Source organism: Stenotrophomonas sp. 14P6.2.3 (assembly GCF_057799055.1).
The window spans coordinates 225250-279898 of the sequence record NZ_JBYOLA010000003.1; the positions used below are offsets into that span (position 1 = coordinate 225250).

The following is a 54649-nucleotide window of genomic DNA, read 5'->3' on the forward strand; positions in this document are numbered from 1 at the left end:
AGTTCAGCTCGCGGGCGATGCGCAGGATGCGCTCGCGGGTCTCGGCGTTGACCATCGGGCTGCCGCGCAGGGCCCGCGAGACCGTGGGCTGGGAGACCCCGGCCAGGTGGGCGATGTCCAGGGAGGTGGCTTTGCCTTTGATGGTCATGTTGAAGATGAGCTGACACAGGCTGCGATGATGCCATGCGTCCGGCGACGGATGCAGATACGCCCACGCGGATGTGGGACTTCCTGAAGCTGGTTATGAAAATCCAGGGGAACCACGTTCAGCCGAATGTGCCCGATTTTCGCCTGAGATGGCCTATGAGTGATGAGACGGATGCGAGCAGGCCGATCGTGTAAAGGGCAGCTGCGCAATAGGCGTAGCCCAGATGCATATTGAAGTAAGGGACACTTTTCAGGATGAATGCCCCGATGAAGAACGGTGCTGCCAGTGGGCACGCGATAGCGATCAGGCTGGCATGGAAAGGCCAGCTCCTCCGTCCGCTGAAGAGTGCAGGAAATGACAACATTGCAATCAATGCGTGAATGGCGGCGAGGGCGGCAAGAATGATCATGAGATCCTTCAGTTCAGTCCGGCGATTTTTCGCATGGAAGAATAGCTGCTCATGACCGCAGCAGGATCCATCTTCTCGTTGATGGCTGAGTATGCTTTCAGCAGCTCTGCGGATCTGCTGTCACCCAGCTCTCCGGCGACACTCATCGAGGCCGGGATAGGGGCATCCACTCCGCCTGTAATGGCGCTGGTCGCCCCGAACATATAGGCGGAGAACGGGCTTGGGTGGAACTTGAGAAGTCCAGCAGCCGCTACCTGGGTGTCAATTGCAAGCTGTTGGTACTTGTCACGAATGGCTGGGGATGTCTGGAATAATTCAGTGATATTCTCTGCGCCTGAAGAAGAGATCAGGTTTTCAAGCGTTTCCAGTTGCCGGTCAACATGAAACGCCTTGGCGTTGATGTTGCCCTGATTCATCTGCTCGAGAAGCTCCTCGTTCGAAAGGTCTCTGGCGTCGAGCCATTCTTTTTCAGTTGGAAATCCAAGGGCGAGTGCCTCGCTCTCCGGTTTTCCATCCAGTCCACGGAATATGTCGTGATATCTCGATGAGAGGTTGGCCAGATATTTCCGATCATCTTCCGGTAAGGTGGCCTTGTTGCCACTCCATCGGAAGAACTGAGTTGCAGTGGTTTTTCCGTTCGCGACATTTGCAGTCTCGACATTGGAGTCTTCCGGCGTTGGGGTGTGTTTAGCAGCCCCGTTCCTTGAAGCTGCTTCAGGTTGGCACGCGATCAATGCCATCATCGATAGCAACGCAAGCACTGGAGCTTTGGACGAATGATCACTGTTCATGGGTTGCACCCGTTTGCCTTCATGTCGTATATCCAGGCTGCACAGGAGTTTTCGCTGAGTGCCGTGGCATAGGCTTCATTTGAACCATTTGTGGTGGAAACCGCACCGTGGTACATGCCGGCATACCCCATGCAGATATTGAAGGTGTCGGGGCTTGATTGGCCTGAGCAGGCTGACTCCATTGATTCTCTGAATTGAATGTCGCATGTTCCGCGATCCATCGCACCTCCCCAGCACGTATCGTGACCATTGCATGCGTTCAGGAAGCTGGTGCCGGCGAATGGCGCGTCAAGGTCTCCGGAGTAAGTGGAAGAATTGGCTTGGGAAAGAGCGCGATCCAGAAACCAGTTTGCTCTGGGGCCAGTGCCACATCCATTGGGTGTCCAGCCGGGACTGAAGCCTGGGGCTGAAGGCGGTGATTCGAAGCTGCAGTTGGCGGGCCGATTCTGCCTCATGGATCTGCACACTTTGTCCTGGTCCAGTGCGGGCGGTTCATCAGGATGGCGCTCATGAATCTCCAGGAAACGCTCATTGGCCGAGAACGATTCTTGATTGACCGCATTGAAGCATGCTGTTCCCAAGCAGCTGAAATCTCCACCGCCGACTCGAGGTGCTGTGACCTTCACTGGGGGGAGGCTGACTGTTTGAGAATAAGCGGTGAATCCAAGTGATGCGATGAGGAGCAGTGCCAAAGCGAACTTCATGTTCATTTCCGATCCTTGATTTCCACGCTGGTTGCGTGATTGGGCAACTGATTCCAGTGGAACATGTGCTGCGCTTTCCTTGACGTTCGCACATGCGTCCTTTGTCTATTGCTGGTTCTCCACTTGTGCCGGCAAGCTTATCGCCGCTGGACGTCTGGCGTCTGTAGTGGTTTCCCATTTTCTGCATTGGGAAATTGCTGTTTGCGGCGTAGGTTTGTTCTGTACATAATGCCTTGGATTAACGCAGTCGATGCCGCGGGTGAAATATATTGAGGATCGATTGCGTTTTAAGATGCCCGATGGCCAGTTTCCTGCCCATCTCCATCCGTCTCTTTATTTGAGAATTGCGGCGGCGTCTTCAGTGGCCGGGATTGCTCACGTTCCGTAGAAGCTTTGCCAGACATTAAGGCAACCTCCCATTGATTCCGGGGGCGTCTCTGACAGGGCTGGAGGGGCACGGGATGGTAGACTGGGTCGTTCCTGCATTCCCCCCAAATCCCTGGGGCGGTCCTGTCCAGCAGTCCCGCCGGGGCTGTGGTAGAACAGCAACCGCCCTGTACAACGGACGAACACACCTATGGCGCGCGGCATCAACAAAGTCATCCTGGTCGGCAACCTCGGCAACGACCCGGACGTGAAGTACACCCAGGCCGGCATGGCGATCACCCGCATCAGCCTGGCCACCACCAGCGTCCGCAAGGACAAGGATGGCAACCAGCAGGAGCGTACCGAATGGCACCGCGTGGTGTTCTTCGGCAAGCTCGGCGAGATCGCCGGCGAGTACCTGCGCAAGGGAAGCTCGGTGTACGTCGAAGGCAGCCTGCGTTACGACAAGTACACCGGCCAGGACGGCGTGGAGAAGTACTCCACCGATATCGTCGCCGATGAAATGCAGATGCTGGGCGGCCGCGGTGAAGGCGGCGGTGGCGGCGGCGGTGGCAACTTCAGCGGCGGCGAGCGTCCGCAGCGCCAGCAGGCCCCGCGCCAGGAGTACGGCGGTGGTGGCGGTGGCGGTGGCAACGCGCGTGGCGGCCAGGGCGGTGGTTACAACCAGGGCGGCAACCAGGGCGGCGGCTACGGCCAGCAGCGTCCGCAGCAGCAGCCGCAGCAGTCGGCCCCGCCGATGGATGACTTCGCTGACGACGATATCCCGTTCTGATCGAACGCTTGTCAGCAGGAAGAACGAAAGCCCCGCCCATGCGGGGCTTTTCTTTTTCCCGCAGATCCCTGTCGACGTTGTGCCCCGCAGCATGGACTTTCGTGCACTGCGTCTTGCAAAAAAACAATTTCCTCCCCATGGTGCAATCGATTGCATTGCAGCGAAATCGTCAGCGTTTGATACCGGTTGGGAGGCCGGAAAGTGGATGTCCATCCATTCGATCAGACCGGGCCCAGGGCTCACGCGGCGCGATGCGCTGCGCATCGCGGTTGCCGGCAGTCTCGGCCTCGGGGCTGCGGGCGTTCTGCCTGCGTTTGCAGCCACCGCGCCACTCAAGGGCAACCTGAAGCATTCCGTCGCCCGCTGGACCTTTCCTGAGCAGTCGATTGCCCAGCTTTGCCAGACGGTGAAGGGCATCGGGTTTGCCGCCATCGATCTGGTGGGCCCGGAGGACTGGCCCACGCTGAAGGCCCATGGCGTCTACAGCTCGATGTGCAACGGCGCCGAGCTGGGCCTCACCAAGGGCTTTGCCGGTCGTGAGTTCCACGATCAACTGGTGGAGCGCTACACGCGGCACATCGATCTGGTCGCCGATGCCGGCTATCGCAATCTCATCTGCTTTTCCGGCAACCGCAACGGCATGGATCCCCAGGACGGCATGGTCAACGCCGAGGCGGGGCTCAAGCGCATCCTCGGGCATGCCGAGAAGCGCGGTGTGGTGCTGGTGATGGAGCTGCTGAACTCCAGGGTCGATCATCGCGACTACCTGTGCGACCACTCCGCCTGGGGCGTGGAGCTGTGCCAGCGGCTCGGCTCGGACAACTTCGGTCTCCTGTACGACATCTATCACATGCAGATCATGGAGGGCGACATCATCGCCACCATCGGCAAGCATCATGCCTGCTTCAAGCATTACCACACCGCCGGCGTGCCTGGACGGCATGAGATCGGGGACCAGCAGGAGCTCAATTACCCCGCCATCTGTCGCGCGATCCGCGACACCGGTTTCGATGGTTATCTGGCGCAGGAATTCATGCCTGCAGCGCCTGATGCCGTTGGCTCGCTGCGCGAGGCGATCCGCCTCTGCGACGTCTGAAACGATATCCACCCAGGTGATAGACCCATGGCAGATAATCATTACGACGCCATCGTTGTTGGCTCGGGAATCAGTGGCGGTTGGGCGGCAAAGGAACTGACCGAGAAGGGCCTGAAGGTCCTGATGCTGGAACGCGGACGCAACATCGAGCACGTCAAGGACTACGTCAATGCGATGAAGGAGGCGTGGGATTTCCCGCATCGCAATCGGCCAACCCAGGCGATGAAGGCCGATTTCCCGGTGTTGATGCGCGACTACGCCCTGGCCGAGAACCTGCAGGGCATGTGGGCCGACGAACAGGAATCGCCCTACATCGAGACGAAGCGATTCGACTGGTTCCGCGGCTATCACGTGGGCGGCCGTTCGCTGATGTGGGGGCGGCAGAGCTATCGCTTCTCCGACCTGGATTTCGAAGCGAACCTCAAGGACGGCATCGCCGCCGACTGGCCGATCCGCTACGCCGACATCGCGCCCTGGTACGACCATGTGGAGAAGTTCGCCGGCATCGCCGGCACGCGTGAAGGGTTGGACGTGTTGCCGGACGGCGAGTTCCTGCCGCCGATCCCGTTGAACATCGTCGAAAAGGACGTGGCCGCGCGGATCCAGAAAGCCTTCGGCGGAACGCGGCACATGATCCACTCGCGCACCGCCAACATCACCAAGCCCATGCCCGAGCAGGGCCGCGTCAACTGCCAGTACCGCAACAAGTGCATTCTCGGCTGTCCCTTCGGTGCCTACTTCTCGACCCAGTCGGCAACGCTGCCGGCGGCCATGAAGACCGGCAACCTGACGTTGCGGCCCTTCTCGATCGTCAAGGAAGTGCTCTACGACAAGGACCGCAAGCGTGCGCGCGGCGTGGAGGTCATCGACGCAGAGACCGGCCAGACCTACCAGTACACGGCCAAGGTCATCTTCCTCAACGCGTCCTCCTTCAACTCGACCTGGCTGCTGATGAACTCGGCCACCGATGTGTGGGAAGGCGGGCTGGGCTCTTCGTCCGGCGAACTGGGGCACAACGTGATGGACCATCATTTTGGTGCTGGTGCCTCGGGCCGGGTCGAGGGCTACGAGGACAAGTACTACTTCGGCCGCCGTCCCTGCGGTTTCTACATTCCGCGGTTCCGCAACATTGCTACGGACAAGCGCGGCTACCTGCGTGGGTTCGGCTACCAGGGCGGTGCCAGCCGCACCGGGTGGTCGCGCGAGATCGCCGAGCTCAACATCGGTGCCGATCTGAAGGAGGCGCTGACCGTGCCCGGTGACTGGCGCATCGGCATGACCGGCTTCGGTGAAATGCTGCCGCACCACGACAACACCATCCGCCTGGACCGCGACCGCAAGGACAAGTGGGGTCTGCCGGTGCTGGCGATGGACGTAGCCATGCGTGCCAACGAACTGGCGATGCGCAAGGACATGGCTGCCGATGCCGCCGAGATGCTGGAGGCGGCCGGCGTCAAGGACGTGGAGATGCACGACAGCGACTACGCTCCGGGCAAGGGCATCCACGAGATGGGGACCGCGCGCATGGGGCGTGACCGCAGGACCTCCGTGCTGAACCAGCACAACCAGGTGTGGGATGCGCCCAATGTCTATGTGACCGACGGTGCCTGCATGACCTCCAGCGCCTGCGTGAATCCCTCGCTGACCTACATGGCGTTGACCGCGCGCGCGGCCGACCACGCCGTGCGCGAACTGAAAGCGGGGAATCTCTGATGGATCGCCGCGAACTGTTGAAGATGATCGTCGCCGCCACCGGCGCGGCCATGGTCGGCCTGCCTGCGCTTGTTCATGGGCAGGCGCCGGCTGCCGGTACGAAGCCTCACTTCTCCGACGCCGATGTCGGCACGTTGGACGAGATCGCCGAGACCATCCTGCCACGGACGAAGACGCCGGGGGCGAAGGACGCCGGCGCCGGTGCTTTCATGGCGACGTTCGTCAGCGACTGCTACACCGCCCGGCAGCAGGCGACGTTCCGCGCCGGCCTGACCGATATCGACAAACGCGCCGGTGGCCGCTTCATTTCACTCGCGCCGCAGGCCCGCACCGAACTGCTGCGCACGCTGGATGCCGAGGCGAGGAAGCGCGCGGTCGATGTAACCGAAACCGGCACTGCCGAGGAAGGAGAAGCGATGCCGCATTACTTCACGATGATCAAGCAGCTGGCCATCTTCGGCTTCTTCACCTCGAAGGTCGGTGCGACCGAAGTGCTGCAGTACGTTGCCGTGCCGGGCCGCTACGACGGCGACCTCGCCTATGTTGCCGGCACGCCCGCGTGGGGGACCAGCTGATGGAAAACGCCATGATGATCCGCTCTCTGTTGCTTGCCGCCGGCCTGCTGGTGGTAGCGCCCGCATTCGCGCAGGCCGGCGCCGATCCTGCGCGCAATCCAAAGAAGACCGAAGTGTGGACGCCTGTGCCTGCAGTCGTGGCCACCCCTGCGGGGAAGGCTCCTTCCGATGCGATCGTGCTGTTCGATGGCAGGGATCTTTCGCGCTGGGAGTCCGAGCAGGGTGGGCGCGTGCCTTGGACCGTAGCCGACGGCGCGCTGACCGTGGTGCCGGGCAGCAAGGGCATCCGCACCAGGCAACGCTTCTGCGACATCCAGTTGCATGTCGAGTGGCGCACGCCCACCGATACGAAGGGCTTCGACGGCCAGAACCGGGGCAACAGCGGCATCTTCCTGCAGGAGCAGTATGAGCTGCAGGTGCTCGACAGTTACAACAATCCGACCTATGCCAACGGCCAGGCGGGCTCCATCTACAAGCAGGCCATGCCGCGGGTGAACGCTTCGCGTGCCCCGGGCGAGTGGCAGGCCTACGACATCCTCTGGAAGGCACCGCGCTTCTCGCCGGGTGGCGGGCTCACTTCGCCCGCGCGTATCACCGTGCTGCACAACGGCGTGCTGGTGCAGGACGACACCGTGCTGGCGGGCAAGACCGAGTACATCGGCGCGCCCTCGTACTCGCCACATGCGTGCGCGCCGATCTATCTGCAGGAGCATGATTCCAAGGTCAGCTACCGCAACATCTGGGTGCGCGAACTGTAACGGCTGCCTGCTACTTCGCCAGGAAACTGGCGATGTCATCGATTTCCTGCTGCGACAGCTGGGAGAAGGGCGGCATCAATCCGCCGCCCTTCCTGATCTTGTCCTTGATCTGCGCCGGTTGCAGCCGCTTGCTGACGTCGGTGAGGGCGGGGAACGCGCCCGGCATGCCCGCACGGTCTGCGCCATGGCAGGCCGTGCAGTTCGCGGTGTAGAGCTTTGCGCCGGCGGCAGGGTCATCCTTGCACCACGCCGCAGTCGTAAACACAGCACAGGAAAGAACCACGGCCACTGTCAGGATCGTCTTCAAGGAGGTCTCCTTCGCTAGCGCTGTGCGCTGGCGGGCAGGGTGACGGTCAGGTGTTCCCGCAGGTAATCCGCGCCGGTCTGGATGACTTTGGCCGGGTCGCGCGGCTGGTCGTGCTCGACGATGTACCACTGCACGCCGGCCTTTGCCGCGGCCGGCAGGATCGCCTTCCAGTCCAGCACGCCCTGGCCGACGGCGGCAAAGCCACCCTCGTCTTCGGCCTGGCCTTTGGGTGCGTTGTCCTTGGCGTGTACCGCGAACAGCCGACCGCGGAATTTCGCCAGCATCACCGCCGGGTCCAGGCCCGCACGCGCGACCCAGGCCAGGTCCAGCTCGGTCTGCAGGTCGGGCCCCGCCGCTGCGAACAGCAGTTCCAGTCCTGTCCGGCCATTGAAGTCGACGAGCTCGAAATCGTGGTTGTGGTAGGCCAGTCGCATGCCCTTGGCGCGTACCTGTTTCGCGATCCTGCCCAGCTCCGTGCCCAGTGCGGTCCAGCCCGCGGCATCGGTCGGCCGATCCTTCGCGTCCAGGTATGGCACCACCAGCGTGGTGTTGCCGATCAATCGGTTGAAGGCCACCACGCCGTCAAGGTCCTTGCGCAGCTCGGCCAATGGCACGTGCGAGGAAATCGCCTTGATCGAATACCTCCCCAGCAACTGCTTGAGTTCGGTAGCGCTGACGCCCTGCGTGCCCACCGTTTCCACCGCACCCACGCCCGCGTCTTGGACGATCTTCAGCTGCTGCTCAAGCGAGCCGGCATTGCGCAGGGTGTACATCTGTACCGCGATGGGCTTTTGTGGGCCGGCAGCTTCGCGTGCGAAAGCGGGCAGGGCAGCGAGCAGCAGCACTGCGAGCGTCGCAGCTCTACGAACAGGGGTGTTCATCAAAAGATCCTCCCGGGATTCAACCGATGGCGGTCCAGGCGCGCGTCCTGGCCGATGTGATGACGCGGTCGACGATCTGCGCCGAGCGCATGCCGTCTTCGAAGGTGGGCAGGCCGTGCGGCCGCTCGCCTTCGATGGCGCGATAGGTGTCGGCAACAAATGCTTCGAAGCAATGGCCATAGCCCTGCGCGTGCCCCGCCGGCAGCACCGACAGCCGGCGCTGTTCGGCACTGCCGGCGCCTGGCCCACGCACGAAGATTTCCTCGCGCTGCTCGGGCAGGCCGATCCACAGCCGCTCGGCGTCCTCCTGGTTGAAGGCCACGCTGGCTCTGGCGCCATCGATCTCGAACCAGAGGCGATTGCGGCGTCCCGCCGATACCTGACTGACCGTCAACGATGCCAGCGTACCGGCGCCGGTACGGAACATCGCCGCGGCCACGTCCTCGCTCGCCACCGCCTGCATCGCGCCACCTGCCGCCGCTGTCGTGAAGCTCTTGCCGGTGTCGGCGCTGCGTTCGGCGATCACCGTGTCGAACGCCGCGCTGACCTCGGTGAAACGCTCGCCGCTGACCCACTCCACCAGGTCGCACCAGTGCGAGCCGATGTCGGCGAACACGCGCGATGCGCCGCCCAGTGCCGGGTCCACGCGCCAGTTGTTGCTGGCCGGGTCCAGCAGCCAGTCCTGCAGGTAGCTGCCATGGATCAGGTGCAGCGGTCCCAGTTCGCCCTGCGCGATGCGTGCGCGCGCCTCGCGGACGACCGGGTGGTAGCGGTAGACGAAGGGCACCGTGGCGATCAGTCCGGTCGCGGCAGCCAGCGCAGCCAGGGCCGCGGCGTCTTCCAGCATGGTGGCCAGCGGCTTCTCGCAGATCACATGCTTGCCGGCCTGCAGTGCGGCCTGTGCCATGGAGTGGTGCAGATGGTTGGGCGTGCAGACATGCACGACCTGGACCTGTGGGTCGGCGACCACCTCCTCGATGTCCCGATAGCCGCGTGGAACATTCCACGACTGCGCCACTTCAAGCGCGCGTTGCGGGGAGGAGGCGGCCACGCCACGGATATCGGCGCCGGCCAGCAGTGCCGCGCGGCGATGCACGGCAGCGATCATGCCCGTACCGACGATGGCGATTCCAAGCTTTGGCATCGGGTAGTGTCCTCAGGGCGTGGAAGGTGCGGCCGCGACCACCGGCCGGTCGCGGAACAGCAACAGGAAGGCGACCAGCACGATCAGCGCGACGCCTGCCGGGAACAGCCAGATCTGCTGCCAGTCCGGTCCCGCCGCCGTGGTGAAGTGCTCCACCACCGCGCCGGACAGGAACGTGCCGATCAACATGCCCACGCCGTACGTGGCCAGGGTGATGAAGCCCTGCGCGCTGCTGCGCGCGGCCGGGCCGGCATGCGCATCGGTGTAGATCTGGCCGGTGACGAAGAAGAAGTCGTAGCAGATGCCGTGCAGCACGATGCCGATCACCAGCAGCGAGAAGCCGCCGCCTGCATCGCCAAAGGCGAACATGGCATAACGCACTACCCACGCGGCCATGCCTACCGCCAGCATCGTCTTCACCCCCAGCCGCACGAACAGGAACGGCATGGCCAGCATCAGCAGGACTTCGGAGACCTGCCCCAGCGACTGCAGGCCCGCTGCGCCGCGCACACCGAGATCATTGAGGTACGGGTTGGTGAAGTTGTAGTAGAACGCCAGCGGGACGCAGATGGCGATGGACGACAGGAAGAACACCAGATACGAGCGTGACTTCAGCAGCCGCAGCGAATCCAGCCCCAGGATCTGTCCCAGCCCGGCATCGCGCTGCTGCGCCAGCGGCGGCGTATGCGGCAGGGTGAACGCGTACAGACCGAGGGCCAGCGACGCCATCGCCGCCATCCGGAATGTCAGCTCAAGCCGGTGCGCCTGCTCCCAGCCCAACCAGCCGATCAGCACGCCGGCCACGATCCAGCCGATGCTGCCGGCCACGCGCACCGGGGGGAATTGTTTCTCGGGCGATTGCATGTGCCGCATCGCCACGCTGTTGGCCAACGCCAGCGTCGGCATGAACAGCAACATGTAGCCCATCACGCAGGCGAAGAACGTGTTGAAGTCCGTCGCCGTGGACGCCAGCCACATCAGCGCCGCGCCGGCCAGGTGAAGTACCGCGAGGATGCGCTGGGCGGCGAAGTAGCGATCCGCGATCAGGCCGACCAGGAAGGGGGCCACGATGGCGCCGATGGACTGGCTGAGGAAGGCCGTCGCCACCTGGCTTGCACTGGCCTGCAGCGGGCCTTGGACGAGATAGGTTCCCAGGGTCACGAACCACGCGCCCCAGATGAAGAACTGCAGAAACATCATCGCGCCCAAGCGCGACATCGCGTGCGTCATGGCTTGCCCTCCCGGGGCGGTATCGGCTCAGATTCCCAGCATGCGGTGCAGTGAAGCGGCGTCCGTGCCGCTGTCGGCAAAGTCGTCGAAGGCGCGTTCGGTCACGCGGATGATGTGGTCGCGGATGAAAGCGGCTCCTTCCCGTGCACCGTCTTCCGGGTGCTTCAGGCAGCACTCCCACTCCAGCACTGCCCAGCCGGGGAAGTCGTACTGCGCGAATTTCGAGAAGATCGCCTTGAAGTCGATCTGCCCATCGCCGAGTGAACGGAACCGGCCTGGACGATCGATCCAGTCCTGGTAGCCGCCATACACGCCACTGCGCGCGCTGGCGTGATATTCCGCATCCTTGACGTGGAAGATGCCGATGCGCGCGTGGTAGCGGTCGATGAAGCCGAGGTAGTCCATCTGCTGCAGCAGCATATGGCTGGGGTCGTACAGGATCTTCGCGCGGGGATGGTGGTCCACCACGTCGAGGAAGCGCTCGAAGGTGGCGCCGTCATGCAGGTCCTCACCCGGGTGGATCTCGAAGCACAGGTCCACGCCGCACGCGTCGAACGCATCCAGGATGGGGCGCCAGCGGCGGCCGAGTTCGGCGAAGGCTTCTTCCACAAGACCAGGCGGTCGTTGCGGCCAAGGGTAGAAATACGGCCAGGCCAGCGCGCCGGAGAACGTGGCATGCGCCGTCAGCCCCAGGCGCTGGCTGGCCTTGGCGGCCAGCAGCAGCTGCTCCACCGCCCAGGCCTGGCGGGCGGCAGGATCACCGCGTTTGTCCGGCGGCGCGAATCCGTCGAACAGGCTGTCGTAGGCGGGATGGACGGCGACCAGCTGCCCTTGCAGGTGAGTGGACAGTTCGGTGATCTGCAGGCCATGTCCGGTCAGCATGCCGGCGATGTCGTCGCAGTACGCCTGGCTGTGCGCCGCCTCGGCCAGATCGAACAGGTGGGGCGCGCTGGTCGGCACTTGTAGGCCAGAATAGCCCAGGCCCGCGGCCCATCCGGCCAGCGTGTCCAGCCGATCAAAAGGAGCTGTGTCGCCGATGAACTGCGCCAGGAACAGCGCTGGACCCTTGAGCGTCTTCAACGTGATTCGCCCTCGATGCAATCGATTGCATTATCCTAGCAGGGGCTCACGCAGGACCTGTTGTGCACTGCACAGCGGACAGGAGAACTAACGCCATGGCCACCATCTACGACATCGCAAAGCACGTCGGCGTCTCTGCCGGCACGGTGTCGCGAGCCCTTTCCCGGCCGGACAAAGTCCTGCCGGCGACCCGCACGCGCATCGAGCAGGCTGCCGCTGCGCTGGGCTATGTTCCCAACACCGTTGCCAGGACGCTCAAGACCCAGCGCAGCGGCAAGATCCTGGTTACCGTGCCGGACATTGCCAACCCGTTCTTCGCGCAGATCCTGCAGGGCGCGGAGGACGCGGCGCAGGCCGTCGGCTACGCCGTCCTGCTGGGCGATACCCAGAACCTGCCCGAGCGCGAGGAGCGCTACGCGCAGATGCTCCGGCGCAACGAGGCCGATGGCCTGATCGTGCTGGGGCATCGCCTGCCGCCGACAGCGCGCGATATCGTCGAGCAACGGGGTGTCGCCGCGCCGGTGGTCAACGGCTGCGAGTTCGACCCCGCGCTGGGCATTCCCAGCGTCCACATCGACAACGCCGCCGCCGCGCGCGCGGTGATGGAACACCTGTACGGCCTGGGGCATGAGCGGATCGCCGTGGTAGGCGGGCCGCCCGACAATCCGCTGCACACGCAACGGCTGGAAGGGGTTCGCGCCGCCGGCACGGCGCGTGGCCGCCTGCGCCACCTCAGCATCGTGCCGGGTGACTTTTCGGTGGAGTCCGGCCATGCGGCCGCGATGGCGCTGTTGGCCGTCGCGCCGGCGCCCACCGCGATCTTCTGCTTCAGCGACCAGATGGCGCTGGGCACCCTGGCAGCCTGCCGGGATCTGGGCATCCGCGTGCCGGATGACGTCTCCATCGTCGGCTTCGATGACCTGGCGTCATCGCGTTACCTGACGCCTCCGTTGACGACCATCAGGCAGCCGATGCGGGAGATCGGCGAGCGCGCGGTCAACCTGCTGCTCGCCATCATCGAACAGGCGGACGTGCCGCGTCAGCAGACGCTGGAGTTCAGCCTGATGGTGCGGGGCTCGACGGCGTCGCCCAGGGGCAGGTGAGGGCGGCGCAGCGTGGTGCCGCGCCTTCCCCGCCTCAGGGCTTCCCGCGCTTCGCGTCCACGCTGTAGCGCCCTGGCCCGCTGCACGCCAGCAGCAGGAAGCCGCCGGCGATGGCCAGATTCTTCAGGAACATGATCTGCTGCACCGGGTCGGCCAGCTGGTGGTGGAAGATGAAGGCCGTGACCAGGCTGAAGGCGGCCAGCACCGCTGCCACTGCCCGGGTCTGGAAGCCGAACAGGATGCACAGGGCCGTGCCGATCTCGAACAGGATGGTGGGCCACAGCAGGATGCCGGGAAGACCCATCGCCGCCATGTAGCCCTGTGTTGCCGCCGGGTCGGACAGCTTGCCCAGGCCGGATACCAGGAACAGCAGCATCAGCAACACACGGGCGGCCAGCTTCGCAAGAGAGTGAAGTGATGTGTTCACGGCAACGTCCTCAGGGTGGGCAGCGTGGATGGAGGTCGAGAACCTGTGCGGGCATCGAAGCCCATCACGAGTGAAGTCGGTGTTGAGACCAACAGCTCCGGCATCCTGCGGGACAGGTCCTTCGATTCATATCCCACACGCATGAGTGATATCCAGCTGATGCTCTGTTTCCATCAGTGCGCGGCCGTTAGCGTGGGGGCTCGTCGAATGAGCACGTGCCCCGATGCCAGCCAGAGCTACCTTCCGCACCCTTCTTCCGCGCACAGGCATGCTGGTCGCCCTGTTGGCCGTAGCCAGCCTTGCATCGGCGGCAGTACCGCAGCCGCTGCAGATACAGCAGCAGGGCAGCCTGCTTGCCGGCGGTTCGGTCGCCACTGCGCCGGGTACGTTCGATCCGTACCGGCCGCTGCTGCCTGAAGGTCAGACCTTCCATGGCGACCATGTCTATGCGTTCTACCAGATACCGGTAAATGCCCGGCCATTGCCGATCGTGATGCTGCATGGTGCGGGCCAGTCGTCCAGGAGCTGGGAAACCACGGCCGATGGGCGCGAAGGTTTCCAGAACCTCTTCCTGCGCCGGCGCTTTGCGACCTACCTGCTGGACCAGCCCCGGCGCGGAAAGGCCGGCAGGAGCATGGTCGAGCAGACCATCAAGCCATTGGCCGATGAGCAGTTGTGGTTCAACCAGTTCCGCATCGGCGTATGGCCCGACGCGTTCGCGGGCAGCCAGTTCCCGCCTGGCGGAGTCGCCCGCGAGCAGTTCTTCCGCTCCATGACACCCAATACCGGGCCCTACGACAGCGCGGTTGTCGCCCAGGGGATCTCCGCGCTGCTGGACAAGACCGGCCCAGCGATCCTGTTCACCCATTCGCAGGGCGGTGGGCCCGGTTGGCTTGCCGCGATCAGCAACCCCGGCGTGCGCGCCATCGTTGCGTTCGAGCCAGGCAGCGATTTCGTGTTCCCCGAAGGCGAAGCACCGGCACCCATCACCAGCGCATTCGACACGCTTGTGCCACGCGTCGTTGCGCAGGACCAGTTCGATGCGCTGACCCGCATTCCGATCCTGATCTTCTACGGCGACAACATACCCGCCGACCCCGTGAGGCTGCCGGCCCAGGACAGCTGGCGGGCGCGGCTGCAGATGGCGCGGCTGTGGCGGGACGCCGTCAACCGTCATGGTGGCGATGTGCGCCTCATCCATCTGCCGGAGATCGGCATCAAGGGCAACAGCCACTTCATCTTCTCCGACCTCAACAACATCGAGATCGCCGATCTCGTATCGACATTCCTTGCCGACAAGCACCTGGATTGAAGGGAGACATCCATGAAGCGAAATGCCCTCCACGCCACACTGCTGGCCATCGCGATAGGACTGGCCGCAGGCAACGCGCAGGCAGCCGATTACCGTGAGAACCCGTATACGTTGGCCTATGAAGGGGCCATCACCGGCAACGTCGTCGGTGAGGTGAACATCCATCCGGTGTCGTACACGCTCAATGGCCTGCAGATCGCCGCCAACGTCTACACGCCGCCTCACTACGCGCCCGGCAGGAAATACCCGGCAGTCGTGGTGGCGCACCCCAATGGCGGGGTCAAGGAACAGGTTGCAGGCCTGTACGCCCAGCGACTGGCCGCGGAGGGGTACATCACCATCACCGCCGATGCGGCCTACCAGGGGGCCAGCGGCGGTCAGCCACGCAACGTGGACAAGCCTGCCTTCCGCATCGAGGACATCCTCGGCATGGCGGACTACATCACCCGCTATCCGGGCGTCGACACCACGCGGCTGGGACTGCTGGGCATCTGCGGCGGAGGTGGCTACTCGCTGGCTGCGGCGCAGACCGACAAGCGCTTCAGGGCGGTGGCAACGATCAGCATGTTCAACTCGGGGCGTGTCCGCCGCAATGGTTATGTGGACTCGCAACTGCAGACGATCCAGCAGCGCCTTCAACAGGCATCCGCCGCACGCGCGCAGGAAGCTGCCGGTGGCCAAGTGCTGTACTCGGGCGACGCCAACCTGACCGATGAGCAGATCGCCAGCCTGCCTTTCGATCTCTACCGGCAGGGATATGAGTATTACTGGAAGACGCACGCTCATCCGGGCTCCACCTTCAAGTACACCACCAGCAGCCTGCTGGACCTGATGCGCTGGGATGCGACCGACCAGATCGAACTGATCGACCAGCCGCTGCTGATGATCGCCGGCAGCAAGGCCGACAGCCGCTACATGACCGAGGACGCGTTCGCCAAAGCGACAGGGACCAAAGACAAGGAGCTGTTCACCCTGGAAGGTGCCACCCACATCGAAACCTACTGGGTGCCGCGGCATGTGGATGCGGCGGTGGCCAAGCTGACGACTTTCTATGGACGCACGTTGTGATCGACCGTGCCCGTCCGGGCGGCGACAAACAGAACGATCTGCATTGAGGACTTCATGATGACCAGAACACTGTTGGGCATTGCACTGGGTGTCGCCGCGCCCTTGGCGCAGGGCGCCGAAGCAGACACGCAGCAGATCGTGCGTGGTGGCACGCAGGCTTCCACCGCAGGTCCAGCCGAGTACTTCACCGGCAAGGTCCGCGTTGATCCGTTGTTCCCGGCCGAAGCGGGCATTCCTGCATCGGCGGCCTATGTGACGTTCGACGCCGGCGCGCGATCGGCGTGGCATACGCATCCCGCCGGGCAACGGCTGGTGGTGGTGTCCGGTGTCGGCCTGACCCAGCAATGGGGCAAGCCGGTGCAGGAGATCCGACCGGGGGATGTGGTGGTCTGTCCGCCGGGAGTGAAGCACTGGCATGGCGCATCGGCGAGCAGTGCGATGACTCATCTGGCGGTGAGCGGCACGGTGGATGGCAAGACCGTGCACTGGATGGAGAAGGTCAGTGATGACGCTTACAACGCCCGTTAGCCGGCGACGATGCGGCTGGGTTGCTGCCGGCATCTGCATGGCGGCCCTGACCATGCCACATGCCTACGCCCATCCGCCGCAGGAGACACGCGCCATGAGCAACACCCACGCCGACGCACAGCAGCTATCGGCCCGACAGCAGTCCATCCCGTTGATTGCCGCTGCGATGGCCACCAGCAACATGCCCCGACTCGACATGGCGCTGAACCGTGGTCTGGATGCCGGCCTCACCGTCAGTGAAGCGAAGGAAATCCTGGTGCAGCTTTACGCCTATACCGGTTTCCCGCGCAGCCTCAACGCGCTGGCGGAACTGCTGCGCGTGACCGATGCCCGCAGGCAGCGTGGCATCGAGGACGCGCCCGGACATGAACCCAGTCGCGCCATTCCGGTAGGGAATGCATTGCTGGCCGCAGGTACCGCCAACCAGACGCGTATCTCCGGCGCACCGGTCACTGGCCCGGTGATGGAGTTCGCGCCGGTCATCAACCAGTACCTGCAGACGCACCTGTTCGGTGACATCTTCGAACGCGACAACCTGGACTGGCAGAGCCGCGAGCTGGCCACCGTCGGCGCATTGGCAGTCACGCCCGGGGTGGAAGCACAGCTGCGCTCACATGTTGCGGCCAGTCAGCGGGTTGGCCTGACCATCGCGCAGCTGCGCCAGGTTGCGCGGCTGCTGGCCGAAAGCGGAGAGGCCGCTGCGGCAGCGCGTGCCGATGCGGCCATTGACCAGAACGTCGCCGCTTCCACGCGTTGATGCTTGCCTGCGCTGCGGGCCGGATCAGCGTGCGTAACGCAGCGCATCGCGCAGCAGGGTGAAGGCCGGTGAGGACTGCCGGCGGCTTGGGTAGTACAGGTGATAGCCCGGGAAGGGCGGGCACCAGTCGGCCAGTACGCGAACCAAGGTGCCGGCCTCGATGTGTGCGTGCACCAGATCCTCGGGCATGTAGGCCAGGCCCAGCCCTTCCAGTGCGGCCTGCAGGCGCATGGCGATGTTGTTGAACACCAGCTGGCCTTCCACTCTCACCTTCAGTTCCTTGCCCTTCTTCTCGAACTCCCAGGCGAAGATGCCGCCGTGGGTGGGCAGCCGGATGGTGATGCAGTTGTGCCCGGTCAGGTCATGCGGCGATTTCGGTCTGGGGTGCCGCTGGAAATAGGCGGGCGAACCCACCACCGCCATCCGCAGCTGCGGACCGACCGGCATCGCGATCATGTCCCGTGCCACCTGTTCCCCCAGGCGGATGCCGGCGTCATAGCCCTCGGCGACGATGTCGGTCAGTCCGTAGTCCACGATCACTTCGATGTTCAGATCGGGATGGTCGGGCAGCAGCTTGCCCAGCACCGGTTGCATGACGGTGATCGCCGCGTGCTCGCCGGCGGTGATGCGCAGGCGGCCGGCGGGTTTGTCACGGAAGGCATTGAGCTGGGCAAGTTCGCTGTCGATTTCTTCGAATCGGGGCGCGATGACGCGCAGCAGCTGTTCTCCAGCTTCGGTCGGCGACACGCTGCGCGTGGTGCGGGCAAGCAGGCGCACGCCCAGGCGTTCTTCCAGTTGCCGCATGGACCGGCTCAATGCCGGCTGGGACATGCCCAGCTGGGCGGCGGCGCGGGTGAAGCTGCGCTCGCGCGCCACCAGCGCGAAGAGGGCCAGCTGATCGTAATGTTCGATCCCCATTGATGCGCACCAGATATAAGCGATATCCGATTATGCCTCTGCAAGACCAGGTGCGGGAGGCGTAGATTGCCGCCATGACGACTCGGCTGCCCGATGCTGGCCACCCCACGTACCGCTCGACAAGGAGCCAGACATGAAGACCCGGAAGCTTGGACAAGGCCTGGAGGTATCTGCCCTCGGGCTGGGCTGCATGGGCATGAGTTCAGCCTATGGGCTGGCCGCCGACAAGCGGGAGATGATCGCGCTCATCCGCACCGCGGTGGAACGCGGCGTCACCCACTTCGATACTGCTGAAGCCTACGGTCCCTTCGTCAATGAAGAACTCGTGGGCGAGGCGCTGGCGCCGCTGCGCGACCAGGTGGTCATCGCCACCAAGTTCGGCTTCGACATCGACCCTGCAACCGGTGCACGGGGCGGCGGCACCAACAGCCGGCCCGAGCACATCAAAGCCGTGGCCGAAGCCAGCCTGAAGCGGCTGCGCACGGATCGCGTCGACCTGTTCTACCAGCACCGGGTGGACCCGGCGGTGCCGATCGAAGAGGTCGCTGGCGCCGTCAAAGAACTGATCGCTGAAGGCAAGGTCAAGCATTTCGGGCTATCCGAGGCAGGCGTGCAGACCATCCGCCGGGCACACGCCGTGCAGGCAGTGACCGCGGTGCAGAGCGAGTACTCGCTGTTCTGGCGAGGCCCGGAAGATGAGCTGCTTTCCGTGCTGCAGGAGCTGCAGATCGGCTTCGTGCCGTTCAGTCCCCTGGGCGCGGGTTTCCTGACCGGCAGGATCGACGAGCACACCCGGTTCGACGCCACCGATTTCCGCACTGTCGTGCCACGTTTCTCTGCAGCGTCGCGCAGGGCGAACATGGCACTGGTCGACGTAGTGAAGACCGTGGCATCGGAGAAGGGCGCAACGCCGGCGCAGGTTGCATTGGCCTGGTTGCTTGCGCAGAAACCCTGGATCGCGCCGATTCCGGGGACGACGAAGCTGCATCGCCTGGAAGAAAATCTCGGTGCCGTTGAACTGGTGCTTGATGCGCAGGACCTGGCCCGTATCGATCAACAGCTTGCGGACATCCACCTCAGTGGCGAGCGGCTTCCCGAGGCAGCACTGAAGATGACCGGCCTGTAGTCCATGCAAGCACGGCGCGGCCCCGCCTCAGCGTCGCTCATACCAGCCGCGCGACGCATTGACGATGCGCACCACCGACAACATCACCGGCACTTCGATCAATACACCGACCACCGTCGCCAGCGCCGCACCGGAATGCACGCCGAACAGCCCCACGGCAGTGGCCACTGCCAGCTCGAAGAAGTTGCTGGCACCAATCAGCGCCGAAGGACCGGCCACGCAGTGGGCGACCCCCAGGCGTCGGTTGAGCAGGTAGGCCAGCCCTGAGTTGAAGTAGACCTGGATCAGGATCGGTACTGCCAGGATGGCGATGACCAGCGGCTGCCGCACGATCTGCTCGCCTTGGAAGCCGAACAGCAGCACCAGCGTCAGCAGCAACGCCAGCAGCGAGACCGGCCCCAGCTTTCGCAGCGCGGACTGCAGGCCGGCCTGCCCGCCGCGGGCCAGCAGCCAGCGCCGCAGCAGTACGGCCACCAGCACCGGCGCGATGATGTATAGCGACACCGACAGCAGCAGCGTGTCCGACGGCACGCTGATCGCCGACAGGCCCAGCAGCAGTGCCACCACCGGTGCATACGCCACCACCATGATCGCGTCGTTCAACGCCACCTGGCTGAGGGTGAAGTTGGCATCGCCGCGGCACAGGTTGCTCCATACGAACACCATGGCGGTGCAGGGCGCTGCCGCCAGCAGGATCAGACCGGCGATGTAGCTGTCGACCTGTGCGGCGGGCAGCGCATCGGCAAATACGTGGCGCAGGAAGAACCAGCCCAGCAGTGCCATCGAGAACGGCTTGACCGCCCAGTTGATGAACAACGTTACGCCGATGCCTTTCCAGTGCTGGCCAAGCTGACGCATCGCACTGAAATCAACCCGCAGCAGCATCGGGATGATCATCAGCCAGATCAGCACGGCGATGGGCAGGTTGACCTTGGCCACTTCCGCCGACGCCAGCGCAGCAAATGGCTGCGGCAGTGCGTGGCCAAGCAGGGTGCCGGCCACGATGCACAGCGCCACCCACAGCGTCAGGTAGCGCTCGAACAACCCCATCGGTGCCGGCGCGCTCACGCCTGGTCGTCCTCGGGTTGCACGAAACCAATGCGATCCAGCGCTTCTTTCAACTGCCCGCGGTCGGACCAAGTGGCAGCGGGCAATGCCAGCAGGGCCAGCAGCCGCGCCTTGACGATGGCGTGTGCCTGCACGAACGCGGCCGCCTTGTCATCCGCGCTGCCCTCGACGGCGGCCGGATCGGGCAAGCCCCAGTGCGTGCGCACGAAGTCGCCGAACACCACCGGGCACGCCTCGGCGGCTGCGGCATCGCAGACCGTGATCACCAGGTCCATCGGCGTGCCGTCAGCGAACTCGTCCCACGATTTGCTGCGCAGGCCTGCGGTGGCGATGCCCTCGGCCTGCAACTGCGCAAGGGCGAATGGATTGACCGCGCCTGCTGGTTGGCTGCCGGCGCTGAACACCTCGAAACGGTGGCCGGCCCACGCCCGCAGCGTGGCTTCGGCAAGAACACTGCGGGCGGAATTGCCCGTGCACAGGAACAGGACGCGTTGTGTGGTCACGAAGCGGATCTCCGGTCAGCAGGCGCAATCAGGGGACGCTGGGCTGCAGGCCGGGTCGGGCGAGCCTGCGCAGCAGTTATGGGTCAGGTAATCGATCAGGCCGGTCATGGCACTGAAGTTGGCGCGGTAGCAGACGTTGCGGCCCTGGCTCTCGCTCTCGACCAGCCCGGCCTGCAGCAGCTCCTTCAGGTGGAAGCTGAGCGTGGCCGGCGGCACCTGCAGGGCGGTGCCGATGTCGCCGGCCATGCGGCCGGCCGGGCCGGCTTCCACCAGCAGCCGGAAGGCGGCCAGGCGGGTGGCATGGCCAAGGGCGGTGAGGGCGGTGATTGCATTTTTCGTTTCCATATTTCTAGAATAGTCGAATGAATGAATCCATCGCAAGTCCCATCCTCCCGAATCTGGCCGAAGCCTCGCTTCCCCAGCCCGACCTGTCTCAACTGGGCACGGGCCGCACGCACCCGCCGCGGATCCTGCTGCTGTATGGCTCGCTGCGCCCGCAGTCGTTCAGCCGCAAGCTGGCGCTGGAGGCCGAGCACCTGCTGCGCCACCTCGGCTGCGAGACCCGGGTGTTCGATCCGCATACGTTGCCCATGCTCGACAGCGTCGGCGCCGATCACCCTGAAGTGCAGCGCCTGCGCGAGTGGTCGCAATGGTCCGAAGGCCAGGTCTGGATCAGCCCGGAGCGCCACGGCACGGTCACCGGCGTGTTCAAGAACCAGATCGACTGGCTGCCGCTGGAAGATGGCAGCGTGCGCCCGACGCAGGGCAGGACGCTGGCGGTGATGCAGGTCAGTGGCGGTTCGCAGTCGTTCAACACGGTCAACACGCTGCGCGTGCTGGGGCGCTGGATGCGCATGCTGACCATTCCCAACCAGTCTTCGGTGGCCAAGGCATGGCAGGAGTTCGACGAAAACGGGCGGATGAAACCCTCGGCGTACTACGACCGGGTGGTGGATGTGATGGAGGAGCTGGTCAAGTTCACCCTGCTCACGCGGGACCGTTCGGACTACCTGGTGGATCGCTACAGCGAGCGCAAGGGTGATCAGCAGGCGGCCGCACTTGCACGTTCGGCAGGGGCGGTGGTCGCACGTTGACGGCAGGCGGCGGCCGCAGGGATGCGCGCGTGCGCGGGCGCATCACCTCAATCCACTACCATGGGCCACCCCTCCAGGATGTGCCCCGATGTCCCTCGTCATCCCGACCCTGCCCAAGCCTCCCGCCGCACGCATCGCCGCCTGGTTGATGATGCTGCTGGGCATGTGGCTGGCACTGAAGCTTGGCCTGGTGGTGACCCTGCTGTCGGGCCTGCTGGTGTTCCAGCTGACCCATGTGCTGGCCTCCACCGTGGAAGGCAAACTGCGTCCCGGGCGGGCACGGGCGATCGCGGTGATCGTGCTGTCGGCGGTGATCATCAGCGCATTGGTGCTGGCAGGTATCGGCGTGGCCTCGTTCTTCCGCAACGAGACCGGTGGCCCTGACGTGTTGCTGGCACGGTTGATGGACATCCTCAACACCTCCCGGCACCAGGTGCCGGCCCTGCTGCAGCCCTACATCCCTGAAGACCTGACGGCGCTGCGCGCGGCCGTCAACGAATGGGCCGCCGAGCACCAGCGCCAGCTGGGCGTGGCCGGCACGTCGGTGGTGCAGGTGGGGGTGCGCGTGCTGATCGGCATGGTGCTGGGCGCGATGATCGCGCTGTACGACGAACTGCCGCTGCCGAAGATGGGCCCGCTGGCGCAGGAACTGATCGGCCGTACCAGCCGCCTGGCCACCGCGTTCCGCCAGGTGGTATTTGCCCAGGTCAAGATCTCGCTGCTCAACACCGTGTTCACCGCCATCTTCCTGCTGGGCGTGCTGCCGCTGTTCGGCGTGCACCTGCCACTGTCGAAGACGCTGGTGCTGATCACCTTCATCGCCGGCTTGCTGCCGGTGGTGGGCAACATCATCTCCAACACCATCATCACCATCGTCGCGTTGTCGGTATCGTTCTACGTGGCCGTGGCTGCGCTGCTGTACCTGGTGGTGATCCACAAGCTGGAGTACTTCCTCAACGCACGCATCGTCGGCGGCGAGATCCAGGCGCGCGCCTGGGAGCTGCTGCTGGCCATGCTGGTGATGGAAGCGGCGTTCGGCCTGCCTGGGCTGGTGGCCGCGCCGGTGTTCTACGCCTACGTGAAGCGCGAACTGGTGGACCAGCGCTGGATTTGACCCACCGTTACGCGAGCGCAGCGCTACACTGATCCGCACGCCAGGGGATACATCGATGGGCCGCAGGGCATCGCCAAACGGACTGCAGACCTGGCTCTGGATCCTCGCAGGCCTGTTCGTGCTGTGCACGCTGCCGCTGATGGTCATTGCGCTGGTGCAGGGTACGCAGCGCTATACCGAAGCCGAGGCCAACCTGGTCAGCCTGCGGCAGCTGAGGCAGACCTTCGAGCTGGCCAATCTTGTATCGGCGGAGCGTGGGCCAGCCAACAGCCTGCTCGGCGCCGACAGCACCGATGCGCAGGAGCAGCGCCGGTTGGCTGCACAGCTGGTGGTCGCCCGGCAGCGGGTGGACGCAGCGACGCAGCACCTGCAGAGCGTGTTCCAGACCGACCCGCGGGTGGTGGACGAAACACCACGCCTGCATGAAGCGCAGCGGCGGCTGCAGACCGCGCGCGCTGCGGTGGACCGCGTCGCCGCACTGCCCAGAGGCGAGCGCTCGGCAGAGGAGGTGGAGCACGCGATCAACAGCATGTTCGCGGTGTACGACCGGCTGCAGGCGCTGACGTCGGTGCAGATCAGCGACCTGGTCGCGGCTGATCGCGAAGCCGCGATTCCTGCCATGCAGGGGCAGATCCTGATCGACCTGCGCGAGCACGGTGGCCGCTTGGCATCCAACGTGATGGTGCCGCTGGCGGTGCCCGGCGCGTGGCGGGAGCCACAGGTGCGCGCTGCGCAGCAGACCCAGGGCCGCCTGCTGGAGCTGTGGCAGTTGGCGGCCAGCCACGAGTCTGTATTCCGCAGCGAGCCGACGCTGTCCTGGCATTGGGACATGGCGCGCCGGCAGTTCTTCGGCCAGTCGCTGCCGATGGTGGAACAGCTGATCGAAGATGGCCGGCGTGGGGTGCCGCCACCCTGGACGGCGGCCGAGTTCACCGCGCGCTACGTGCCCACCCTGCAATCGCTGGAAGCGCTGCGCGATGGATACCTCGGCGTTTCGATCGCGCGCTTCGAGCACACCCGCAACAAGGAAGCGGTACGCCTGGCCGTGCTGGCCGCCACGGTGCTGGGGACGTTGCTGCTGCTTGCGCTGGCCCTGCGCATCGCCCACGTGCAGATCCTGCGGCCGTTGCTGCAGGCGCAGGCGCAGGTGATCCAGATCGCCTCGGATACGCCGGGTACCGAGCAGCATGCCACCCACCCGATGGCGGAAATGCAGCGCCTGTTCGATGCCATCGAGGTACTGCGGGCGAAGTCGCATCAGCGTTCGGCGTTGACCCGTGAACTGCGTGAGCTGGCCGATACCGATCAGCTGACCGGCCTGTTGAACCGGCGCTCGCTGGAGGGACTGGTACGACAGCGGCATGCCGATGGAAGCACGCAGGCGGTGGTGATTCTGCTGGACGTTGATCATTTCAAGTCGATCAACGATGGGCAGGGCCATGCGGCCGGCGACGATGTGCTGGTGCAGGTGGCGCAGCTGCTGCGCCGCCACCTGCGCCGCAACGACAGCGTCGCCCGTTACGGCGGCGAGGAATTCCTGGTGCTGCTGGCCGAAGGCGATCTGGCCAGTGGCCGGCAGCTGGCCGAGTCGCTGCGGGTGGCACTGCGCGGCAAGGACATCGTGCTGGGCAGTGGCGAGATCCTGCGGGTCACCGCCAGCTTCGGCGTTGCCCAGGGCACGCTTGACCCGATCGGCTGGCACGCGCTGGTACGCGCCGCCGACACCGCCATGTACGCGGCCAAAGCGCTGGGCCGCGACCGGGTGCAGGTGGCTACGGGTGGGCGTGCAGCACGCTGAGGGTAGCCTTGTTCATCGCCAGCGCACGCGCTTCTGCCTAGACTGGTCGCTCGTCTGCCGGAGGAGTACGCCATGACTCTGCGTTCCGTTGTGACTGCCACGCTGGTGGCGGGCCTGTTCGCTGGCTGCGCCAGCAGTGCACCGCAAGCCGATGCGGGCGCCGATGCACCGCGTCATCCTTCGATCGCCGCGGATGCCAGCCCGGTACCAGCCTTCACCGGCGGTGGTGAAGGCTGGTCCATCGAGATCGCCTCCACCGGCAAGGGTAACCACGATGCCACGCTCACCATCGCCGGCCGCAACAGCACCGGTACGCTGCGCTACCTCGGCCAGCCGGCCGGTGCGCCCAGTTCGTTGACAGTACTCAACGGTGAGCTGGGCAAGCAGCCCACCATCGTCGAGATCAAGCGCGAGCCTTGCCGCAATGCCGAAGGCGTGGATACATCGGCCAGCGTGCAGGTGACGGTTGAAGGCCAGCCACAGCGCCGCGGGTGCGGCTTCCTGGCCGTGTACTGACCGATACACGCATGATCGACATTCCGCTGCTGGAAACCCCCCGCCTGCGCCTGCGCGCGCAACGCCTGGACGACTTCCCCGTGTATGCCGCATTCCTGGCCTCGCCCCGCGCGCGCGGCATGGGCGGGCCATTTGGTGAGGTTGCCGCGTGGGGACAGTTCTGCCACGACCTGGCCAGCTGGCATCTGTTCGGGCACGGCGCGCTGATGATCGAGCGCCGCGATACGGGCGAGTGCATCGGCCAGGTTGGCATCAACCATGGCCCGCTGTTCCCGGAACAGGAACTGGGCTGGCTGCTGTATGCCGGGCAGGAAGGGCAGGGTTTCGCCAGCGAAGCCGCCGCGGCGCTGCGTGATTGGGCGTTCGTGGTACGTGGCCTGCCGACCCTGGTCAGCTACATGGCAGCGGACAACCACGCTTCGCAGGCTGTGGCGGTTCGCCTTGGCGGTGTGCTGGACGGGGCGGCGGTGCGCAGCGATCCGGACGATCTGGTGTTCCGCTATCCGCGTTGACGCTCGAGTGTCACTGCAGCGCGAGCGCAGAAACACCGCCCGGCTCGCAGCGTGAAGAAACCGGCCGCAGTCATCCACGCCTCGGTCACCGCACTGGGCAGACGCTGGGCGCCCACCTGTCGAAGGAACTGCGCATGACCACGCTCACCCTGCCCGAACTGGCCAAGAAGATGGCCGGCATTGATTTCACCATGCTGCAGACCCATGCCGGTGGCCAGATCGCCGGCCGCCCGATGAGCAACAACGGCGATGTGGACTACGACGGCGACAGCTGGTTCTTCACCATGGAAAGCACCGACATGGTGCGCGAGATCAGCGCCGACCCGAACGTGGCGCTGGGTCTTACCGGCAGCAAGTCGCTGCTGGGCAAGCCGCCGCTGTTCGTGCACGTGCAGGGCAGGGCAGCGTTGATCCGCGATCGCGGCACGATGGCCCAGCATTGGGTGAAGGACCTGGAGCGGTGGTTCGAACAGGGCGTGGACACGCCGGGGCTGGTGCTGATCCACGTGCACGCCAGCCGCATCCACTACTGGGATGGCGAGGACGAGGGCGAAATCGTGGTCTGATCGCGGAACCCGCACAGGGCCCCGTGCCTTGCGTCCATGGGTCAGGAGTGCGCAGGCTCGCCGGACCACGCTGCCAGTTCCGGCGCCAGCGCATGTTCCACTGCGCGGCGCAGCAGTGCCGGGGCCACGTAATGGCGATGCGCGCTGTCGATCATCGCCATGTAGAAGCGGCCAAACGCATTGAGCGTCTGCACACGCGAACCCAGGCTGATCTCGACCTGGCCATCCTCGCCGAACTGCACGCGCACGCTGCTGCGGAAGCGAAGATGGCGGTCATCGGCACCGAGCAGCACTTCGGCACACCGGTCTTCCGCATCCACCTGCGCATCCAGTACCGGGAAACGACCACCGAAGACGCGGCTGCGGTCGCTGGACAGCAGTGACGACACCGGACAGCCCAGCGGGGAGGTGCGCAGGCGCAGCGGCGCAACCAAGCGATTGCGCAGGGCCATCAAGCGGCCGACGCCGGCTGGCGGGTTGCGCAGGAATCCGTCCAGTACGTCGGCCAGCAGTGCGGAGGCGGAGCGGTGGCCGGTCTGCCCGCCGTGCAGCGCCAGCGTGGTCGTGTCGTTGTAGTGACTGTGCGGCAGTGCGCTGGCGAGCATCCCCTGCGTGGGCGCCGCGCTGCTGCAGACCGGGTACGCCGGCGTCGCCCGTTCCACGAATCCGCGCAGTGGCTCCAGGCTGAGGCGGCGCAGCGGCCCGAGCAACGTGCGCGTCTGCGCGCACAGGCGCGCGCGCAGGCTGGGTGCTGCCGCCTGCAGTGACAACTGCAGCAACGGTGTGGCCGCCAGCGTGGTTGCGGTGGGCCAATGCGCGGCAGGCAGCACGTCGGTCAGGCTGGGAATGTCTGCGGCGTTGGCCTGTGCCTGTACGCGTGCGTGCTCGCTCATGGCCCCGGCCAGCTCATTGCTGTGGCACGAAAGCGCGAACAGCGCAGGGTGCGCCGGACTGTTCGAGGCGAACTGGTGCCAGGTACCGCCACCGAAGCGCACGGTGAACAAGCAATCCGGTGGGATGCGGACACGACGCAGTGACCGCAGGAAGTGTGCGGGATCGTCCGCCAGCTGCCCATCGGACGCGCTGGCAAACCGTAGTTCGGCACCCGCACTGCCGGCGATGGCGGTGAACATGCGCGGCCCGGCATGGCGATGGAAGGGATGGCCACCGGCACCCACCACGAAGCTGTACAGCGACGACGCATCGCCGTGCTGCAGGTGCATGCCACCCAGCCGCGCTGAAGGCTCGTCCAGTGCATCGATGAAAGCGGGGTGGTGGCGCTGGCGCTGGCTGGCATCGCTCACCAGCGCATCGCCGGCACCGATGCCGAGCTGCGCGATCAGGGTGACTTCCACCGGGCCACCGCCGTCCTGTGCCGGAAGCTGGATACTCGGGAACGAACGGCTGGTGCGGGTCGAACCGGGCATCGCAGTGCTCCTCAGCGGGCGGGTGTCTTGCGGCGTGCGCGCGCTTCGCGCTTCAGCGGGCCACCGACCGGACAGACTTCGGCGGCCCAGGAAAACAGCGTGTTGGCCAGGCGCTCGGGCACCTGCCGGAAGTACACGAACTGGCCGCGCTTCTCGCGTTCGATCAGGCCGGCGTCTTCCAGGATGCGCAGGTGGCTGGACAGTGCCGGCTTGCTGAAATCGAAGCGCTCGGCCAGCTCGCCCGCGCTGAGCTCGCCGGCGCTGAGGTAGGCCAGGATCTGCCGGCGTGCGGTGGAGGCCAGGGCTTCGAAGATGCGGTCCATGGGGTTAGTTAACTAATTCGTTAACTGATGTTCTCCCTGCGGCTGGGTGATGTCAAGCGCGGGCGTGCCCGTTGCGTTCTGCCACCCGGCTTTGCCATCCTCCCCGCTGTTTTCCGTTCCCTGGAGTTGCAATGCGCCCTGCGCCCTGGCTGATGGCTGGCCTGCTGCTGCCGATCGTGGTGATGGCCCAGCCCGCGCGTGCGCCGAAGGCACCGGCGCAGGATCCCTTCAGCGAACTGTTCGACACCGCCTGCATGCAGCACATCGGCGCACCGGCGCGCCTGCAGTCGCTGATGGATGCCAACGGCCTGACCCCGCTGCAACCGGCCGAGGCGGCCACGCTGCTGCAGGGCCAGCCGGGCATGGCGTGGATGGTGCCGTTGGCCAGTGGCCGCTATGCGGTCAGCTGGGCCGACGATGGCACCTGTACCGTGTATGCCGAGAAGGCCGACCCGGCAGTGGTGCAGAAGGGCTTCGCGCGGCTGATGCAGGCCGCGCCGAAACCGCTGCAGATCCGCTCGCTGCCCTCGCGCGGTCCATTGTCCGGCGACCAGGTGGCGATCCAGTACGGCTGGGCAACGCCGGGCGAGAGCAAGCTGCGGGTGCGCTTCCGGCTGGTTACCCGGCAGGCCGCTGAAGCGGGGGTGCAGGCGATGGCCTCGGCCACGCCGGGCGAAGCGATGCGCGAACAGGCCGCGCCGCCTGCATCCGCACCCGCCCGGTAACGGCGCCGGAGCGGAAGCGATTCAGCCAACAGCCCCCGGATGTGATATATCGTTTATCGATAAATACACCCCGGGGCGGCAGGGCCGCTCCACATCGGAGGCTGCTTGACCGTTCGTCCTGCCCGCGCCACTCCTGCGCGCGGCTTGTTCACCCTGGCCCAGACCGCCGTGCAGGCAGTGCGTGCGATGTGCTGGCTGGGCATCCTGGCCGCGCTGCTGGCGGTGCCGCTGGTGGCCTACGACCGCAGCTGGCTGCTGGACAGCGTGCACGATGCGCAGGCGGCGGCCATACACGGTTCGCATCTGTTCCTGCACTTCTGCGTGGGCCTGGCCGCCATCGTCGCGCTGCTGGTGCTGTGCCTGGTGTTCCTGCGCCACCTGGCGCGGCTGCTGCGGTCTGCGGCCAACGAACGCCCCTTCACCCATGCCAATGCCGTGCGCCTGCAACGCATGGCCTGGCTGATGCTGGCGATGGAGGTGCTGTCGATCGTGATCGGGCTCTACGCCAGCTGGATGGGGCCGGACTTCGCCTGGATGGAGGTGGGCGGTGGCATGTCGATCACCGGCCTGGTCGCAGTGCTGATGCTGTTCGTGCTGGCGCGGGTGTTCACCGTCGGCGCAGCGATGCGCGACGATCTGGACGGTGTGATCTGATGGCGATCGTCATCACTCTGGACCGCATGCTGCAGCAACGCGGCATGACCCTGTCCGAGCTGGCCGGTCGCATCGACATCACCCTGGCCAACCTGTCGATCCTGAAGACCGGCAAGGCGCGTGCGATCCGCTTTTCCACGCTCGATGCGATCTGCCGCGAACTGCAATGCAGCCCCGGCGACCTGCTCGGGCATGACCCGACGCAGGCGCAGGATGCGGATTGAACTTCGCCTCGCCGCACACCTGCACCGCACCACTTTCCCCTTACTGACGAAACGGACCTGAAATGGAATGGTTGGCTGACCCCTCGATATGGATGGGCCTTGCAACCCTGGTCGTGCTGGAGATCGTTCTCGGCATCGACAACCTGGTGTTCATCGCGATCCTGGCCGACAAGCTGCCGCCGCACCAGCGCGACCGCGCGCGGGTGATCGGCCTGGCACTGGCGCTGCTGATGCGGCTGGTGCTGCTGGCCGCGCTGGCCTGGATCATGAAACTGACCGAACCGCTGGTCACCCTGTTCGAGCACAGCTTCTCCGGGCGTGATCTGATCCTGCTGGGCGGCGGTCTGTTCCTGCTGTTCAAGGGCACGATGGAACTGCACGAGCGGCTGGAAGGCCGCGAGCATCACGAAGATGGCAAGAAGGTCTACGCCAGCTTCGCGATGGTGGTGGCGCAGATCGTGGTGCTCGATGCGGTGTTCTCGCTGGACTCGGTGATCACCGCCGTCGGCATGGTCGACAACCTCGGCGTGATGTATGCGGCGGTGACCATCGCGATGGTGCTGATGCTGCTGGCCAGCAAGCCGCTGACCCGCTTCGTCAACAAGCACCCGACCGTGGTGGTGCTGTGCCTGGGCTTCCTGCTGATGATCGGTTTCAGCCTGGTGGCCGAGGGCCTGGGCTACAGGATTCCGAAGGGGTACCTGTACGCGGCCATCGCGTTCTCGATCCTGGTGGAAGCGTTCAACCAGTGGATACGTTTCAACCGCGAGCGCAACGAGCAGCGCCAGCCGTTCCGCCAGCGCACCGCCGACGCCGTGCTGCGCCTGCTGGGCGCGCGGCAGGCCAATGGCCACGATGAAGAAGAAGCCGATGAACGCGGCAGTACCGAAGAACGCCTGCAGCCGGCCGAGCACGAGATGATCCGCAGCGTGCTGGGCCTGGCTGACCGCCCGGTTTCGAGCGTGATGACCGTGCGTGCCGACGTGCAGTGGATCGACATGGCGCGCGGTGACGACGACGTGGTCGCCCGCCTGGTGGCGTCGCCGCATACGCGGATGCTGGTGGGCGACGGTGACCTGGACAGCCTGCGTGGCGTGGTGCAGAGCCGCGACCTGCTGGCCGACCTGCTGCAGGGCAAACCGCTGCAGTTGGAAGGCAACCTGCGCGAGCCGCAGTACGTGCTGTCCAGCGCCAGTGCGTTGCAGGCCCTGGAGCTTATCCGCCAGCATCCGGTTCCGCTGGCGGTGGCGGTGGACGAGTACGGCAGCGTGGAAGGCCTGGTGACCGCCAACGACCTGCTGGCGGCCATCGCCGGTGATCTGGCCGATACCCAGGACGAGCGCTATGGCGTGGTCGCGCAGGGCGAGGACTGCTGGGACGCCGACGGCGCGCTGACCCTGGACGACCTGCAGCGGCTGGCCGGCGTGTCGCTGCCGCGCAGCGCGGACTACATGACCATCTCCGGGCTGGTGCTGGAACAGCTGGGGCGCCTGCCCGACATCGGCGACACGCTGGAGGTGGCCGGTATCCGCATCACCGTGCTGGCGATGGAGAAGCGCCGCATCACACGATTGCGGGTGGAGCGCTTGCCGGAGGCGTGACGACGACAGGGCCGAGCCCGTGCTCGGCTCTATCCATTGCCATCTTCTGCCGTCACCATGGCGGGCCTGTTTACCGTTCTGGATTGTCGTAGTGCTGAGTACGATTGGTTTTCTGATGGGCCTGTATGTGGCCTGGCGCCTGTTCTGGCCGCTGCGCCTGCCTGTCTGGTTGAAGGTGGTGCTGTCCGTGCTGCTGGTGGGCATTGCCGTGCAGCTGCGCATCGTCGCCAGCTTCTGGGGCACGATGGCCTCGCCGGAAATTCCGAAGATGGCCATCGCCACGCTGGCCACCGGCTCCACCGCGGTGCTGCTGCTGGCCCTGGCGCTGCTGGTGCTGGACGCCGGACTGTTGGCTGCCCGCCTGTTGCGCGCACCGCGTGCCCTGTCTGCACTGCGCAGCAGGGCGCTACGCCCGTCCGTTGCGGTGCTGGCACTGCTGCTCAGCGGCTTCGGTGTCAGCCAGGGCATGGCCGTACCCCAGCCGCGGCAGATCGAGGTGGCCATCGCCGGCCTGCCGCAGGCCTTCGATGGCTACCGCGTGCTGCAGCTCACCGACATCCATGCCAGCCGCCTGCTCACCGGCGACTGGGTGCGCCAGGTCGTAGCAGCAAGCAATGCGCTGCAACCGGACCTGGTGGTGATCACCGGTGACCTCATTGACGGCAGCGTGCAGGCGCGCCGCAACGATTACACCCCACTGGCTGACCTGCGTGCGCCGGACGGGGTGATCGTCATCACCGGCAACCACGAGTACTACGCGCAGTACAGCGAATGGATGCAGGCGTTCCGCGCGCTGCACATGCAGGTGCTGGAAAACAGCCACACCCAGGTGCGTCGTGGTGATGCAGCGCTGACCATCGCCGGGGTGACCGACCCGGTGGCCTCGCGCTATGGCCTGCCGTTGCCCGACCTGGAGGCCGCGCTGGCTGGTGCCGACCCGGCCGCGCCGGTGATCCTGCTAGACCATCGGCCACGCAATGCACGCGAAGCGGCTGCACGCGGGGTGAAGCTGCAGCTTTCCGGGCACACCCATGGCGGCCAGATCATCGGCATGGACCAGCTGGTGAAGCGTGCCAACGGCGGCTTCGTTTCCGGCCGCTATGCGGTGGATGGCATGACGCTGTACGTGAGCAACGGTGCCGGCCTGTGGGCGGGATTCCCGGCCCGCATCGGCGTGCCGTCGGAGATCACGTTGATCACCCTGCGCCGGGCGCCGTAACAGAGTGGGGTCGGATCCCTTTGCCAGCGGCAAAGGGCTCTGACCCCATTTAACCCGGGGGGCATCCACGCATGGCGTGGATCTACTGCGTTCCTTCCGGGGCATCCACGCATGGCGTGGATCTACTGCATCGTCACTGCCGCCATGACACCCTTCGGCGATGAAGGAAAACACGCAATGACTGCGGGGCGGCAGCGCTCGATGTGGGTGGCCGGCCTGTCCACGGTGGTGGAGTGGTACGACTTCACCCTGTACCTGTACTTCGCCACGGTGCTGTCGCGGGTGTTCTTCGGCGGCGGCCAAGAGGCGATGCTGGTTACTTTGGCCGGCTTCGCGGTGTCCTACCTGATGCGTCCGCTCGGTGCGCTGTGCTTCGGCCACCTGGGCGACCGGCTCGGCCGGCGCTGGATGCTGCTGGCCTCGATGGCGCTGATGGCGGCTGCCATGTTGGCCACCGCCTTGCTGCCGACGGCGGCGACCGCCGGTGCGACTGCTGGCGTGCTGCTGTTGATCCTGCGCTGCGTGATGGCATTCTCGGTGGGCGGCGAATACACCGGCGTGGTCGCCTATCTGCTGGAAAGCGCGCCGGTGCGACGACGCGGCCTGGTCACTTCGTTGGCCTCGGCGGCCAGTGAAGTAGGTGCGTTGCTGGCGGTGGCGATCTCCGCCCTCACGGTGGCGCTGTTGCCTGCGCCGCAGCTGGACAGCTGGGGCTGGCGAATCCCGTTCTTCTTCGGCGCGGCGCTGGCACTGGTGATCCTGATCGCGCGTTCGGGCATGCACGAATCGCCGGAGTTCGAACGGCAGCGACGCGAAGGCAGCATTCCCGCCACGCCGCTGCGGCATGTGCTGCGCAACCATCCTGGTGCGGTGGCACGCACGTTCGCGATTTCCGCACTGGGTTCGATCACCTACTACGTGGGCATCACCTATGTGCCGGCGTTCCTGCATGCGCAGGGACACGACGAAAGCGATGCGCTGTGGCTGTCGACCATTGCAGCGGTGGCGGTGATCGCGATCACTCCGCTGTGCGGCGCGTTGTCCGATCGCTTCGGGCGGCGTCCGCTGCTGCTGGGGCTGACGGTACTGGCGGCGTTGCTGCCGTTGTCGATGTTCGGCTGGATGGCGTCTGCTGCGCCGCTGGGCATCGTGCTCGCAGCGGTGGTGCTGGCCTGCGTGGCCGGTGGCATCAGTGCCGTGGCGGCACCGGCCACGGCAGAACAGTTCCCGGGCGAGGGCCGGGTCAGTGGACTGGCGTTGGGGGTGACCATGGCCACCGCGGTGTTCGGCGGGGCGACGCCGTGGTTGGCGCAATGGTGGGTGGAACGCAGCGGATGGTCAGCAGCGCCGGGGGCGATGATCGCGCTGGTGGCAGTACTGGTGCTGCCGGTGCTGTGGACGTTGCCGGAGACCGTGCCGAAGACCCGCCCCGTGTCCCGGGGCGGGCAGTGAGCGCTTAGACCTTCAGGGTCTGCTCGATGTCGGCCAGTACCGCAGCCGCATCGACGCCGATGGCAATCGACTGCAGCACGTGGCCATCCCACACGCTGGGGCCGAAGCCCATGCCTTCCGGCTTGGGAATGGTCATGCCGCGGGCGACGCCGTCGGTGGCCACGCGCACGCTGGCGCGCTCGAACTGGAACAGTTCCGGGCGGGTCAGGGCGATGCAGGCGCAGCAGTCGTGCACGACCATGCCCTTGTGGCCTGCCTGCAGGTAGAAGTCCACGTAGTCCTGCGACAGGGCGCGCACCAGTTCGGCATCGGCGCCACCGATGGCGGCCAGTTTGTCCAAGCCGTCACGGTCCATTTCCACGCGGGTGGTCACGTCCAGGCCGATGGCGGTCACCGGCCAATGGGCGGTAAACACGATGTCAGCCGCTTCGGCGTCGCCCCAGATGTTGGCTTCGGCCGCCGGGGTGATGTTGCCGTTGACGTGGAACGCACCGCCCATCAGCACGACGCCGCGCACCAGACCGGCGATGTCCGGTGCCTGCTGCAGGGCCAGCGCCAGGTTGGTCATGCGGCCGACTGCCACCAGGGTCACTTCGCCCGGGTGGGCGCGGACCAGGTCGATGATCAGCTGGTGGGCCGGGCGGCCGTCGGTGGCCACATCCAGGGCCTCCGGCACCGGGTGGTTGCCCAGGCCGTTGTGGCCATGGATATGCACCGGCCAGGCTTCCGGAGTGGCTTCGGGCTGCAGCGGGCCTTCAGCGCCGCGCGCGATCGGCGCGGACAGGCCCCAGGCCTGCTTCAGGTACAGCGCGTTGTGCGTGGTCGACTCCACCGAGGCATTGCCGAAGGTGGTGGTGACGCCGATCAGGTCGATCTGCGGGTGCTTGTGCAGGTACAGCAGCGCCAGCGCGTCGTCGACGCCCGGGTCGGTATCGAAAATGACTTTCAACATGTTGTTGTTCTTCTTCTTCCGTGTGGTGCAGGGGGGCCGGCGGCCCCGAGGGCAGGCCGGCGCGCCCTACATTGTCCCATCTTCATGACAGCCAGGGCGAACCGGCGGCGGTGGTATCGTCTGCGGGCCCGAACCCGTCGCAAGGAGCTGCGCCATGCTGGCTGTGACCCTCGTCCTGATTGCCCTGGTGCTGGGGCTGAACCTGGTGGCCAGCTTCGTGGTGCTGGGACGCGACGACCTTCCCGTCAGCAGCCGCGCCGGGCAGCTGCTGGTGGTGTGGCTGCTGCCGCTGGTCGGCGCAATCCTGTGCATGGCGATGGCTACCGCCGATGGCTCACCCGCGCGCGCCGATGGCAGTGGCGGTGGCGCCTATGATTCTTCCGGTGGTTCTTCCGGCGACAGCCACAGCCATCCCAGCTACAGCAGCTCGGACTGCGGCAGCGGCGACAGCGGTGGCGGTGGTGACGGCGGCAGCTGCGGCGGCGGCGATTGAGGAGACGTTCCAGGTTGCCGGCCAGCGGCCGGCACTACCGTGACCTGGCCTCGCCTTGGTAGTGCCGGCCGCTGGCCCGCAACCTCGAGACGTCACGCCCTGGTAGTGCCGGCCGCTGGCCGGCAACCTCGACAGGTCACGCCCTGGTAGTGCCGGCCGCTGGCCGGCAACCCGATGAACTCAGCTTCCGCCTTCGGTCGGCAACGGCGCAGGCACGTTCAACAATCCGCCGCTGGCCACATACGCGGCCAAGGCCTGGCCCTGGCTGAGCAGATGCCGCTCCATCGTGCGTTCGGCGCCGGCCGCATCGCGCTGGCGGAAGCACTCCATCAGTTCGCGGTGTTCAGCCAGCGACTGCGCGGTGCGGCCCGGGGCCAGCAGCTGGCGCCCGCGATGCATCTTCAGGATACGGTGCAGGTCGTGGGTGATGCGGATCAGCCACGGGTTGCCGGCGTAGTGCTGCACCGTCTCGTGGATGAGGTAGTTGTTGCGGTAGTACTCGGCGATGTTGCCGTCTGCGGCCGCCGTTTCCATCGCTGCGTGCAGGTCCTCGAGCTGCTGCACGCCGGCGTCGTCGATGTGCTTGACCGCTTCATGCGCACAGCGTCCTTCCAGCATTGCCATCACCGGGAACAGCTGGTTGAGGTCTTCCAGCGTCAATCGGGTCACCCGCGCACCGCGGCCGGCATCGATCTGCACCAGGCCTTCGGCGGCGAGCAGCTTCAGCGCTTCACGCAGCGGCGTGCGGCTGATGCCCAGTTCCTCACACAGCGCCGGCTCGTCGATCCACTCGCCCGGTGGCAGGCGGTAGTCGTAGATCCGCTCGCGCACGTGTTCGGCCACCTCCTCATACAGAGGGGCGCGCTTCTTGGGTGTACGTGGAGCAGGAGCGATGGCCATGCACAAAGTGTAACGCCAGGTAGTGCCGGCCGCTGGCCGGCAACCCATGATCGCTGGATGGCTTCATGAGATTGCCGGCCAGCGGCCGGCACTACCGTTGGCTGGTTACATCCAGCCCGGCACCACGAACACCAGCCAGGCCAGCAGTGGGCCGAATGCCACCACCAGGCCGCTGTAGACCAGGAAGCGGCGGAACAGCGTTTCGCGTTCTTCCTTCGCGGCAGAGGCCACTACCAGTGCGCCGTTGGTCGAGAACGGGCTGACATCGACGATGGTGGAGGAGACCGCCAGCGCGCAGATCACGCCGGCGGCGCTGAGATGGCCCTGCATCAGGAATGGCACGGCCAGCGGAATGGTGGCACCCAGCACCGCTGCCGACGAGGCGAACGCGGAGACGATGCCACCCACGTAGCAGACCAGCAGTGCGCCCAGCAGCGGGATGCCGATGCTGGAAACACCGTGGCCGATGAAGTCCACGGCACCGGCATGTTCCAGCACGCCGATGTAGGTGACCACGCCGCAGATCAGCAGCACGGTGGACCAGCTGATGCCATCCACCGCACCCTTCTGGCTCTGCGGCGACAGCAGTGCCAGCACCACCGCAACGGTGATCGAGACCAGGCCGACGTTGAGGTTGTAGATCAGTGCGGCCACGCCCAGGCCGAGCAGGCCGATCAGGGTGAACAGCCGCTCGCGGGTCAGGCCCACCGCATCCAGTGCCACCGGATCGTTGGACAGGGTGCCACCACCGGCCGCGACCAGCGCACCGTGGCCTTCGATGGCGAACTGCCGCGACGAGGCCTGCGGACCACCGGCCATCGCCAGTTCCGCCGTGCCGACCGTGCCCGCCGCAGTGATCGAACCGCGACGCAGCAGCGCGATGCCGCCGAAGGCGAAGAAGCAGATCGTGGCCATCATGAAGTTGAAGCCGAGGCTGGTCAGGAACACCGCCATCTCGGTGACTTCCAGCCCGGCCTTCTGCACCACGCCATTGGTGATGCTGCCGTACACGCTGATCGGCGAGAAGCCACCCGCCTGCGCACCATGAATCACCAGCAGGCCCATCATCAGCGGGTTGATGTGGTACTGCTTGGCAAAGCGCAGTGCGACCGGGCCGATGATCGCCACTGCGGCCGGGCCCAGCGCACCGAAGGCGGTCAGCACGGCGGTGATCACGAACATCACCCACGGAATGGCCACGATATGGCCGCGTACTGCTTTCACCGCCCAGTGCACCAGCAGGTCGATGGTGCCGTTCTTCTGCGCGATGGCGAACAGGTAGGTGATGCCGACCAGGGTCAGGAACAGGTCACCCGGGAAGCCAGCGAGGACTTCCTTGCCCCCCATGTCGACCCAGAGACCGCCGACGATGAAGGCCAGCGCGAAGGCGACGGCACCCATGTTGATCGGCATCGCGGTGGCGACGATGAACATGATCACCAGACCGATGATCGTTGCAATTTGTGGAGTCATGCGCCCTCCCAGACACCTGATTCGCGTACTGCACGGATGGAAGCCCGCCATCCCGGGGTATGGCCTGTTACGTACTGCGCGTTACGTACTGCTCAAACCCGCTACTGCTCAAACCCGTTACTGCAGCCGCTGCAGCGCGCTGCGGACCCACGCCGCCGCGCCGTCCAGGCTCTGGAATTCCTCGATCGCGCGCACCTCGCAGCACGGATAGGCGGGCGCGATCATGCGTGCCGGCGCGTTGCCCGGGCCCAGCTGCAGGAACACGCGCGCGCCGCGCTCGAAGGCCTGGCGCATCACCTGTGCCCACTCGATGGTCTGCGCCAGCTGCGCGGACAGCGTATGCACCGTCGTCGTGGTGTCGCGCACCGGCCGTGCATCGATGCCAGCCAACAGCGGCAGGCGAGGGGCATGCAGGGTGGTGGACTGCAGCGCCACCGCAAACGGTTCGACTGCCGCCGACAGCAGTGGCGTGTGCGCCGGCACATGCACCGGCAGCAGGCGCACCTCCGCGCCCTGCGCGTGCGCGGCAGCGGCCAGCGCCTGCAGTGCCTGCTGCGTGCCGCCGATGATGAAATGATCTGCGCCGTTGGCGATGGCCACGTGCGCGCCATGGGTTTCGCACAGCGCCTGCACAGTCTGTCGATCCAGCCCCAGCACGGCCTGCATACCCGCACCGGTGGGACTGGCGGCATCCATCAAACGCGCGCGCTGGGCAGACAGCGAAAGGCAGGCGGTGGCATCGAAACTACCGGCGACGGCATGCGCCGCCAGTTCGCCGATGCTGTACCCAGCCACCACGATCGGGCTCGGCAGGGTGTCGCGCAGGACATGCCATTGCGCGATGCTGGCGGCGCACAGCAGCGGTTGCGCTCGTGCGTTGTCGAAGCGGTCGTCGGCGGCCGCGGCAGCGAACACGTCGCGGCCCAGAACGTCGCCCGCCGCGTCCAGTACCGCGCGTGCAGCGGCGATGCCACGCACGCGGTCGAACATCGCCGGATGCTGCGCACCTTGTCCGGGGCAGAGCAGGGCCAGGCTCATGCACCCTCCTGCTGCAGCAGGAACCAGGCGCAGGCCAGCAGATCGGCACTGCCACCCGGGCTGAGCCGACGCATCACGAAGGCATCGCCCATGGACTGCAGGCGCATGCGCCAGTCCGGCGCGAAGGCCCCGCCCGAGGAAAGGAATGTGGTCGCTTGTTGCTGGGCCCAACGCAGACCCTCGGCGCCACCTCGGTGCAGCAGGTTCAGATCGTCCACCTGTGCCACCAGTTGCATCAGCGTGTGGCACAGTGCGGCATCGTGCGGCAGGCCGTTACCCAGCGCGTGGCGCAGGGTAGGCAGGGCCAGCTCGCGCAGCACCGGGTAACCGGCGGCGGCCTGTTCGCGTACCCCGCAGACGCCATGCCGTGCACGCGCGCGCTGTCCCGGGCTGTGCGGGTCCAGTGGCGCCGCGATCAGCGCGTCTTTCCATTGCTGGACCGCCAGACACACCTGCGCGGCGGATACGGCCTGGCCATGCACGCGCCGGCACCCAGCCGCGGCGGCCACCAGCAAGCCAAGGCTGAAGATCGCACCGCGATGGGTGTTGATGCCGGCGGTGGCGGCCAGCATGGCCGCTTCGGCGGCAATGCCGTGATCGCGCAGCATCGTGAAGGGGGCACCCGCGGCACCGGCCCTGGCCACCGCAGTGAAGTAGTGGCGCAGGGCGAACAGGCTGCGCAGGAACGTGCTGGCATCCATGTCGTCATGGCTGCCACTGTTGAACGGCGTGACCAGGCCCGGTTTCGGGGCGCAGGCCAGCTCGGTGTGCAGGCTTGCAATGGCCAGCCGTCCCAGGCGTGCGCTGTCGACCGTCGCGCCGCATGCAGGCAACGGCTTGCGGGCGGCACTCATGCGATCGCCTCGCGCGTGGCGAACAGCGTATCGCGCGCTTCCAATGCGGCTCCGTCCAGGCGCTTCACCAGCACCTGCCGACTGCGGCCGGCAAGTTCGCGCCAGTTCACCGCGCCGCCATCGGGCAGGCACAGCTCGCCATCGAGACGATGCGGATGGCGGCTCTCCCATGCCAGCAACTGCGCGATCAGCGCCTCGGCCTGCGCGGCATCGGTCACCTGCCACAGCAGGTCGATGTCGGAACGCTCATGAACGTAGGGCAGGGCAGTCAGCCATTGCCAGGCGAAGGCGCCGAACACCCGGGCCGGGGCCAGTGCCTGCAGGTCGTGAAGTGATTCCTGCCATGCCTGCGGCACAACGGCGTCGCCTGCTGCCAGCAGCTCACTCAATGCCGGCGGTGCGTGCATGCGAGCAACGTGGCGCAACGGCACGCGCAACGACAGGCGATGCTTGCCCTCGGCCGGTGGCAATGGAACGCCCAGTCGCAGGCGCGGATCGGGATCATCCGCTGCACGACGCGCCACCACCGCAGGCAGGCCCTGCGCCAACCATGCGGCAAGGCGCGGCTCGTGCGTGGGCACGTCGGCCCGCCAATCGGCATCGGCCGACAGCCAGACCAGCGTGTGCCGGGCAGGCCGCTCAGGCATTGCCCTGGCTCACGGCAATGGCCACCTGCGCAGCCAATGTGCGGCCACCGCGTTCGGCGCCCAGCGCGGCGCGATGGTCACCGTCGGCGGGTGCGCGCAGTGCATCCAGCAGGTGACGCGCCAGATCACCATCCCACAGCGATTGCACTGCGCCCATCGCCACATAGTTCTCCACGCCCGGCGCGAACACCGGCGAGGTCAGGCTCAGCGCCTGCAGTTTTTCCAGCGGCTGCTTGGTCACCCGTGCCATCGCGCGCAGGTCCATCACCCGCACCTGTGCATCGGGCAGGGCATGGATGTGGTCGGCCATCAACCCGAACGACAGGAAGCCGCCGCTGACCGACTCGCCATACACCAGCGTGACCAGGCGCGCGCCACGGCGGCGGGCCAGGTCCAGGGTCTGTGCGAGGTGGGCGAAGTAGCCGTTGATGCCCAGCAGTTCATCGCGGCGCGCCAGCCGCTGGCCGGCGGTATCGACCAGCATCACGATCGGACGCTGCGGATGTACAGCGGTGCTGGCCAGCACGGTATCGGCCAGCACCAGGGCGTGATCCACGCCCACTTCGATCTTGTCGGTGGTGCCGATCACCGTCACCTCGCCGTCGTCGGTGGTCGCTGATCCGGTCAGTACCGAATCGTTTACCGCGATTGCGTGGCCACGCGGGAACAGCGCGTCCAGCAGCGTAGTCAATGGCAGGCTCATGGCAGGCTCCGGTGCGCGGTGGCGGCAAGGAAGGCATCGGTTTCCAGCAGCGCCAGGCGTTCTGGATCCGCAATGCCCTGGCGCGCCCAGATCTGCAGTCCATCGTTGCAGTCGCCCCATGCTTCCACGCGCGCTTTCAATGCGGCGTGGCGTGCCTGCAGCGCGGCCAGCGCCGCGTCGGTGTCGGCGCTGGCGGTGTCTGGCTGCAGCGCATCAAAGGCCGCCTGCGCAAAGGCGCTGATCGCATCGGGTACCAGCACCTGCGCCTGGTCGATCAGGTAGCGGTGCTTGCCGCCGGTTACCCGCCACACCAATGCGCGGTCGCGCGAATCGAATTCCTCCACGCCGCGCACGGTCTCGATCACTTCCGGGCCAGACAACGACAGCCGCCCCTCCTCGGACATGATCACCGTAGTGCAGCAGCGGGCGACGATGCCCATGCCGCCGAAGGCGCCGTTGCCACTGCCGATCAGCGCCACTACCGGAACACCGGCTGCACGTGCACCCAGGGTGGCGCGCATGATCTCGGAAATGGCGATCAGGCCGGCGTTGGCTTCATGCAGGCGCACACCACCGGTATCGAGCAGCAGCAGCACGCCGTCGGGCCGGGTATCTGCCGCGCGGCGCAGCAGGCCGGTCAACTTGGCGCCATGCAGCTCACCGACACCGCCGCCCATGAATTCACCCTGCTGCGCGGCCACCAGCACGTATTTATCGCGCAGGCGTCCTTCGCCGACGACGATGCCATCGTCGAAGGCGGCTGGTTGGTCCAGCTGCGCCAAGTGCGGGCTGATGGCGCGCTGGGCCGGGCCGAGAAACTCACGGAACGAACCTGCATCAAGCAGTCCGCCGATGCGCGCGCGGGCATCGGCTTCGTAATAGCTGTTGCGTTGTGCGAGCGTCATGGCTGGCCTCCGGCGTGCAGGGTCTCTACCGCCTGGTCCAGGCGCAGGCTGACCACGGCCGGTGTGGCGCCGGCATCGTTTATCGACACACGTACATCGCGTAGGGGGTGACGCTGGGCGAAGTCGGCGATCACCGCCTGCCATACCGTGCCGAAGCCACGCGCGGCGGTGATGATGCGCACCGTCATCGCACCTTCCAGGTCGGCCGGTTCCAGCAGGATTTCCAGGTTGCCCGAGGCCAGTACGCCCACCAGCACGGCATCGGTGGGGAAGCGGACAGGCGTCGTGCCGTCGAATCGATAGTCGAGGGTTTCCATGGCGTTCCCCTTACCAGTTGCGGAAGCGCTTGGGCGGGTCGTACAGACCGCCGGACCAGCGCACCAGGTCTTTCACCGAACGCGCGGCAAGAAGATCGCGGCTGGCATCGCGCACGTTGATGCCGAGATCGTCCGGGCGGCGGATCACTCCGCGGTCGCGCAGGTTTTCCACCATCGCGCGGTCGCGGCCCCTGCCGACGGCGGTGTAGCCGGCCACGCCGCGGATCGCCTGCTCGCGTTCTTCCGGGCTGCGGCAGAGCAGCAGGTTGGCGATGCCTTCCTCGGTCAGCACATGGCTGACGTCGTCGCCGTAGATCATCACCGGCGGCAGCGGCATGGCTGCGCGTTCGGCCAGCTCCCAGGCATCCAGTCGGTCGACGAAGGCCGGCGCCATGTGCTCGCGGAAGGTTTCCACCATCTGCACCACCAGCTTGCGCCCACGCGGCATCTCGCCCGGTCGCGCGGCCTGCTGGCCTGCCTTGATCCAGGCGTCGCTGGCATGGCGACGGCCGCGTGCATCAGAACCCATGTTGGGTGCACCACCAAAGCCTGCGATGCGGTCGCGCGTTGCGGTGGAGCTGTTGCCCTGCAGGTCGATCTGCAGGGTGGAGCCGATGAACATGTCGCAGGCATACAGTCCTGCAGTCTGCGAGAACGCACGGTTGGAGCGCATCGAACCGTCGGCGCCGGTGAAGAACACATCCCCGCGCGCGGCGATGTACTTCTCCATGCCCAGTTCCGAGCCGAACGAGTGCACCGATTTGACGAAGCCCGATTCGATGGCGGGAATCAGCGCCGGGTGTGGATTGAGCGCCCAGTGCTGGCAGATCTTTCCCTTCAGCCCCAGCGATTCGGCGTAGGTCGGCAGCAGCAGTTCGATCGCCGCGGTATCGAAGCCGATGCCGTGGTTGAGCCGGTTCACCCCGTACTCGGCGTAGATGCCCTTGATCGCCATCATCGCCATCAGCACCTGGATCTCGGAGATCTGCGCCGGGTCGCGGGTGAACAGCGGTTCGATGTGGTTCGGGCGCGGCGCCTGCACCACGAAGTTGACCCAGTCGGCAGGAATGTCGACGCGGGGGAGGGTATCGACGATCTCGTTGACCTGGGCGATGACGATGCCGCCACCGAATGCGGTGGCCTCCACGATCACCGGCGTGTCTTCGGTGTTGGGGCCGGTGTAGAGATTGCCGTGGCGGTCGGCGGCCTGCGCCGCGACCAGTGCCACGCGCGGGGTGAGGTCGATGAAGTAGCGGCCGAACAGTTCCAGGTAGGTGTGGATGGCGCCGATCTGGATGCGGCCCTCGGCCACCAGGTTGGCCAGCCGCACCGACTGCGGCCCGGAGAAGGAGAAGTCCAGTTTGGAGGCGATGCCGCGCTCGAACACATCCAGGTGCGAGGGCAGCGACAGCACCGACTGCACCATGTGCAGGTCATGCACCCTTGCCGGATCGAGGTCGGCCAGCGCCTGGGCGAGGAAGTCGGCCTGCTTCTGGTTGTTGCCTTCCAGGCAGACCTTGTCGCCCGGCTCCAGCAGCGCGTGCAGCAGATCGGCGATGTCGCCGGCCGCCACATCGTGGCCCTTGGCCCATGGCGCGGCGCGCTCCAGCCGCGCCTGGCGGCCCCGCTCCAGCGTGTCCCAGCTCGGGTTCATCGACGGACTTCCGAATGGCGTTGGAATAATTACGCCATAATTATGGCGAACTGTGCAACCCGCAGCGCAGCAAAGAAAAGGCCCGCGCGGAGGCGGGCCCATTCAGGTGGGCCACGACCGTTGGTCGTGGCGGAGCGTCGGCCGACCAACGGTCGGCACCCACCGTTTCCGCTGCGCGCCTCAGAACTTCCAGCGCAGGCTGGCCGCCACGAAGCGCGGTTCGCCGTAGTTGTTGTAGTCCAGGTTGGCCCAGTAGGTCTTGTCCAGCGCGTTGCGCACGCTCAGCGTCGCCGTCCAGTTGTCGCTGATGCGGTAGTTGGCGTTGAACTGCACCAGCGCATACGCCGGCTGGTTCACCGTCACCGTGGTGCCCACACCCACCGGGTAGGGGATGTTGTAGCCCTGCACCTTGCTCTGCCACTGCACGCCACCGCCGATGCTCAGGCGCTCCAGCGCGCCGCGCAGCTGCAGCTGGGTATTGAGCTGCAGCAGGTTCTCGGCCGGATTGGCGTACAGCAGGTCGGTGGCCGCGCGGGTCACCTTGACGTGGGTATAGCCGGCATTGACCGTCCAGCCCGGCAGGATCTCGCCGTTGACGTCCACTTCCCAGCCACGCGCCTTGGTGCCGTTGACGCCGATGTAGGCCGAGCTGCCATCGCTCAGCGAGCCTTCCGGCACGCCCATGTCACGCACCGCGTAGTTGTCCTGCTTGGCTTCGAAGATCGCCGCGTTGGCGGTCAAACGGCCATCAAACCACTGCGTTTTCAGGCCCGCTTCCAGGTTGGAGCCCTGCACTGGCGCCAGCAGGTTCTCGTTGCGGTCCTTGTAGTTCTGCGGGTTGAAGATCTCGGTGTAGCTGGCATAGGCCGCCACGTTCGGGGTGATGTCGTACACCAGGCCCACGTACGGGGTCACTTCATCGCTCACCTTGTACGCGCCGCTGGTAGCGGTATAGGCGCCGGCGGCGTTGTAGGCGCGGGTCTGGGTCTGCCAGCGGCTCAGGCGTGCGCCGGCGATCAGCGCCAGCGGGTCGGCCAGGCGCAGGCGGGTGGCCAGGTAGAAACCGCTCTGCGTGGTCTTGGCCACGCGGCGTGCGCCGGTAAGGGTGTACGTCACTTCGGAGATGTCGCCATCCCAGGTGTGCACGTTGGGGATGTAGTAGCAGCGCTCACGGCCACACGTCGCCCAATCGCGCGGGTAGTTCAGCGCCAGGGTATTGGTGGTGCCTTCCAGGTCGGCCCACTGCGCGCCCAGGGTCACGTCGTGCTCCTGGCCCCACAGGTTGAAGGTGCCGGTCAGGTAGGCGTCGACGTTGCGGCGGGTGTCTTCCGAATCGCCGGCGGCAGTGCGCAGGTAGATGCCCGCGCCGGTCACCGGGTCGGGATTGCCGGTGCCGTACAGGCGCATGTTCTGCACGTTGCCGCGGGTGTAGGCGGTGTTGATCTTCAGCAGCCAGTTCTCACCGAAGCGCTGTTCCAGGTTGGCGAATACCGTGCTGGTCTCGCGCTGCCAGTAACTCCACTTCGGTGCCAGGTTGGTCGAGCGCGGCAGATGCGCGAAGTTGCCCTTGCTGTCGAAGAACGGCACGGTGCCCCAGGTCGAACCCACCGGGTTGTTGTCCTGGGTCTGGTAGCCGACGGTGACCGTGGTGCTGTCGGTCACATCGCCTTCCAGCACGGCCATGCCGGCCATCTTGTTCTCTTTGTAGCGGTCGTAATAGAAATCGCGATCGGTGTAGGCGGCGACCACGCGGCTGCGGAAGCGGCCGTCGGCGGTCAGCGGCGCGGTCACGTCCGCCTCCATGCGGCGGTAGTCCCAGCTGCCGGCACTGACCGAGAACGAGGCGTCGAACTCCTTGCCCGGGCGCTTGCGCAGCAGGTTCACCGTGGCCGACGGCACGCCGGCGCCGCTGAGCAGACCATTGGCGCCGCGGATCACTTCCACCCGGTCGTAGAAGGCGGTGTCGTATTCCTGGTTGGTCGAGCCGCTGTAGGTGGGGATGCCGTCCACCTGGAAATCGGTGATGGCAAAGCCGCGCGCGTAGTACAGCGGGCGCTGGGTGTCATAGAAGGACACGCTGACGCCGGTGACATTGCGCAGCACGTCGTTGAGGCTGAACAACGATTCGTCCTGCAGGCGCTGCAGGCCGATCACCGTGGACGACTGCGGCGTTTCCTGCAGGGTGATCGGCAGGCGGGTGGTGCTGGACGGCGGCGCGGACTGCTCGGCGCGCACGCTTACCCGGTCCAGGGTCTTGGCGTCGGAGGCGTCGGCAGCGACCTCGGCGAACGCCGACGGTGCAACCACGGCGAGGGAGGACAGCAGGGCAGCCGGCAGCAGCGCACGGCGGGGCAGGCGGGTACGGAGAGTCAGGGACATGGCGGGCTCGAAGCGTGAAGGCGGGGAAGGGGCGGCAACAGTCGTCCAGCACCCGGGCGGCGGCTTCGGGCACATCAGGTCCATCTGGGAGCGGCGCGGTCACTGCGCAGGACGCAAATGTAAATAATTCTTAACAACATTACAATTCGCGTCATTGAGCACGGGTTTGTCGGCGCCTGACAGGGGCTGGAGCGGGGTCGGATCCCGTTGCCCAGGCAACGGGCCCTGACCCTGCCCTCGGCGCTCGAGCGCGGGTCAGAGCCCTCCCGCACGGGAGGGATCCGACCCGCCGCCGCACAAACGCAGACGGCCACCCGAAGGTGGCCGTCCGTTTCCGTCCAATGGCAACCGCAGGCTTACAGCGCCTGCAGTTCCTCGTTGGCGTTGCGCTTTTCCTTGGCCGGGGCCGGCGCGGCCGTTGGTGCCAGGGCCGGTGTCGCGCCTGCTTCCACCGGAACGTCCAGGTAGGGCAGGTGCAGGGTCTGGCTGGTCAGCGTGCGGATCTCGTTGGTCAGCGCGGCACTGTCGTTGAGCTTGCGGCCGTACGACGGCACGATCTCGCGCAGGCGGGCTTCCCAACCGGCCTTCATCTGTTCCGGGAAGGCCTTGGCCATCAGGTCGAGCATGATCGGCGGCGAGGTCGAGGCGCCCGGTGAGGCACCCAGCAGCGCAGCGAGGGTGTGGTCCTTGTCGGTCACGATCTCGGTACCGAACTGCAGCACCGCGCCCTTCAGCGGATCACGCTTGATGATCTGCACGCGCTGGCCAGCCGTGACCAGCTTCCAGTCGCCCGGCTTGGCGTTGGGGAAGTACTTGACCAGTTCGGCCTGGCGATCGGCGTCGTTGAGGCGCGCCTGGCCCATCAGGTACTGCACCAGGTCCAGGTTGTCCTTGCCCACTTCCAGCATCGGGCCGACGTTGTTGTGGTTGACCGACGAATACAGGTCCCACCACGAGCCGTGCTTGAGGAACTTGGTGCTGTACAGCGCGAACGGCCCGAACAGGACCACCGGCTTGCCATCCAGCTTGCGCGCATCCAGGTGCGGCACCGACATCGGCGGCGAACCGGTTTCAGCCATGCCGTAGGCTTTCACCCCATGGCGCGACGTTACGTCCTGGCCCTGGAAGGCGAGGAACTGGCCGCCCACCGGGAAGCCGGCGTAGTCCTTCGATTCCGGGATGCCCGACATCTGCAGCAGCTTCAGCGCGGCGCCACCGGCTCCGATGAACACGAAGCGGGCGTGGGTGGTGGACTCGGTGCCGGCCTTGAGATCCTTCACCGTCACGTTCCAGCTCTTGTCCGCGTTCTGCCGCAGGGCGCTGACCTCGTGGTTGAGGTGCAGGCCGAAGTTGGGGCTGTGCTGCAGGCCGGCGGTCAGCTGGCGGGTGATGACGCCGAAGTTGACGTCGGTGCCCAGCGGCATCCAGGTCGCGGCGACCTTCTGCTTCGGGTCGCGGCCTTCCATCAGCAGCGGTGCCCACTGCTTGATCTGCGCCGGGTCTTCGGAGTACTGCATGCCGTAGAACAGCGGGTTCTTCACCAGCGCCTGCTGGCGCTTGTGCAGGTAGGCGATGTTGTCATCACCCCAGACGAAGCTCATGTGCGGGGTGGGGTTGATGAAGTCGCTGGGCTGGCTCAGCCGGCCTTCCTTCACCTGGTGCGACCAGAACTGGCGCGAGACCTCGAACGATTCGGCGATGCCGACCGCACGCTTGGTCTCGATGCTGCCATCGGGCAGTTCCGGGGTGTAGTTCAGTTCGGCGAATGCCGAGTGGCCGGTGCCGGCATTGTTCCAGCCGTCCGAGCTTTCACCGGCGACGCTGTCGAGGCGCTCGTAGACCTGGATGTTCCAGTCCGGCTGCAGTTCCTGCAGGTAGGTGGCCAGAGTGATGCTCATGATGCCGGCGCCGACCAGCACGACATCGACGGGCTTGTCGTTGCTCGCGGCGGGCACCGAGCGCTGGGTCAGCGGCCAGTACAGGAACAGTGCGGCGACCAGCAACAGCAGCACGAGCAGGGCGAGCAGGGCCTTGCCAAATTTCTTCATGGGGGCGGAATCGTTGGCGGGGGGAAGGGGTCAGGATGCGCAAGAAGCAGGGAAAGAGCGTGAAGAAACAACGCCTTGCAGCATTCCAGTGGCAATTTTAACCGCTTCTGGTCCGATTTTGATGCAACGCAGCATCCGGCGCGCGCGTTCGACCCCATCCGCGGTAGCGCCGGGCCATGCCCGGCGGCTGTTCCCGGCGACGCGCGTCAAGACAGTTCAAGAATCTCGTCACCGGCCTCGTCGATCTCGCCGGTCGCCTTCCAGCCCAGATGCCGATAGAAGCCATACGAGCGCGAACGCGGGTCTGCCGAGCAGGCCAGGAACAGGCGGGTGTGTCCGGCATCGCGGGTCAGGCTGACCACCTCCTGCAGCAGCTGCCGGCCGATGCCACGGCCTTCGTAGTCCGGCAACAGGGCCAGCACCAGCACCTCGCCGCTTTCGCGGTCAGCAAAGCAGTAGCCGGCCATCCGCTCGCCCTCCCAGGCGACGCGGCCGATGGAATCGCCATCGGCGATGCCTGCGGCCCAGCTCTCTTCGGTGATGCCCAGTTCGGCCAGCTGCGCGGCGCTGAAGGCGTTTTCGCGGGTGCGCCCACGAAGGTCGATGCAGGCAGCGGCATCATCGGGGAGGGCATCGCGGTAGTGGATCGTCATCTGGGAAACCTGTGGTCGAACGGAACCGCGTGATTGTGGTCGACCCGCATGGAGATTGGATGGAGACGGCGAACGGCGTTGCCTGGACGGTGGAGGGTAGATCCACGCCATGCGTGGATGGCGCGGATGGAATGCATGCGGCGCTCAGCGCCTGCGCTGCACCAGCGCCGAGGCGGCGTCCAGCACCGCCCGGGTCAGCAGGGCCATGGTCTGCACGTCGCCCTTCCAGTGCTGCCAGTACAGCGGCACGTCTTCCCACGCGCGCTGCCGCACGTAGACCAGCCGTCCTGCATCCAGATGGCGCTTCACCAGCGGCAACGGGTTCATCGTCCAGCCGAGCCCGCCGAGATTGGCCTGCACGAAGGCGCGGGTCGAAGGAATCCACCAGGTCGGCGCGGTGCTGGGCAGGTCGGCGCCGGCCATGCGCCGGGCAAAGCGCGACTGCATGTCGTCCTTGCGGTTGAACACCAGCACTGGTGCCTGCGCCAGTGCCTGCGCGGTCACGCCCTTGGCGAAATGGCGCTCGCGGAATTCCGGCGTACAGGTCGCGGCGTAGCGGATGCTGCCCAGCGCGTGGATCTGGCAGCCCTGCACCGGCTCGTCCAGGGTGGTCACCGCACCCAGCACGGTGCCCTGGCGCAGCAGCTCGACCGTGTGGTCCTGATCTTCCACCCGCAGGTCCAGTGTGGTGCCGGTGCCCTGCGCGAACTGCTGCGCCGCCTGCGGGAACCAGGTCTCCAGGCTGTCGTGGTTCACCGCAACGGGAATGCTGGCCTGCGGCAGGTCCTCGTCGGCCAGGCCCATGCGGTGCAGGGCGTCGTGCTCCAGCAGGGCGGTCTGCTCGGCCAGCTGCACCAGCAGCTGGCCTTCGGCGGTGGCGGTTGCAGGCGTGCCACGTTTGACCAGCAGCCGGCCGATGCGGTCCTCCAGTGCCTTGACCCGCTGCGAGATGGCCGAGGGGGTGACGTTGAGCGACTGCGCGGCACGGTCGAAGCTGCCTTCGCGGATCACCGCAGCCAGGGCCCGCAGCTGGGCATGGTCGATGCGCATGGCGATTAAGCTCCGCTAATGTTGGTTTAGTAAGTTTAGCTCGTCTTTTCTATGTTGCGGCGCGACAATGGCGCCCGTTCCGGTGCTGTCCGCCTTCGCGAGGCACCGCTCCCCCAAGCAAGACAAGGTAGTGAATCCCATGTTCTCGGTCATCTCCGCCAGCACCGGCCTTGGTGCCTGGTTCAGTGGTGCGGCTACCGGCATCGGCCTGTTTGCCGTGGTCGGCGCCCAGAGCGCCTTCATCCTGCGTCAGGGCATCCTGCGCAAGCACATCGTGCCGGTGGTGGCCACCTGTGCGGCCATCGATGCGATCTTCATCTTCGCCAGCGTGGCCGGTCTGCGCACGCTCACCACGGCGCTGCCGTGGCTGACCACCGCCGTCCTCTGGACCGGCGTGGCCTTCCTGGCCTGGTATGCGATGAAGTCGGCACGCCGTGCGATCGCCGGCGGCGGCGGCATGGGCGAAGCCGACAGCGATGACGGCAGCCGCCGTGCGGTGCTGATGGCGGCGGTCGGCTTCTCGTTGATCAACCCGCACTTCTGGCTGGACATGATGGTGATCGGCTCGATCGCCGAGAACTTCGGCAATGCACGCATGGCCTTCGCGGCCGGTGTGGTCACCGCCAGCTGCCTGTGGTTGACCGCGCAGGGCCTGGGCGCGCGCCTGCTGGCGCCGCTGTTCACCAAGCCCAGCACCTGGCGCGTGCTGGACGGCACCATCGCGGTGATCCTCAGCATCCTGGCCCTCACTCTGGCGGTGCGCGGGGTCCATTGACCCGGCGCACGCCCCCCGAACCCACGTCCTGACTCTCTCTCCAAGGTAAAGGTAGTGGTAACGACGGCACCGGCAACGGTGCCGTCGTTTTTTTTGTGCTCACTGGCGGATGCGTCGACGGGTTGCCTAGAATCGGCCTGCGGACAAGGGGGCCGTCTCCAAGGGGGAAGGATGCGCAGGACTGTACTTGCCGTGCTGCTGTGCACGGTCGTGGGAGGGGCGACGGCGGGGGCCGGCGTGGTCGATCTGGACCGCTATCTGCGCCAGGAAGCGTTTACCGACATCAGGATTTCGCCCGGGGGCGAGTACGTGGCTGCCGCGGTCCCGATCGAGGCGGGCACTGCGCTGGCGATCTACAGGATCGCCGACATGAAGATGGTCGGCACCTTCCGGCCGCCTCGCAACAACCATGCCCACACCTTTGATTGGGTCAGCAATGACCGTCTGCTGGTGGGCATGGCGCAGAAGTTCGGCGTGCTTGATCGCCCCTTGCTCACCGGCGAACTGTTCGGTATCAACGCCGATGGCAAGGGCGGTGAACTGCTGGTCGGCTACCGCACGGCTGAAACCGGCCTGGGCACCAACATCAAGGTCAAGCCGGCCGGCATGGTGGCCGCGTTCCTTACCGACGAATTGAAGGATGACGACCGCAACGTACTGGTTGCGGTAACACCGTTCACGGCCAACGCCTTCACCCAGTTGGAGCGGATGGACGTGAACACCGGTCGCCGCAATGCCGTGGCGCGGGCGCCGATCGCACAGGCGGAATTCACTACCGATGCCCAGGGTGAGGTGCGCTTTGCCTACGGTTCCGGCACCGACGAGACGAACAAGAAGCTCTATTACCGCGCAGGTGCCAGCAGCGAGTGGGTGCTGCTGAACGATGAGGCGCTCAGCCGACGCATCGAGGCGGCTATCGGCTTCTCTGCTGATGGCCGCCTGGCCTATCTGCAGACCGAGCAGGCCGAGGGACCCGATGCAATCGTCAGTTGGGACCCGCAGAGCAACGAGCGTCGGGTGGTACTGCGCGATGAGGTGGTCGATCCGCATCGGATCATCTTCCGGCCGGGAACCCGCGTGCCGGTGGGAGCCGAGTTCCTTGGCGACGTGCCACGGACGCGCTTCTTCGACGAAGCCTCGGCCGAAGCGCGCCTGTACCGCAGTCTCGAGGCAGGGCTGGGCGGCCCCGTGTACATCACCTCCAGTACCCGCGATGGCCGCACGGTGCTGGTGGAATCGCACTCCGCGCGCAACCCGGGCGACTTCTATCTGTACGACACCATCGACAAGAAGGCGCGCCACCTCATCAGCCGCAGTGACTGGATCGATCCGGCGCAGAGCGCCGTCGTCCAACCGGTCAGCCTGAAGGCGCGTGACGGGTTGGCGCTGCATGGCTTCCTCACCCTGCCGGCAGGCCAGCCGGCCACCGGCCTGCCCATGGTGGTGATGCCACATGGTGGGCCGATCGGGATCTTCGACGACGGAACGTACGATGTGGATGCGCAGATGCTGGCTGCTGCCGGCTATGCCGTGCTCCAGGTCAACTACCGTGGTTCGGCCAACTATGGGCGTGCGCACGCCCAGGCCGCGAAGCTGCAGTGGGGACGGGCGATGCAGGACGATGTCACTGATGCCACGCGCTGGGCGATCGCGCAGGGCACGGCCGATCCGGCGCGCATCTGCATCTACGGCGGCAGCTATGGCGCCTATGCGGCGATGATGGGGCCGGTGCGCGAGCCCGGCCTGTATCGCTGCGCTGCCGGCTATGTCGGTGTCTATGACCTGCCGTTGATGTACGCCCGCGGTGACATCCAGGATGATGCATCCGGATTGACCTACCTGCGCGAATGGGTCGGCCGCCCGAAGGAGCTGGTGGAGCAATCACCGGTCAACCTCGCCGCACAGATCCGCGTGCCGGTGCTGCTGGCGGCAGGAAGGGAAGATCAACGCGCACCGGTGGTGCATACCCAACGCATGGAGGCGGCGCTGAAGCAGGCCGGCACGCCGGTGGAAGCGCTGTACTACAAGGCCGAGGGACACGGTTTCTACAGTCCGGCCAACCGGCGCGACTACTACACCCGATTGCTTGCCTTCCTGTCGCGCAGCCTGGGCGGTGGTACGGCAGCAGCCGCGACGGCTCCGAGCAAAGCCAAGGCACCCTGAAACAGATGCGGCGGCAACCGCCATGGTTGCCGCCGCAGCCACTCGCCAATGGGGGTTACTTCACCCCGTGCATCATCCGCTTCAACAGCGGCGCAGCGATGAAGGCCAGCAACGCGCAGCCCAGGCCGATCCACATCAGCAGCCAGAACAGGTGCGCATAGGCACCGGCGGCCGCGGCCATGTCCAGCGTCTCGCCTTCGAGCACGTCGATCGCCGCCAGCTTGCCGAACAGCGCGGCCAGCGTTTCCGAGAAGGCTGTCGCCAGGAACCAGGTGCCCATCATCAGGCTCATCACCCGCGGTACCGCCAGCTGGGTCACCGCCGACAGGCCCACCGGCGACAGGCACATCTCGCCGCTGGCCAGCAGGAAGTAGGCCAGTACCAGCCACCACACGCTGGCCATCTCGCCGGTGGCACCGACGTGCTGCGCGGCCAGTGCCAGCGGCACGAACGACAGCGCGCCGATCACCAGGCCCCAGGCTGATTTCACCGGCTTGCCCGGTTCCCAGCCGCGGCGGTCCATCCACGTCCACAGCGCAGCGAAGGCTGGCGCCAGCAACACCAGGAACAGGCCGCCCAGATAGGTCAGCGAACCGGCGGTCTGCGGAATCACCAGGCAGTCACGCACCAGCAGCACCAGCATCAGCGCAACGATGCCGATGAAGAACGTACGCGGCGCGGCCGAACCAGGACGGCGTTCGGACAAGCGCGCGCTGACCACGAAGCCCAGCGGTGCCAGCAGTAGCGACACGATCGACCACGGCAGCGGCGAGCCTTCGCGGATCACCAGTGCCGGCACGATGTCCTTGGTCAACAGGCGATCAGTAAAGGTCACCCACGAGCCGTACGACTGCTCGTACATCGTGAAGAACACCAGTGCCATGAAGATCAGCACCATCAGCGCGATCATCTGCTGGCGCTGCACCGGTGTGCACTTCGTGCCGGTGAACCAGGCGAACCAGACCAGCACGCCGCCGAGCACCACCAGCATCAGCATCAGCGCCAGGCTGATTTCACCGCCAAGCGCGAAGGCACCGTTGCCGGCTGCCCACATCAGCCAAGCCACCGGCAGCACGCCGATCACCGCGCACAGGTAGATCAGCCATTCGCGCGGCAGGCCCAGCACCTTCTGCTTCAACGTGGCCGGCTGCGGCGGTTCGGCGTGGCCCTGCAGGTATTTCTGGCCCCACAGGAACATCGCCAGGCCGGCAATCATGCCGATGCCGGCCGCACCGAAGCCGTACTTCCAGCCGTAGACCTCGCCGAGGAAACCGCACACCAGTGAGGAGAACAGGGCGCCCAGGTTGATGCCGGCATAGAACAGCGAGAAGCCCGAATCGCGGCGCGGATCGTCCTGCGGATAGAGCTTGCCGACAATGGTGGAGATGTTCGGCTTGAGGAAGCCGACGCCCATGATGATCAATGCCAGCGACAGGTAGGTCACTGCCAGCGCCGAGGTGTCGCGCACCACTTCACCATTGACCCGGTACGCCGCGTGGCCTTCGAAGGCCATGCCCAGATGACCCAGCACCAGCAGGATGCCGCCGAACAGCACCGCCCGGCGCATGCCCAGCCAGCGGTCGGCCAGCATGCCGCCGAACACCGGGATGCAGTA

General features: G+C 66.1%; 57 protein-coding genes (2 of these 57 running past the window's edge). 26 read left to right on the plus strand and 31 right to left on the minus strand.

Annotated features, from left to right (window positions below):
• The 4 genes from AC27VL_RS04500 to AC27VL_RS04515 all read right to left on the minus strand — a co-directional run.
• Positions 1–148: the start of a LacI family DNA-binding transcriptional regulator gene (locus AC27VL_RS04500; RefSeq protein WP_236509253.1), read on the minus strand. The gene continues 884 nt to the left of window position 1, outside the view; only the first 148 of its 1032 coding nucleotides appear in the window; the start codon lies at positions 146–148; the stop codon falls past the left edge of the window.
• Between the two features lie 118 nt (positions 149–266).
• On the minus strand, positions 267–557 hold the full coding sequence (locus AC27VL_RS04505) for a hypothetical protein (RefSeq protein ID WP_488765649.1): 291 nt from the start codon (positions 555–557) through the stop codon (positions 267–269).
• A gap of 8 nt (positions 558–565) precedes the next feature.
• Entirely contained in the window at positions 566–1348 is a 783-nt protein-coding gene (locus AC27VL_RS04510; RefSeq protein WP_488765651.1) for a hypothetical protein, read from the minus strand.
• The gene (locus tag AC27VL_RS04515) at positions 1345–2058 is read right to left on the minus strand and encodes a hypothetical protein (protein WP_488765652.1); all 714 of its coding nucleotides are present in this window, start codon (positions 2056–2058) and stop codon (positions 1345–1347) included. Before AC27VL_RS04515 ends, AC27VL_RS04510 begins: the two co-directional genes overlap by 4 nt.
• A 571-nt stretch (positions 2059–2629) precedes the next feature.
• Here AC27VL_RS04515 and AC27VL_RS04520 point away from each other — a divergent pair.
• From AC27VL_RS04520 to AC27VL_RS04540, 5 genes are all read left to right on the plus strand, one after another.
• Positions 2630–3211 carry a single-stranded DNA-binding protein gene (locus AC27VL_RS04520; protein WP_488765654.1) on the plus strand — a complete coding sequence of 194 codons (582 nt, stop codon included), beginning with the start codon at positions 2630–2632 and terminating at the stop codon, positions 3209–3211.
• A 205-nt stretch (positions 3212–3416) separates the two neighbouring features.
• Entirely contained in the window at positions 3417–4307 is an 891-nt protein-coding gene (locus tag AC27VL_RS04525) for a hydroxypyruvate isomerase family protein (protein WP_488765699.1), read from the plus strand.
• Between the two features lie 27 nt (positions 4308–4334).
• Positions 4335–6020 (plus strand): GMC oxidoreductase, encoded by a 1686-nt coding sequence (locus AC27VL_RS04530; RefSeq protein ID WP_488765655.1) that lies wholly within the window; start codon positions 4335–4337, stop codon positions 6018–6020.
• The gene (locus tag AC27VL_RS04535; RefSeq protein WP_191077478.1) at positions 6020–6595 is read left to right on the plus strand and encodes a gluconate 2-dehydrogenase subunit 3 family protein; all 576 of its coding nucleotides are present in this window, start codon (positions 6020–6022) and stop codon (positions 6593–6595) included. The genes AC27VL_RS04530 and AC27VL_RS04535 overlap by 1 nt, the downstream gene beginning before the upstream one ends.
• Before the next feature lie 14 nt (positions 6596–6609).
• Positions 6610–7353: a 3-keto-disaccharide hydrolase gene (locus AC27VL_RS04540; RefSeq protein ID WP_488765700.1), complete on the plus strand. Its 744-nt coding sequence runs from the start codon at positions 6610–6612 to the stop codon at positions 7351–7353.
• Positions 7354–7363: 10 nt separating this feature from the next.
• On the opposite strand, the gene AC27VL_RS04545 is transcribed toward AC27VL_RS04540, so the two are convergent.
• Genes AC27VL_RS04545 through AC27VL_RS04565 form a run of 5 tightly spaced genes read right to left on the minus strand, consistent with a single transcriptional unit; the run spans position 7364 to position 11995 of the window.
• On the minus strand, positions 7364–7660 hold the full coding sequence (locus tag AC27VL_RS04545; RefSeq protein WP_089239438.1) for a c-type cytochrome: 297 nt from the start codon (positions 7658–7660) through the stop codon (positions 7364–7366).
• A 14-nt stretch (positions 7661–7674) separates the two neighbouring features.
• Positions 7675–8541 carry a sugar phosphate isomerase/epimerase family protein gene (locus AC27VL_RS04550; RefSeq protein ID WP_100551794.1) on the minus strand — a complete coding sequence of 289 codons (867 nt, stop codon included), beginning with the start codon at positions 8539–8541 and terminating at the stop codon, positions 7675–7677.
• A gap of 19 nt (positions 8542–8560) precedes the next feature.
• The gene (locus AC27VL_RS04555; protein WP_100551795.1) at positions 8561–9685 is read right to left on the minus strand and encodes a Gfo/Idh/MocA family protein; all 1125 of its coding nucleotides are present in this window, start codon (positions 9683–9685) and stop codon (positions 8561–8563) included.
• Between the two features lie 12 nt (positions 9686–9697).
• Entirely contained in the window at positions 9698–10915 is a 1218-nt protein-coding gene (locus AC27VL_RS04560) for a nucleoside permease (protein ID WP_100551796.1), read from the minus strand.
• Between the two features lie 27 nt (positions 10916–10942).
• Positions 10943–11995, minus strand: coding sequence for a sugar phosphate isomerase/epimerase family protein (locus AC27VL_RS04565; RefSeq protein WP_488765657.1), 1053 nt, complete (start codon positions 11993–11995; stop codon positions 10943–10945).
• A gap of 95 nt (positions 11996–12090) precedes the next feature.
• On the opposite strand from AC27VL_RS04565, the gene AC27VL_RS04570 reads away from it, so the two are divergent.
• On the plus strand, positions 12091–13098 hold the full coding sequence (locus tag AC27VL_RS04570; RefSeq protein ID WP_488765658.1) for a LacI family DNA-binding transcriptional regulator: 1008 nt from the start codon (positions 12091–12093) through the stop codon (positions 13096–13098).
• Between the two features lie 34 nt (positions 13099–13132).
• On the opposite strand, the gene AC27VL_RS04575 is transcribed toward AC27VL_RS04570, so the two are convergent.
• Positions 13133–13525 carry a DoxX family protein gene (locus AC27VL_RS04575; protein ID WP_100551799.1) on the minus strand — a complete coding sequence of 131 codons (393 nt, stop codon included), beginning with the start codon at positions 13523–13525 and terminating at the stop codon, positions 13133–13135.
• A gap of 268 nt (positions 13526–13793) precedes the next feature.
• Here AC27VL_RS04575 and AC27VL_RS04580 point away from each other — a divergent pair, with 268 nt between their 5' ends.
• From AC27VL_RS04580 to AC27VL_RS04595, 4 genes are all read left to right on the plus strand, one after another.
• Positions 13794–14837, plus strand: a complete 1044-nt coding sequence (locus AC27VL_RS04580; RefSeq protein WP_243381682.1) for an alpha/beta hydrolase — start codon at positions 13794–13796, stop codon at positions 14835–14837.
• Between the two features lie 12 nt (positions 14838–14849).
• Positions 14850–15905 (plus strand): alpha/beta hydrolase, encoded by a 1056-nt coding sequence (locus AC27VL_RS04585; RefSeq protein ID WP_488765660.1) that lies wholly within the window; start codon positions 14850–14852, stop codon positions 15903–15905.
• A gap of 57 nt (positions 15906–15962) precedes the next feature.
• Positions 15963–16433: a (R)-mandelonitrile lyase gene (locus AC27VL_RS04590; RefSeq protein WP_100554062.1), complete on the plus strand. Its 471-nt coding sequence runs from the start codon at positions 15963–15965 to the stop codon at positions 16431–16433.
• A 94-nt stretch (positions 16434–16527) separates the two neighbouring features.
• The gene (locus AC27VL_RS04595; RefSeq protein WP_223880006.1) at positions 16528–17190 is read left to right on the plus strand and encodes a carboxymuconolactone decarboxylase family protein; all 663 of its coding nucleotides are present in this window, start codon (positions 16528–16530) and stop codon (positions 17188–17190) included.
• A 24-nt stretch (positions 17191–17214) separates the two neighbouring features.
• On the opposite strand, the gene AC27VL_RS04600 is transcribed toward AC27VL_RS04595, so the two are convergent.
• Positions 17215–18108, minus strand: coding sequence for a LysR family transcriptional regulator (locus AC27VL_RS04600; RefSeq protein ID WP_100551803.1), 894 nt, complete (start codon positions 18106–18108; stop codon positions 17215–17217).
• A gap of 133 nt (positions 18109–18241) precedes the next feature.
• Here AC27VL_RS04600 and AC27VL_RS04605 point away from each other — a divergent pair, with 133 nt between their 5' ends.
• A complete protein-coding gene (locus AC27VL_RS04605; RefSeq protein WP_100551804.1) occupies positions 18242–19234 on the plus strand; it encodes an aldo/keto reductase in 993 nt (330 codons plus the stop codon).
• 27 nt (positions 19235–19261) lie between these two features.
• Here AC27VL_RS04605 and arsB read toward each other — a convergent pair whose 3' ends face one another.
• From arsB to AC27VL_RS04620, 3 genes are read right to left on the minus strand one after another with little or no spacing between them, the layout of a single operon-like run.
• Positions 19262–20284, minus strand: a complete 1023-nt coding sequence (gene arsB, locus AC27VL_RS04610) for an ACR3 family arsenite efflux transporter (RefSeq protein WP_488765701.1) — start codon at positions 20282–20284, stop codon at positions 19262–19264.
• A gap of 14 nt (positions 20285–20298) precedes the next feature.
• The gene (locus AC27VL_RS04615; protein WP_488765661.1) at positions 20299–20805 is read right to left on the minus strand and encodes an arsenate reductase ArsC; all 507 of its coding nucleotides are present in this window, start codon (positions 20803–20805) and stop codon (positions 20299–20301) included.
• Positions 20806–20820: 15 nt separating this feature from the next.
• Positions 20821–21150 carry an ArsR/SmtB family transcription factor gene (locus tag AC27VL_RS04620; protein WP_488765662.1) on the minus strand — a complete coding sequence of 110 codons (330 nt, stop codon included), beginning with the start codon at positions 21148–21150 and terminating at the stop codon, positions 20821–20823.
• Positions 21151–21167: 17 nt separating this feature from the next.
• On the opposite strand from AC27VL_RS04620, the gene arsH reads away from it, so the two are divergent.
• The 6 genes from arsH to AC27VL_RS04650 all read left to right on the plus strand — a co-directional run bounded on the left by arsH (position 21168) and on the right by AC27VL_RS04650 (position 26405).
• Positions 21168–21899, plus strand: a complete 732-nt coding sequence (gene arsH / locus AC27VL_RS04625; RefSeq protein ID WP_488765663.1) for an arsenical resistance protein ArsH — start codon at positions 21168–21170, stop codon at positions 21897–21899.
• Between the two features lie 148 nt (positions 21900–22047).
• On the plus strand, positions 22048–23013 hold the full coding sequence (locus AC27VL_RS04630) for an AI-2E family transporter (RefSeq protein WP_229979026.1): 966 nt from the start codon (positions 22048–22050) through the stop codon (positions 23011–23013).
• 55 nt (positions 23014–23068) lie between these two features.
• Entirely contained in the window at positions 23069–24811 is a 1743-nt protein-coding gene (locus AC27VL_RS04635) for a GGDEF domain-containing protein (protein ID WP_488765665.1), read from the plus strand.
• Between the two features lie 72 nt (positions 24812–24883).
• Complete coding sequence (locus tag AC27VL_RS04640) at positions 24884–25327, plus strand: hypothetical protein (RefSeq protein ID WP_100551810.1); 444 nt, start codon at positions 24884–24886, stop codon at positions 25325–25327.
• Positions 25328–25338: 11 nt separating this feature from the next.
• Positions 25339–25839 carry a GNAT family N-acetyltransferase gene (locus tag AC27VL_RS04645; protein ID WP_488765666.1) on the plus strand — a complete coding sequence of 167 codons (501 nt, stop codon included), beginning with the start codon at positions 25339–25341 and terminating at the stop codon, positions 25837–25839.
• 134 nt (positions 25840–25973) lie between these two features.
• Positions 25974–26405, plus strand: coding sequence for a pyridoxamine 5'-phosphate oxidase family protein (locus tag AC27VL_RS04650; RefSeq protein WP_488765667.1), 432 nt, complete (start codon positions 25974–25976; stop codon positions 26403–26405).
• A gap of 41 nt (positions 26406–26446) precedes the next feature.
• On the opposite strand, the gene AC27VL_RS04655 is transcribed toward AC27VL_RS04650, so the two are convergent.
• Together AC27VL_RS04655 and AC27VL_RS04660 are read right to left on the minus strand one after the other, a co-directional pair.
• The gene (locus tag AC27VL_RS04655) at positions 26447–27832 is read right to left on the minus strand and encodes a DUF2867 domain-containing protein (protein ID WP_488765668.1); all 1386 of its coding nucleotides are present in this window, start codon (positions 27830–27832) and stop codon (positions 26447–26449) included.
• A gap of 11 nt (positions 27833–27843) precedes the next feature.
• Complete coding sequence (locus tag AC27VL_RS04660; protein ID WP_089239470.1) at positions 27844–28155, minus strand: metalloregulator ArsR/SmtB family transcription factor; 312 nt, start codon at positions 28153–28155, stop codon at positions 27844–27846.
• Between the two features lie 131 nt (positions 28156–28286).
• Here AC27VL_RS04660 and AC27VL_RS04665 point away from each other — a divergent pair, with 131 nt between their 5' ends.
• The 6 genes from AC27VL_RS04665 (at position 28287) to AC27VL_RS04690 (ending at position 34030) form a co-directional block, all read left to right on the plus strand.
• On the plus strand, positions 28287–28880 hold the full coding sequence (locus AC27VL_RS04665) for an NMCC_0638 family (lipo)protein (RefSeq protein ID WP_165376517.1): 594 nt from the start codon (positions 28287–28289) through the stop codon (positions 28878–28880).
• Positions 28881–29066: 186 nt separating this feature from the next.
• Positions 29067–29534, plus strand: a complete 468-nt coding sequence (locus AC27VL_RS04670) for a DUF2975 domain-containing protein (protein WP_205405121.1) — start codon at positions 29067–29069, stop codon at positions 29532–29534.
• Entirely contained in the window at positions 29534–29758 is a 225-nt protein-coding gene (locus AC27VL_RS04675; protein WP_099819343.1) for a helix-turn-helix domain-containing protein, read from the plus strand. The genes AC27VL_RS04670 and AC27VL_RS04675 overlap by 1 nt, the downstream gene beginning before the upstream one ends.
• 62 nt (positions 29759–29820) lie before the next feature.
• Positions 29821–31359, plus strand: coding sequence for a TerC family protein (locus AC27VL_RS04680; RefSeq protein WP_488765670.1), 1539 nt, complete (start codon positions 29821–29823; stop codon positions 31357–31359).
• An 82-nt stretch (positions 31360–31441) separates the two neighbouring features.
• On the plus strand, positions 31442–32578 hold the full coding sequence (locus AC27VL_RS04685) for a metallophosphoesterase (RefSeq protein WP_488765702.1): 1137 nt from the start codon (positions 31442–31444) through the stop codon (positions 32576–32578).
• A gap of 177 nt (positions 32579–32755) precedes the next feature.
• Positions 32756–34030 carry an MFS transporter gene (locus AC27VL_RS04690; RefSeq protein ID WP_488765703.1) on the plus strand — a complete coding sequence of 425 codons (1275 nt, stop codon included), beginning with the start codon at positions 32756–32758 and terminating at the stop codon, positions 34028–34030.
• Between the two features lie 4 nt (positions 34031–34034).
• Here the strand turns inward: AC27VL_RS04690 and AC27VL_RS04695 are convergent, their stop codons facing one another.
• Complete coding sequence (locus AC27VL_RS04695) at positions 34035–34982, minus strand: nucleoside hydrolase (protein ID WP_488765671.1); 948 nt, start codon at positions 34980–34982, stop codon at positions 34035–34037.
• Between the two features lie 154 nt (positions 34983–35136).
• Between AC27VL_RS04695 and AC27VL_RS04700 the strand changes: the two genes are divergently transcribed.
• Positions 35137–35475, plus strand: coding sequence for a hypothetical protein (locus AC27VL_RS04700; RefSeq protein WP_488765672.1), 339 nt, complete (start codon positions 35137–35139; stop codon positions 35473–35475).
• 180 nt (positions 35476–35655) lie between these two features.
• Here the strand turns inward: AC27VL_RS04700 and AC27VL_RS04705 are convergent, their stop codons facing one another.
• The 13 genes from AC27VL_RS04705 to AC27VL_RS04765 all read right to left on the minus strand — a co-directional run bounded on the left by AC27VL_RS04705 (position 35656) and on the right by AC27VL_RS04765 (position 50096).
• On the minus strand, positions 35656–36375 hold the full coding sequence (locus tag AC27VL_RS04705) for a GntR family transcriptional regulator (protein ID WP_100551820.1): 720 nt from the start codon (positions 36373–36375) through the stop codon (positions 35656–35658).
• Between the two features lie 105 nt (positions 36376–36480).
• Entirely contained in the window at positions 36481–37848 is a 1368-nt protein-coding gene (locus tag AC27VL_RS04710; protein ID WP_100551821.1) for an SLC13 family permease, read from the minus strand.
• Positions 37849–37965: 117 nt separating this feature from the next.
• A complete protein-coding gene (gene mdcH / locus AC27VL_RS04715) occupies positions 37966–38886 on the minus strand; it encodes a malonate decarboxylase subunit epsilon (protein WP_100551822.1) in 921 nt (306 codons plus the stop codon).
• Positions 38883–39740, minus strand: a complete 858-nt coding sequence (mdcB, locus tag AC27VL_RS04720; protein WP_100551823.1) for a triphosphoribosyl-dephospho-CoA synthase MdcB — start codon at positions 39738–39740, stop codon at positions 38883–38885. Before mdcB ends, mdcH begins: the two co-directional genes overlap by 4 nt.
• Positions 39737–40387: a malonate decarboxylase holo-[acyl-carrier-protein] synthase gene (mdcG, locus tag AC27VL_RS04725; protein ID WP_100551824.1), complete on the minus strand. Its 651-nt coding sequence runs from the start codon at positions 40385–40387 to the stop codon at positions 39737–39739. The genes mdcB and mdcG overlap by 4 nt, the downstream gene beginning before the upstream one ends.
• Complete coding sequence (gene mdcE / locus AC27VL_RS04730; RefSeq protein ID WP_100554065.1) at positions 40380–41084, minus strand: biotin-independent malonate decarboxylase subunit gamma; 705 nt, start codon at positions 41082–41084, stop codon at positions 40380–40382. Before mdcE ends, mdcG begins: the two co-directional genes overlap by 8 nt.
• Before the next feature lie 2 nt (positions 41085–41086).
• A complete protein-coding gene (locus AC27VL_RS04735) occupies positions 41087–41995 on the minus strand; it encodes a biotin-independent malonate decarboxylase subunit beta (RefSeq protein WP_488765674.1) in 909 nt (302 codons plus the stop codon).
• The gene (mdcC, locus tag AC27VL_RS04740) at positions 41992–42312 is read right to left on the minus strand and encodes a malonate decarboxylase acyl carrier protein (protein WP_191077491.1); all 321 of its coding nucleotides are present in this window, start codon (positions 42310–42312) and stop codon (positions 41992–41994) included. The genes AC27VL_RS04735 and mdcC overlap by 4 nt, the downstream gene beginning before the upstream one ends.
• A 10-nt stretch (positions 42313–42322) precedes the next feature.
• Positions 42323–43966, minus strand: coding sequence for a malonate decarboxylase subunit alpha (mdcA, locus tag AC27VL_RS04745; RefSeq protein WP_488765675.1), 1644 nt, complete (start codon positions 43964–43966; stop codon positions 42323–42325).
• Between the two features lie 180 nt (positions 43967–44146).
• A complete protein-coding gene (locus AC27VL_RS04750) occupies positions 44147–46345 on the minus strand; it encodes a TonB-dependent siderophore receptor (protein ID WP_100551828.1) in 2199 nt (732 codons plus the stop codon).
• A 356-nt stretch (positions 46346–46701) separates the two neighbouring features.
• The gene (gene mqo / locus AC27VL_RS04755) at positions 46702–48393 is read right to left on the minus strand and encodes a malate dehydrogenase (quinone) (protein WP_180163913.1); all 1692 of its coding nucleotides are present in this window, start codon (positions 48391–48393) and stop codon (positions 46702–46704) included.
• 206 nt (positions 48394–48599) lie between these two features.
• Positions 48600–49046: a GNAT family N-acetyltransferase gene (locus AC27VL_RS04760; RefSeq protein ID WP_488765676.1), complete on the minus strand. Its 447-nt coding sequence runs from the start codon at positions 49044–49046 to the stop codon at positions 48600–48602.
• Positions 49047–49190: 144 nt separating this feature from the next.
• Entirely contained in the window at positions 49191–50096 is a 906-nt protein-coding gene (locus AC27VL_RS04765) for a LysR family transcriptional regulator ArgP (RefSeq protein ID WP_100551831.1), read from the minus strand.
• A 139-nt stretch (positions 50097–50235) separates the two neighbouring features.
• Here AC27VL_RS04765 and AC27VL_RS04770 point away from each other — a divergent pair, with 139 nt between their 5' ends.
• Together AC27VL_RS04770 and AC27VL_RS04775 are read left to right on the plus strand one after the other, a co-directional pair.
• Complete coding sequence (locus AC27VL_RS04770; protein ID WP_025873889.1) at positions 50236–50871, plus strand: LysE/ArgO family amino acid transporter; 636 nt, start codon at positions 50236–50238, stop codon at positions 50869–50871.
• A gap of 171 nt (positions 50872–51042) precedes the next feature.
• The gene (locus tag AC27VL_RS04775) at positions 51043–53034 is read left to right on the plus strand and encodes an alpha/beta hydrolase family protein (RefSeq protein ID WP_488765677.1); all 1992 of its coding nucleotides are present in this window, start codon (positions 51043–51045) and stop codon (positions 53032–53034) included.
• A gap of 55 nt (positions 53035–53089) precedes the next feature.
• On the opposite strand, the gene AC27VL_RS04780 is transcribed toward AC27VL_RS04775, so the two are convergent.
• Positions 53090–54649, minus strand: the 3' portion of a protein-coding gene (locus AC27VL_RS04780; RefSeq protein ID WP_488765678.1) for a peptide MFS transporter. 195 nt of this gene lie beyond the right edge of the window; 1560 of the gene's 1755 nt are visible here — the last part of the coding sequence; the start codon falls outside the window, past its right edge — the gene reads right to left on this strand; it ends in the stop codon at positions 53090–53092.

Excerpts from the sequence above, each read along its gene's own strand:
- AC27VL_RS04505 (WP_488765649.1), bottom strand. The coding sequence starts at position 557 with ATGATCATTCTTGCCGCCCTCGCCGCCATTCACGCATTGATTGCAATG.
- AC27VL_RS04510 (WP_488765651.1), bottom strand. The coding sequence starts at position 1,348 with ATGAACAGTGATCATTCGTCCAAAGCTCCAGTGCTTGCGTTGCTATCG.
- AC27VL_RS04515 (WP_488765652.1), bottom strand. The coding sequence starts at position 2,058 with ATGAACATGAAGTTCGCTTTGGCACTGCTCCTCATCGCATCACTTGGA.
- AC27VL_RS04520 (WP_488765654.1), top strand. The coding sequence starts at position 2,630 with ATGGCGCGCGGCATCAACAAAGTCATCCTGGTCGGCAACCTCGGCAAC.
- AC27VL_RS04525 (WP_488765699.1), top strand. The coding sequence starts at position 3,417 with ATGTCCATCCATTCGATCAGACCGGGCCCAGGGCTCACGCGGCGCGAT.
- AC27VL_RS04530 (WP_488765655.1), top strand. The coding sequence starts at position 4,335 with ATGGCAGATAATCATTACGACGCCATCGTTGTTGGCTCGGGAATCAGT.
- AC27VL_RS04535 (WP_191077478.1), top strand. The coding sequence starts at position 6,020 with ATGGATCGCCGCGAACTGTTGAAGATGATCGTCGCCGCCACCGGCGCG.
- AC27VL_RS04540 (WP_488765700.1), top strand. The coding sequence starts at position 6,610 with ATGATCCGCTCTCTGTTGCTTGCCGCCGGCCTGCTGGTGGTAGCGCCC.
- AC27VL_RS04550 (WP_100551794.1), bottom strand. The coding sequence starts at position 8,541 with ATGAACACCCCTGTTCGTAGAGCTGCGACGCTCGCAGTGCTGCTGCTC.
- AC27VL_RS04555 (WP_100551795.1), bottom strand. The coding sequence starts at position 9,685 with ATGCCAAAGCTTGGAATCGCCATCGTCGGTACGGGCATGATCGCTGCC.
- AC27VL_RS04560 (WP_100551796.1), bottom strand. The coding sequence starts at position 10,915 with ATGACGCACGCGATGTCGCGCTTGGGCGCGATGATGTTTCTGCAGTTC.
- AC27VL_RS04570 (WP_488765658.1), top strand. The coding sequence starts at position 12,091 with ATGGCCACCATCTACGACATCGCAAAGCACGTCGGCGTCTCTGCCGGC.
- AC27VL_RS04580 (WP_243381682.1), top strand. The coding sequence starts at position 13,794 with ATGCTGGTCGCCCTGTTGGCCGTAGCCAGCCTTGCATCGGCGGCAGTA.
- AC27VL_RS04585 (WP_488765660.1), top strand. The coding sequence starts at position 14,850 with ATGAAGCGAAATGCCCTCCACGCCACACTGCTGGCCATCGCGATAGGA.
- AC27VL_RS04590 (WP_100554062.1), top strand. The coding sequence starts at position 15,963 with ATGACCAGAACACTGTTGGGCATTGCACTGGGTGTCGCCGCGCCCTTG.
- AC27VL_RS04595 (WP_223880006.1), top strand. The coding sequence starts at position 16,528 with ATGAGCAACACCCACGCCGACGCACAGCAGCTATCGGCCCGACAGCAG.
- AC27VL_RS04600 (WP_100551803.1), bottom strand. The coding sequence starts at position 18,108 with ATGGGGATCGAACATTACGATCAGCTGGCCCTCTTCGCGCTGGTGGCG.
- AC27VL_RS04605 (WP_100551804.1), top strand. The coding sequence starts at position 18,242 with ATGAAGACCCGGAAGCTTGGACAAGGCCTGGAGGTATCTGCCCTCGGG.
- arsB (WP_488765701.1), bottom strand. The coding sequence starts at position 20,284 with ATGGGGTTGTTCGAGCGCTACCTGACGCTGTGGGTGGCGCTGTGCATC.
- AC27VL_RS04620 (WP_488765662.1), bottom strand. The coding sequence starts at position 21,150 with ATGGAAACGAAAAATGCAATCACCGCCCTCACCGCCCTTGGCCATGCC.
- arsH (WP_488765663.1), top strand. The coding sequence starts at position 21,168 with ATGAATGAATCCATCGCAAGTCCCATCCTCCCGAATCTGGCCGAAGCC.
- AC27VL_RS04630 (WP_229979026.1), top strand. The coding sequence starts at position 22,048 with ATGATGCTGCTGGGCATGTGGCTGGCACTGAAGCTTGGCCTGGTGGTG.
- AC27VL_RS04635 (WP_488765665.1), top strand. The coding sequence starts at position 23,069 with ATGGGCCGCAGGGCATCGCCAAACGGACTGCAGACCTGGCTCTGGATC.
- AC27VL_RS04640 (WP_100551810.1), top strand. The coding sequence starts at position 24,884 with ATGACTCTGCGTTCCGTTGTGACTGCCACGCTGGTGGCGGGCCTGTTC.
- AC27VL_RS04645 (WP_488765666.1), top strand. The coding sequence starts at position 25,339 with ATGATCGACATTCCGCTGCTGGAAACCCCCCGCCTGCGCCTGCGCGCG.
- AC27VL_RS04650 (WP_488765667.1), top strand. The coding sequence starts at position 25,974 with ATGACCACGCTCACCCTGCCCGAACTGGCCAAGAAGATGGCCGGCATT.
- AC27VL_RS04655 (WP_488765668.1), bottom strand. The coding sequence starts at position 27,832 with ATGCCCGGTTCGACCCGCACCAGCCGTTCGTTCCCGAGTATCCAGCTT.
- AC27VL_RS04660 (WP_089239470.1), bottom strand. The coding sequence starts at position 28,155 with ATGGACCGCATCTTCGAAGCCCTGGCCTCCACCGCACGCCGGCAGATC.
- AC27VL_RS04665 (WP_165376517.1), top strand. The coding sequence starts at position 28,287 with ATGCGCCCTGCGCCCTGGCTGATGGCTGGCCTGCTGCTGCCGATCGTG.
- AC27VL_RS04670 (WP_205405121.1), top strand. The coding sequence starts at position 29,067 with ATGTGCTGGCTGGGCATCCTGGCCGCGCTGCTGGCGGTGCCGCTGGTG.
- AC27VL_RS04675 (WP_099819343.1), top strand. The coding sequence starts at position 29,534 with ATGGCGATCGTCATCACTCTGGACCGCATGCTGCAGCAACGCGGCATG.
- AC27VL_RS04680 (WP_488765670.1), top strand. The coding sequence starts at position 29,821 with ATGGAATGGTTGGCTGACCCCTCGATATGGATGGGCCTTGCAACCCTG.
- AC27VL_RS04690 (WP_488765703.1), top strand. The coding sequence starts at position 32,756 with ATGACTGCGGGGCGGCAGCGCTCGATGTGGGTGGCCGGCCTGTCCACG.
- AC27VL_RS04695 (WP_488765671.1), bottom strand. The coding sequence starts at position 34,982 with ATGTTGAAAGTCATTTTCGATACCGACCCGGGCGTCGACGACGCGCTG.
- AC27VL_RS04700 (WP_488765672.1), top strand. The coding sequence starts at position 35,137 with ATGCTGGCTGTGACCCTCGTCCTGATTGCCCTGGTGCTGGGGCTGAAC.
- AC27VL_RS04705 (WP_100551820.1), bottom strand. The coding sequence starts at position 36,375 with ATGGCCATCGCTCCTGCTCCACGTACACCCAAGAAGCGCGCCCCTCTG.
- AC27VL_RS04710 (WP_100551821.1), bottom strand. The coding sequence starts at position 37,848 with ATGACTCCACAAATTGCAACGATCATCGGTCTGGTGATCATGTTCATC.
- mdcH (WP_100551822.1), bottom strand. The coding sequence starts at position 38,886 with ATGAGCCTGGCCCTGCTCTGCCCCGGACAAGGTGCGCAGCATCCGGCG.
- mdcB (WP_100551823.1), bottom strand. The coding sequence starts at position 39,740 with ATGAGTGCCGCCCGCAAGCCGTTGCCTGCATGCGGCGCGACGGTCGAC.
- mdcG (WP_100551824.1), bottom strand. The coding sequence starts at position 40,387 with ATGCCTGAGCGGCCTGCCCGGCACACGCTGGTCTGGCTGTCGGCCGAT.
- AC27VL_RS04735 (WP_488765674.1), bottom strand. The coding sequence starts at position 41,995 with ATGACGCTCGCACAACGCAACAGCTATTACGAAGCCGATGCCCGCGCG.
- mdcC (WP_191077491.1), bottom strand. The coding sequence starts at position 42,312 with ATGGAAACCCTCGACTATCGATTCGACGGCACGACGCCTGTCCGCTTC.
- mdcA (WP_488765675.1), bottom strand. The coding sequence starts at position 43,966 with ATGAACCCGAGCTGGGACACGCTGGAGCGGGGCCGCCAGGCGCGGCTG.
- AC27VL_RS04750 (WP_100551828.1), bottom strand. The coding sequence starts at position 46,345 with ATGTCCCTGACTCTCCGTACCCGCCTGCCCCGCCGTGCGCTGCTGCCG.
- mqo (WP_180163913.1), bottom strand. The coding sequence starts at position 48,393 with ATGAAGAAATTTGGCAAGGCCCTGCTCGCCCTGCTCGTGCTGCTGTTG.
- AC27VL_RS04760 (WP_488765676.1), bottom strand. The coding sequence starts at position 49,046 with ATGACGATCCACTACCGCGATGCCCTCCCCGATGATGCCGCTGCCTGC.
- AC27VL_RS04765 (WP_100551831.1), bottom strand. The coding sequence starts at position 50,096 with ATGCGCATCGACCATGCCCAGCTGCGGGCCCTGGCTGCGGTGATCCGC.
- AC27VL_RS04770 (WP_025873889.1), top strand. The coding sequence starts at position 50,236 with ATGTTCTCGGTCATCTCCGCCAGCACCGGCCTTGGTGCCTGGTTCAGT.
- AC27VL_RS04775 (WP_488765677.1), top strand. The coding sequence starts at position 51,043 with ATGCGCAGGACTGTACTTGCCGTGCTGCTGTGCACGGTCGTGGGAGGG.